The sequence below is a fragment of the Aetokthonos hydrillicola CCALA 1050 genome (assembly GCF_017591665.1).
Lineage (GTDB): Bacteria > Cyanobacteriota > Cyanobacteriia > Cyanobacteriales > Nostocaceae > Aetokthonos > Aetokthonos hydrillicola.
In genome coordinates this window covers 1-52,405 of record NZ_JAAKGC010000053.1, presented here as the reverse complement: position 1 = coordinate 52,405, position 52,405 = coordinate 1, and the positions used below count along the sequence as shown (strand labels likewise).

The following is a 52,405-nucleotide window of genomic DNA, read 5'->3' as shown; positions in this document are numbered from 1 at the left end:
TGTAATCATTGCTGCAAAGTCAGCACGATCCACAGGTTGATCTGGTTGAAAAGTGCCATTTGGAAAACCAGTAATGACGTTTCTCTCAGCTAGAGCTTGAATGAATGGACGAGCCCAGTAATCGGCTCCAACGTCAGAAAAACGAGTGGCTCCGTATGGATATTGAGAACTTGGAGTTCTCATAATTGGAGGAGTAGTTTGAGCTAAAGCTGGATCTGAGATAACTATGGAAGTTGCGCTAGCTGTAATTCCAAGAGTTAATAAGACAGCGCTATTGAAAGACGAACGAAAAAAACTAAGCATTGAAAATGCCCTCCCTGGTTCAATTTGCTAAATCTGTGTTTAGCAGCATCTTTGACTAATAAAAATCAACAACTCAATTATTTATAGTTATTAAGATAAATCTGGAGAGTGGAGAACTGGTGGATAAAATTAGATATTTGTCACACATTTTAAGTAAATAAACGCTACTTTCAATTAGGAATTATATCGAATCATATTTGAATTAAATCGTTCTTTTGATAGAGAATAGAGGCTACGATGAGGAGTGTTACAAAAAGAATCGTCAATTATTATAAATTTTAGATGTAAAAGAAACTATCCAGGCATTGTAACCGAAGCTACAATCGATATCGTAAAATCTATATATTATTTTTTCACAAGCACTTAGGCTGACACCTAACGTAAAGTGTATTCTCCCTTCTTCTTCATCTACAGATAGAAATCACTATCCCAGTTCTGATTTCATAAACTCTTTTTATAAGCATTTAATTGTCAGTAAGTATGGCATACAAAGCTACAACATTAGCTAATGTGGAGAGACTACAACTATTTAGAAGTGATAGCAAAAAACAAGTCTTTTTTGTAAACTTTAGCTTAAAGCTTTTGCAACTTGTTCAGCTAGTTTAAGAGGATTGAATGGTTTACTAATTACGCCCTTAATATCTAGTGTTTTGACAAAATTTTGATTTGCGGCTCGCCCCCTAGCTGTTAGTATAATTACAGGAATATCTTTTGTTGCAGGATTAGCTTTTAGCTTTTCAAAAGTCGCTGCTCCGTCCATATCAGGCATCATCATGTCCAAGAGGATAGCATCAGGCTGATTAGCTTCAGCCATAGCCAAACCTTCACTGCCCGAATTGGCGGTAAACACGTGCCAATCTCCCATCGTTTCCAAACAAATTTGAGTTAATTTACGGATATCATCTTCGTCATCAATCACCAAAATTTGCTTAGCACTCACCGTTATTTTGTTCCTCCCGCCTTTAAAGTTAATTAAAGCAATTACTTGCTGAACGCTTACCATAATAAACTGAAGTGATGATTGGGCTTTAGCCCATTACCCTATAGTTAATATTCTTAAGTAAGTCAACGAGAATAAACAATTCTTCGTTAAGACGACCTATAGGGTATACCGTAAGGATGATTTACATTTTTTAACATAGTTAACTTTTTTTCTGTCTACTTTCTTATGCTTTTGCTAAGGTTAAGACTAAAAAGTGGAAAAGTCGGGAAGAAATCAAGGTACAAGTTTTTCACGATAAGATAAAAAATGCCGAAATTTAAACGTTCTGAGCTAAAAGATTACAGTATTGCTGTACTAACAGTTTTAATAGCACTACTACTGACACATTTACTGTGGTGGCAATGGAACCAACTACCTTTTTACCCTCTCTTCTTGGCTGCTGTCATGATTAGTTCTTGGTATGGCGGTGCTGGACCAGGACTGCTTGCCACTGCTTTGGCGACTCTAGCGTGTGACTACTTTCTTCTATCTCCATCATATTCCCTGGCTGCTACTTGGTTTAACATAGCTGAGTTGGTTCAGTTCATACTGGTAGCAGTATTGATTATCTCACTAAATGCCATACTGCGTTCTACACAACAGCAAGCTAAAATGAACGCGTTGGAAGCAAAGCGTAATTATGAGCGTTTACGTCAGAGCCAGGAAAGTCTGCGTCAAAGTGAAGAGCGTTACCGCAATTTAGTGGAAGGAGTAACAGACTATGCCATATTTATGCTCGATAATAACGGTACTATTATCAGTTGGAATGATGGTGCTAAAAGTATTTTAGGCTATCAAGAGTTTGAGATTATTGGTCGGTCTTTCTCCCAAATTTTTACCTTAGAAGCGGTTGAGCTCGGCGCACCTCGGCAAGTACTGAGAGAAGCAGAAGCTAAAGGCTTTTTTAGGGGTAATCATTGGCACGTCCGTAAGGACGGTACACTATTCTGGTCACATTGCGTCGTTACACCTTTACGAGACGAGGTGGGCAATTTACGAGGGTTTTCAAAGATTTTGCAAGATCTTACCGAGCGCAAACAGGCTGAGGAAGAACGAGAAAGATTACTAGTACGTGAGCGGGCTGCTCGTGCTGTTAGCGAAGCGGCACAAAGTGCGGCTGAAGCAGCCAACCGCTCGAAAGATGAGTTTTTAGCAATAGTTTCCCATGAATTACGCACCCCCTTAACTGCAATCCTAGGATGGGCTGGAATACTCCGCGCTGGAAAATTAGACAAGGATAAAGCGGAGATCGCCTTAGAGACTATTGAGCGTAACGCTAATTTGCAGATGCAGCTGATCGAAAATTTGCTTGATATTTCGCGTATTATTAGGAATGATTTCTCGCTGAACCTTGAGTTAGTCGAACCAGTAGAAGTCATTACAGCAGCAATTGAAGTTGTCCAGCCTGCGGCGGATGCTAAGGGTATTGAGATTAACTGCGTGTTAGATTCAACAGCAGATCTAGTCCTGGGAGATTCCAACGGCTTGCAACAGGTCGTGTGGAATCTACTATCAAACGCAGTCAAGTTTACACCGGAAGGAGGGTGCATTGAAGTCAAGCTTGAGCGTGTTGACTCACAAGTTCAAATTATAGTTAGCGATACAGGCAAAGGCATCAGCGCTGACTTTTTGCCAACTATCTTTGATCGGTTCACTCAGGCTGATAGTACGAGTACAAGGTTGCATAAAGGGCTAGGATTAGGCTTAGCGATCGCTCGTCATTTGGTGGAGCTGCACGGCGGTACTATCCAAGCAGAAAGTTTGGGCATTGGGTATGGGTCAACGTTTACAGTAAAACTACCTATCCATAAACAGACTGAGGAATCAACTGAAGAATCCTTATTTCCTAATACCGCTTGCTACCAGAAAGGGAGCCTTCCTATAGGTGTCCACAAGCCAGAAAATTTTTCCAATGCTTCCCTACTACCTACTTCCCTCACTGGCTTACAGGTGCTAATCGTAGATGATGAAGCTGATACTCGTGAATTTATTAGCACCACGCTGATGGAACATGGTGCCAATGTAACATCTGCTGATTCAGTAGATGCAGCAATTGATTCAATTGCTCAATCCCAACCAGATGTACTAATCAGCGATCTTGGGATGCCTGATAAGGATGGCTACGCCTTGATTCGAAGAGTTAAACAACTTGAGTCAAAAACAGGAACAAGGATTCCAACTATTGCACTAACCGCTTACGCTAGACGAGAAGATTATCAGCAGGCTCTATTAGCAGGATTCCAATTACACATGGCTAAGCCAGTTAAGCCCGATCAATTGATTGCGTCTGTCGCAAGCCTTGCTCAACAGCCTGAATAGCTTTTTGCTTGATTTGCCTAGCCTAGCACCCTACCTCTTAAGGAACACATTTTAGAACCTTTATCCTGCAAGGCTTTCAGAAAAACGATAAAAATGTGTTCCTTTCATATTTTGCTAGTGGCGATCCGCCCTTGAGGCGGCAGCGCTTCGCTATCGCCGCTAGTGGAAGGCTCAGATCTTGCACCACCACGTTATTGCGAAAATCGAAGCCCAAAAAGCTTATTCTTTCGTGGTGTGGGCGCTGCCGACCAGCCCTTATTGAGAAGGTGTAAGATCTGAGCTACCCCACATAGCACTATCTTACTGCTCAGCTTATCTATCAAAATATGGAAATTTTATTTTAAATAATGAGACCCTTAGCTAGCGGTGTAATTTTAGCTGGTAAATAGAAAATATGACTAACTATATATATAACTTGCTATTTAATCATTTAAATTTTTTAACTTGAGATGTAACGCTGAACACAACCTTATTAATTAGTAAACACCATCCAGTTAAAAAATACTATCTTTTCACAGCCAAATTAAGGAAAACGCGAAAATGAAAATTCTATTAGTGGAGGATGATAAATCGATTGCTCATGCTGTGGCACTAGTTTTGACTAAACAACATTATCTCGTTGATATTGCTGCTGACGGTCAAGATGGCTGGGAGCTTACTCAAGCCTGCGACTATGACTTGATTGTGCTAGATGTGATGTTGCCAAAGCTGGATGGTATTAGTCTCTGTGTGCAATTACGGCGAGAGGGCTACCAAAAACCCATACTCCTATTAACTGCTCGTGATAGCGGAACTGATAAAGTTATGGGTTTAAATGCAGGAGCAGATGATTATGTCGTTAAACCTTTTGACTTTGCAGAGCTGACAGCACGAATTCGAGCTTTACTAAGGCGCACAAACTCTCCCTTAGCTTTAGTGCTAGAGTTGGGAAAGCTGCGTCTTGATCCAAATACTTGTGAGGTGACTTATGGAAATCAAATCCTCCATGTGACTCCAACAGAGTATAGTGTTCTGGAGCTTTTCTTGCGCAATCAACAGCGTGTATTTAGTCGGAGTGCGATCATAGATCACCTTTGGTCTTTAGATGACCCACCGGCAGAAGATACAATTAAATCTTATATTAAAAGTTTACGACAGAAACTCAAAGCAGCAGGCGCACCCAAAGATTTAATTGAGACGGTTTATGGTCTAGGGTATCGGCTTAAGTATCAACCTGAAGAGGAAAAGTGCCAGATACAACCAATTGAACCAGAGTTAAGTCACGCGCAACAGAAAACTTTGTTGGCAGTAGCAGATTTACTGGAAGATTTTCGCAAGAGGGTTCGCGATCGCCTTTCTGTGCTAGATCAAGCAGCTATTGCCCTTAAAGAGGGTAAGCTTAGCGATCAACTACGGTTAGCAGCAGAGCAAGAAGCACATAAGTTAGCTGGTTCGTTGGGAAGCTTTGGATTTGCTGCTGGCTCACAATTGGCTCAAGAGATAGAGGATATACTTCAAGCAACAACGTCCCTTAACCAAACCGAATCTCTACCCTTATGTAAACTTGTGATGGCGTTGCACCATGAGATAGAACAGAGTTCGACTAAACCGATCTATGTCAAGCAAGTATCTAGCGATTGGTTTCCCAAAGTATTGATAGTTAGCAATGACACTCAACTCATTGAGCAATTAGTCCTAGAAGCCTCTACGCGGAAAATCTTAATAGAAACTGCCCCAAATATAGCTACCGCTAAAAGTGAGATTTCGTCTCAAAATCCTGATATAGTCTTACTTGACTTTTGTTTTGCTGAAGGCGAAGAGGACTGCTTAAGTTTGCTCACAGATCTGTCCCATCAGATACCGCCAGTGCCGGTTATGGTTTTTACTAACCAAAATAGTTTGACTGCGCGCTTAGAAGTTGCGCGAAAGGGGGGGTGTGCTTTTTTGCTTAAGTCAGCGCCTCCAGAGAAGGTAGTAGACTCAGTGATGCAAGTATGGCAGCGCTTTCATGCTACTGATGCCAGAGTCATGATAGTAGACGACGATCCACAAGTGCTGAACTTTATACAGAACTTACTGGAGCCTCAGGGAATCAAGCTAGCAACTCTCGAAGACCCACGACAATTTTGGGATACTTTAACAGAATTTTGCCCAAACTTACTGATTTTAGACCTAAAAATGCCTCAAATAAATGGAATTGAACTATGCCAGGTAGTTCGCAACGATCCACTTTGGAGCAAACTATCAGTGTTATTTCTCACTGCCTACGCCCACGAGGATACTCTTGATAAAATATTCGCCGCTGGTGCTGATGACTGCGTGAGTAAGCCTATCGAAGGACATAAACTGCTCACCCGCATCTTGAGCTGCCTACAGCGATCTCGACTACCTCGATAATGAGCCTCGCTTATCTAAAGTTAAAAATTTAACTAAAGTGAGTGTTCACCTATAGCAGAGAATTATTCCTCGTCTTCCCGACAGATTGTCCACTCTTTGAACTTACCTTCTATGGCTTCTAACTCATCAACGAAAACCATTTTTGCTGCTATTGGCTCTAACTTGGCGATCGCCATTACTAAATTTATTGCCGCAGTTATGACTGGCAGTTCAGCTATGCTATCTGAGGGGATTCATTCACTGGTTGATACTATCAACGAACTGTTACTTCTGTTAGGGGTTCATATGAGCAAAAGACCTGCGGACGATAGCCATCCGTTTGGATATGGTCAAGAACTCTACTTCTGGACTTTGATTGTTGCTATTTTCATTTTTGCGATTGGTGGAGGAATGTCAATTTATGAGGGCATTTCTCATTTGCGTCACCCCAGCCCTTTAGAAGACCCTATGTGGAACTATATCGTACTAGGCTTAGGGATAGTATTTGAAGGTTTTTCTTGGAGCGTTGCCTTTAAGGAAATTCTTCCGAGCAAGGGTGAGCAAACCCTATGGCAGACTGTTCGCGCCAGTAAAGATCCAACTATCTTTACAGTATTGTTTGAAGATTCTGCTGCTCTTTTAGGATTACTAGTCGCCTTAATAGGAATTTTCTTAGCACAATTGTTTCAAAATCCCTACATAGACGGTATTTCATCTATCATCATTGGTCTCATTCTTGCTGTAGTTGCTGTATTGCTTGCGTATGAAAGTAAAGGTCTACTAGTAGGTGAAAGTGCTAATAGCCGTATCGTTGCTAGTATTCGAGCAATTGTAAAAAGTGATCCGGCAGTGCAAGAAGTGTTACGATTGCTAACAATGCAACTCGGCGCAAACGAAGTGTTACTAAACTTAGAAATTCAATTTCACAAGCACCTATCTTCTGAGGATTTAGCACTAGCTGTGGAGCGCTTAGAAGATAAAATTAAAGGACAGCATCCTGATGTAAAAAATATCTTCATTGAAGCAAAATCTTTAGCTACCAGTTGCAAATATTCTTAATTTTCTCAAATGTCAAAATGGCTAAGCTTTAATGATGTAAGATTACGCTCCAAGTATTTTTTCCTACAACACCATCGTCTCTCAAACTTTTATAGCTATATTGATACGCTTTCACAGCCTTAGCAGTACTGGGAGCATATATACCATCAACAGGACCTGTATAAAGCCCTAACCGTTTTAAAAATGTCTGAATATCTCGTACAGCTGAACCAGTGCTACCCATCTTTAGAACTGGTGCTGTAGTTACTGAATATTTGCTTCTGTTAGGGAGCGCTTCAGTAACTGTGCGATCATAAGCAGAGAGCAAAGCTTTCCAAGTTTGTGGTCCAATGCGACCATCAGGAGTTAAATTTCTTGACTTTTGGAAGGAGACGATAGCTAAATAAGTTTTCTGACCGTAGAAACCGTCAACTGTTCCGTGGTAAAGTCCTCTTTGTTTTAAGAACGCTTGCACATCCTGCATAGCTAATGAAACAACTCCAGGAACTAAAACCGGTGCAGTAGTAGGCGAGTACTCTTGATACGTCAGCCTACCATCTACGACTACGGGATTAAACAAAGTTCTAGCAGGTGCAGCCATAGAAGAGGGTAGTGTAGTCAGAAGCGACGCACAGATCAAGCCAAGGGAGAGTAAAGTGGAACGAATAATCTGAGGTTTCATATACAGTATCTATTGCAGCCGCTGACTTAGGTCAAAGTTTGGTGGTAGGAGAACTTTATCGACTGCATGGATAACGCCGTTACTTGCTTGGATGTTTGGTAGGATGACTCTCGCATTGTTTACATCAATTTGATCGTTAGCTGAGCCAACTTGAACATTGATGGGCTGACCCTCCATTGTTGTGATCTGCCCATCTGAGAGCTTAGTAGCAGTTAATTTTTCTGGAACAACATGGTATTTTAAGATCTTAATGAGTGTTTGTCTGTTAGCTGGCTGCTGCAACCGTCGTAGAGTATCTTGAGGCAAGGCTGCAAAAGCCTGATTAGTCGGAGCAAAAACTGTATAGGAACCTGATTCTCTGAGAGTATCTGCTAGTCCTGCTGTCTTTAATAGAGAAGTCAAAGTTGTAAAGGAACGACTAGACGCAGCGCGAGAAAAAATGTCATCAGATGCATTAGAGAAGCTAGCCGAAGCGGTCTGGTTAACCTTATTAGTGCCACCTGCTACATATTTGCGCCCTACTATAAATTGAGTCGCTGCAACATTGCTAGCGAGTGGTTGCACCCGTCCTTGGGTAACCAAAGCTTGATATAAAAGTGCGGCTGCTTCGACACGAGTTACAGGCATCCATGGATTAAATCGTTTCACGTTCGGATAGTTAACCACAAGATTATCATTTGTTGCTGCTGCCACAGCGTTAACAGCATAGTCCGGGATTAATGAAGCGTCTTTGTAGTGGGTGCTAAGATTATTTGATGTATTACCGTTGGAGCTTAAACTCAGACCATTTACTAAAGCGATAATCGCGTCGACCTTAGAAATCGTCTGATTTGGTAAAAACAGGTTTCCGGGGTATCCTGACATAAATCCGGTTTCATATGCTTCGCGAATTGCAGAAGACGCCCAATAGTTGGGACGAACATCTTTAAATTCAGCAGGACTTGACTGCCGAACTGATTTTTTGTTAAAAGCTTTTTGAATCATCGCAGCAAATTCAGCACGACTAACAGGTTGATTCGGCCTAAAAGTACCATCATTAAAGCCAGTAATGATGTTTCTTTTAGCTAAAGCTTGAATAAATGGACGCCCCCAGTAAGTAGAACCGATATCAGAAAAGGTACTTTTTGAAGTTACATTTGAAGTTGAAGTTGGAGATGGATTCGTCACCTGGGCTGAAGCGATCGCAGAAACTGTTATGGAGCTAACTACTGCCGTCAGTCCAAAAACTAGTAATTTGGAGTTTAGTGTTGTCAGAGAAAATAAGTTACGCATAAAAATGCTCTCCTGAAAAAGAGTAAGGTAATTTTTTAACATGATTTTCACAGTGAGTAACTAATATCTTGAATATAAGACTGCGGTGTAAGAAGTTGATTCTACAAATGAACTTCTATTTTTAGTAAAAAAATAAACCGAGAAACGCAGTCCAATCAAAAAGTGAATCAAGAAACTTTAAGAAAGGAAAGTTAATCACTGATGTGGTTATAGTTTTAAGCTAACCTTATATGGTGGAAAAGTTGGGGAGAAATTCAGGTAATTTATGAGAGCTAATTGAAGTTATCGATTGTTATATGGGGGTAAGTTTGGTTCCACTTTTGCTTTGATAATGACACTCTTAACACCTCTAATCTGCTTTGCCAGAGGTTCAATCTGACCGAGTTGTTTTTGTGTTTGAACTATCCCTGCTACAGTAACCACTCCATTTTTGGCGTTAACTGCTAGCTGAGAGGATGGTATGTTGACCTCCAACTTACTGCGGACTTCACTTTCTAAGTTGCGATCTGATCTTTCCCCTCCCTGCCTAAACATATCGTATCGTTGCTCGCGTGCGCGAATATCAGAGTTAGCTTGATTTCTCCGAATTTCACTAGTCGCATCGCTTTTATTATTCAAAACTATGTCTAAATTAGGAGCTTGTCCATTAGTATCGGTGGAGTTAGGAGCATCAGCACTTGTTTTTGCAACATTACTGCAAGCAGCAACGCCAAAAGTTAGAATACTACTCAGTATCATTGGAATTAACTTGTTCATCTTTTCTTTCCTATTGTTTAAAATCTGCTAATCTACAGTGCTTATTACTGTGCTTCAACTGCTTATATTAAGATTTTTCCAGCAATAGCTTGCTAGCAGTTGCTAAATTACACACAGTCCAAAACCGAAAAATCCTAATTCATGTCAATTAGTATTAAATAATTCTAGATTTCTCGCTTTAGCTATACTATAGCAGGGATAGGAATTCCATCTCATCCACCGATAGAAACAAGGGATGAAGATGCTAAATGTTAGTTATCTTTTTATTTTCGTCAATAGATAGAGCAACAATATCTCTAAAGTCGCAATTTTAGAGATACTTTTAATTTTTACACGAGTTTTCCACTATTGATGGTTAACTTCAAGTTATGACCAATTCTTAATTCCTACAATTGAACAGGAATTACGGATTTTGCTTAATGTCGATACTAAAAATCAGAGCCAGTTGTTAATAAATATAACTGAACATTTTTTTACAGCAGGTTTACGAGGTTTTTTATGCAAAAGCACAATCAATTTAGGAACAAAAATACAGCATTATTAGGAACCATTTTTGGGAGCTTACTAATCGGTGTGCCAATAATTCCGCAAGTAACGCTAGCACAGCAACCAATTCTTAAAGTTAATCCTTGTCCTAGTATTTTCTACGAGGAGCCACATAACCACCAGGTTTTGGTTCCAAACGGGTGTCCACCTAATGCTGCTACTTTACGAATGAGAGTTCCTCTTCGTCAGCCATTCAGTGTAGTTGTTCCTACTGGTAGGCGCTCTAGTGTTATACAACCACCTTTACCAGAAAACAGACAAAATGCTGTTGCCTCCGTCACACCAATGGCAGGTGAGGTAAATGTAAGATTGAAAAATGACACTAATGCCCGAGTCTCCTATCAAGCAATTGGGTACACTGCACCCCGAATTCTTACAGGTGGACAAACAATTGTCTTGAGAAATTTACCAACGCCTGTCACTATTACCATGGTGCGTAAGGATGGGGGATTCATAAAAGTTACACCCATGTATGCTAATAACCCAGGGACATTGGCTGTTTCGTTAAATGAAAAAACTGCCCCCGATAACAATCAGGGCGTTTTAAGAATTCAAAGGGACGGTCAAGTCTTTTTAAATTAAGTTTGTAACTTGTAATCTGTATCGTGATAAAGATTACTCCTTGTGAGTTCTTGGGGATTGGAGAAGATATGACATCTGCATTTTCTATGTCAATTCCTCTCCCCAATTTTTTCTAACCAAAGCGACCGCTCACATATTCTTTGGTTTCTTCTACTTGTGGAGATTCAAAAATATTTTGAGTCCTGTCATACTCTACTAAGTAACCGAAGCGTTTTCCCTTAGATGACTCTTCAGCATTAAAGAAAGCAGTGAAATCAGACACACGTACTGCTTGCTGCATGTTATGAGTCACGATAATAATTGTGTACTCCTGCTTGAGGTCGTGAATTAGTTCCTCGATTCGCTGAGTAGAAACAGGATCGAGGGATGAACACGGTTCATCCATTAAGACAACTTCGGGCTTGAGTGCGATCGCGCGAGCAATACATAAACGTTGCTGTTGACCACCAGAGAGGGATATACCATTTGTCTTCAGTTTATCTTTGACCTCATCCCATAAAGCTGATTGCCGCAGAGATTGCTCTACTAATTCATCCAAATTAACCTTTTTACCAGTCACTCTAGCCCCGTAAGCAATATTTTCATAAATTGATTTGGGAAAAGGATTTGGCTTTTGAAAGACCATACCAATCTGACGTCTTACCGATACCGGAGCAATTTTTTGTGAGTAAAGATTTTTATTACGGTAAATTACTTTACCCTCTACTCTACAGCCATCGATGAGATCATTGAGACGATTAAAGCATCGAAGTAACGTACTTTTGCCACAACCAGAAGGTCCAATAAAAGCAGTTACACGATTTTTTGGAATTTCCATAGAAACATCCCGAAGTGCCAAAGTATCGCCGTAGTAAACACTTAAATTTTCTGTCCGTAAAACTGACTGAGTTTGAGTAGTATTTTTTGGTTTATTACTCTGGATATCGTTGGTTTGATTTTGAGCAGGCATAATTAATTCTTTGTAGGTTTGAATTTAACATCTTGACGGGAATGGAAATTATAAGATTTTGGATGACAATCTATTTAATAAACACTCCTACGTGCTATCAAACGAGCAATAATATTAGCAATCAAAATCAAAAGTACTAAGATGAGAGAAGCAGCCCAGGCAAGTTCTCGCTGATTTGCGTACGGAAGACTAGCAAAGTTGTAGATTAAGACTGATAGAGTCGGAATTGGCTGCGATAAACCTCCTGGCCAGAACTGGGTGAACAAAGATGTAAAAATTAAAGGTGCGGTTTCACCAGCAGCGCGAGCGATCGCTAGCATCACTCCTGTAATTGCTGCTCCGGTCGCAGCTGGTAGTACTACCTGTAACACAGTTTGAAAGTTGGAAGCACCTACACCGACTGACGCCCAACGGACTTCTTGGGGTACTAACTGTAAGGCTTCATCAGTCGCTCGCACTACTATGGGTAACATCAGAATAGCAAGGGCAAACCCTCCTGCCCTTGCCGAAAAGTGATTCATTGCTAAAACAATAACACTATACGCAAAGAGTCCCACAATGATCGAGGGTACGCCGCTTAGCACATTTGTGGCAAAGCGAACCCATTGGGCTATCTTGGCAGACGCTGTTCTCAGTCATGCTGAGTGTAAGAGTACACGGTCAAAAAATCAATTTCTACTATGAACACTAAAGCCTAAATACTACGCGTTTATAAGTAATCGTCCGAACTTAATACAAATTCTCTTTTTTTTAGTTAAAAATAGGTTTATAAGTGAAGTAAAAGAGAAAATCGAGCCAATAAGCTTCAGTCGAATCAACAACTGAGTCTGACTATAGTGTCATACTAAACTTGAATAGTGGAAAACTCGGGTAAAAATGAAGTGGTAAGCGCTCTCTAGGCAGCTATACCCGAAAAACTTAGCGGGACAATACTTGAACAGGAATATTGAAACACTCACCTATACCGTTAGAGATAGCAACACTATTTCTCGAGAGGTAGTTCTGAATAGGTGTTTGATTTTTACACGACTTCTCCACTATTAAAGTTTAACTTTATTTATAACAATAGAAAAACACGAAAAATACAAGATAATGCAAAATTTTTCGTATAAAAATGTAGTCATCTAATTCCTTGCTACCTAAATACTCAGGGATTTAAACAGTGACGGTTGTGAAGATTCATTCTCCCAAAAAATCGCAAGGTTTGTTTAAATTTATAAGGGGCGATCGCTCTTTGCGCACTGCTCTGTATGCGGTCACCCCTGAACAGCTTTGATCAATACAATTCAGGTAATATTTTTTATGTCACAGCAGCAATTCGGTCTAATTGGTTTAGCTGTCATGGGTGAGAATTTAGCGCTGAATGTTGAGCATCAAGGATTCTCGGTGGCAGTCTACAATCGTACAACAGAAAAGACAGACAAATTTATGTCTGAGCGAGCAAAAGACAAAAAAATTCAAGCCACCTATTCCCCAAAGGAGTTAGTTAATTCCCTGGAACGACCTCGCAAAATTCTGATGATGGTGAGAGCTGGCAAAGCAGTGGATGCTGTAATCAGCCAGCTTAAGCCTTTACTGGAACCAGGTGACATCCTTATTGATGGCGGTAACTCCTTTTATGAAGATACTGCCCGCCGTAGTCAAGAATTAAAATCTGCTAATCTGGAATTTATTGGTATGGGAGTTAGTGGCGGCGAAGAGGGCGCACTGAAAGGACCTAGCTTGATGCCAGGAGGTAGTGAGTTTGCCTATGAGACTTTAGAACCAATTTTGACCAAGATTGCGGCCCAAGTAGAGGATGGTCCTTGTGTAACTTATCTTGGTTCTGGTGGTGCGGGTCACTACGTCAAAATGGTGCATAATGGTATTGAGTATGGAAACATGCAACTAATTGCAGAGGCTTATGACGTACTCAACCACGGCTTAGGACTCGATAACGAGCAGTTGCATAGCTGTTTTTCAGCATGGAATGCCACTGAAGAACTGAATTCATACTTGATGGAAATTACCGCCAATATTTTTCAGTACATCGATCCAGAAAGTAACACGCCCCTAGTAGATAATATTCTTGATGTGGCAGAACAAAAGGGAACAGGGCGTTGGACGGTAATGGGTGCGCTAGAGTTGGGAGTACCAGTTCCAACGATCTCGGCGGCTGTCAACGCTCGCACAATGTCCGCCTTTAAAAAGGAGCGCTCAATAGTAGCTCAAGCCCTCTGCAGTACAATCAAAAAGTATCAGGTAGATATTCAGTCCTTTATTGATAAGCTGCGAGATGCATTGTACTGCGCTCAAATCTGCTCTTATGCTGAGGGGATGGAGTTATTGCGGGCAGCCTCGCAAGTCCATGACTATAAACTAAACTTGAGTGAAGTAGCCAGAATTTGGAAGGGCGGTTGTATCATTCGGGCTAAATGTTTAGATGATATTCAAGATGCCTTTAGACAAAAGCCCGATTTACAGAACTTGCTTTTAGCGAGGAATTTTAAAGAAGCGATTTTGAATAAATTGCCTGTTTGGCGTGAAGTTATAGCAACAGCAGTAGCGCTAGATATTCCAATTCCAGCATTCAGTGCTTCTCTCGCATACTTTAACACTTATCGTCGCGATCGCCTACCCCAAAATCTAATCCAAGCCCAGCGCGACTACTTTGGTTCCCATACTTACGAGCGCATCGATAAACCAGGTGTTTTTCACACCGAATGGAATTTAGTTGAAGAACAATCTCTGCAAACAGGGACGACAGATTAGGAGTTTAGCGTTAGAACTCGCGGTAACTACCTCTATAAAAGAATTCAGCAATTCTGGAGTCAGAATACACCACCCATAAAGGGATGGTGAGTCCAGTCCTGAACGCGAGTGCGTCTCCCCTTGGGAGAAGGAGGGTTTCCCGACCTAGGGAACTGGCGCTAGCGAAGCGTTAGCGAGGAACGAGCGTCACCCGTAAAGCCCTGCGGGCATGGCTGCGCGTCGCGCGAAGCGTCTCCGACAGGAGAAGGGTGTTTTAAGAAAAGTTTCAACCCCTATTTCATCCACAAGGGATGAGGTTTTTACCAGCATTTATTCTTGTGACTCCTGAATTCTGACGAATGTGTTCTTTTTGATAAATTAATACTATCAAAAAGACAGTTGAAAAAATTTGAATTTGGAGGCCAATTATGACTAGAGTGGCAATTAATGGATTAGGTAGAATTGGCAGAGCAGTTTTTAAGCTTATACTCGATGAGCAAGAATTAGAATTAATTGCTGTTAATGATTTGGTTCCAGTTGATAATCTTGCTTACTTGGTCAAGTACGACAGTGTTTACGGTAAATATGAAAAAAAGGTAGAAAGTGACCAAAATAGCTTAATCGTAGACGGTAAGGAATATAAAGTTTTTAGTGAAAAAGACCCGGAACAACTTCCTTGGGATAGCTTAGGAATTGATATAGTTTTTGAATGTACCGGGATTTTCACAAAGAAGGAAGGTTTAGAGAAGCATCTTAACGCAGGTGCAAAATATGCAATTCTCTCAGCACCTTCTAAAAGTGAGGATGTTACTACTGTAGTGTATGGCGTTAACCAAATACCTAATTCTGCACCAATCTTCTCTTGTGCCAGTTGTACAACCAATTGCATTACACCTATAGTAGAAATTATGGGCAGAAGAATCGGTGTGAAAAAAGCAATTATGTCAACGGTTCATGCCTATACTTCTTCTCAACAAATTGTCGATGCACCAAGCAAGAAGTTCCGTCGTGGAAGAGCAGGTGCTGCCAATTTAGTACCGACTTCTACTGGGGCTGCGATTGCAACCACTAAAGTACTGCCTGAATTTGAAAATAAATTCGACGGTGTAGCAGTGCGTGCACCAATCCCAGTTGGTTCAATTGCTGATGTAATTTTTGTAACTCAAAGACAAACAACTGTCGAGGAAATCAATAGCATCTTTAAAAAGGAAGCACAAAGCGATCGCTACAAAAATATCTTAGAAGTTTCTGAAGAAGAAATTGTCTCATCTGATATCGTTGGCGATTCTCATGCTTCAATTGTTGATTTGACAATGACACAAGTCGTCGACGGCGACTTAGTGAAGGTCATGAGCTGGTATGACAATGAATGGGGTTATGCCAATCAGATGGTACGGACAGCAGTAAGCTTGACCAAAAACTTGAAGCAATAAAAATGGCAAAACTAATTTTAGTTCGTCACGGTCAAAGTACTTGGAATGCAGCTAACCGATTTACTGGTTGGGTGGATGTACCGCTTAATCATGTTGGTCGCCAAGAGGCGATGGAAGCAGCCAAGAAAATCAGTTCCTATCAGATTGATTTGTGCTTTACGAGCTTGTTAGTTCGTGCGCTGGAGACAACAGCTATCTGTCTAACTGAGTGTGATGGGGCTTGTAGTGGGAAAAGCCCCGTTTTTAAACATGATACCGATGACCCAAGCTGGCACGGTTGGGATCACTACTCTGGTGGCAAGAGTAAAGAAGTACCAATTTTCATGAGCCCAGATCTTGACGAGCGCTACTATGGCGAATTGCAGGGCTTTAATAAAGCTGAGATGGCACAGAAGGTAGGTAAAGACATTGTACACCAGTGGCGACGCTCATTTTCTGTTCGACCACCAAAAGGAGAGAGCTTGGAAGATACTGCTGCTAGAACAATTCCATTTTTCCAAAATCGTATATTACCCTACCTTAAGCAAGGGGATAATGTTCTAGTTTCTGCTCACGGAAATTCCCTGCGGTCAATCATTATGTATCTTGATCACCTTAGCCAAGAGGAAGTTCCAAACCTAGAACTGGCAACTGGCATCCCCATCGTTTATGATATTGACGAGGGTGGGAAATTCACTAAAAAAACTGTTTTGAAATAAAAATTTCACTCTTCCATGCGTAAAACCAAAATCGTCTGCACGCTTGGTCCGGCTTGTTCAGATCGTGACACTATTAAAGCGATGGTAAAAGCGGGTATGGATGTGGCAAGGTTGAACTTCTCCCATGAAGATAGTGAAGCTCATTTAAAAAGAATTCACCTAATTCGCGAGATCTCGTCGGAACTAAATCGCCCAATCGCCATTTTACAAGATTTACAAGGTCCTAAAATTCGTGTAGGAGAGATGGTAGATGATGTTGTCTTACAAACCGGTGATCAAATTGTGATCACTATGGAAGATGTTGTGGGTACAGCTACACGATTTAGTTCTACCTATAAAGGTTTAGCAAGGGATGTAAAAGAGGGAGACCCGCTCTTCATTAATGACGGCTTAATCGAGATTCAGGTAAATCACATTGATAATAACGAAATACACGGAACTGTAATTCACGGTGGCTCGTTGAAAAGTCATAAAGGTATTAATCTCAGCCAATCTTCTGTATCTACCCCAACCTTAACAGAAAAAGATATCCAAGACTTAAAGTGGGGACTAGCTAAAGGAGTAGATTATGTTGCCCTTTCGTTTGTTGAGGAAGCGAGCGATATCAAACGGTTAACAGATATGATTGCAAATCGAGAAACAAACGTTCATGTCATTGCTAAAGTTGAGCGTCATGAAGCATTAGACAATCTCGAAGGTATTGTGATTGCCTCTGATATTATTATGGTCGCACGGGGAGATTTGGGGGTAGAAATTCCCTTAGAACAAGTTCCTGGAATTCAAAAGCACTTGATTCAAATTTGTCACAAACACCTTAAACTGGTCATCACTGCAACTCAGATGTTAGAGTCCATGATTCATAATCCTAGACCTACGCGTGCTGAAGTTTCCGACATTGCCAACGCTATCTTAGACGGTACAGACGCCCTTATGCTTTCAGGAGAAACAGCAATAGGTCGTTATCCAGTAAAAGCAGTTGAGACTATGGCTCGCATTGCTGATACAGTGGAAGCAAGTTTACCATCACTCCTCAATTACATTGATGGTGGCGCGGATGAGTATCATGTTGCCAGTGCTGTAGGTTATGCAGCGTGCCAGCTAGCACAGCATCTTAAAGCACGAGTAATTATCTGCTTCACTCAAAACGGCTTTACTGCCCAGGTTCTCTCTAAATATCGCCAACCTATCCCGATTATTGCCGTAACACCTAAAGAATCTGTGCAACGGCGGCTAGCTCTTTACTGGGGTGTTCAATCCTTGTTACTCCAGGAGGTTGCTAGCACAGACGAAATGATCGCAATAGTAGAGCAAGTTGCTGTTGCTCACAAACTTGTCAGCGCGGGAGACATAATTGTAATCGCAGCTGGGTTACCCCTAGCCCTTAAAGGGATTACCAATTTAATAAAAGTACACCAAGTTGGTCAATGCTCGAATTAAAAATACTCCTTGCATAATGATTGTCATCACCCCAGTTTCTGCAGCAGCTGTTTTGGGAGTCACCGTTGTAATGTGCATCATGTCAGCTATCTTTGCTATTCAAAAGGTCACTCGCGTCGATCCAGCGATCGTGTTCAAGGCTTAGCTAACTACTCAACAGCCAGGTTAAAAGAGATAAGCTATTCAAGCCAGCGAAAAGCGCGGTGCAACTCAGCAGTACCGTTATTTTCATACCAACGACCGTGGGCTAGGATAATCTTCTGAGGATTCCATTCGAGCATTCGCTTTAAGCAATTACGGGACTGCTCCTTTTGCCCCCAAAACGTCATTCGCAAATCCAATGGAGCTTTTCCATCAGGGTCAGCACTACCAGCTAGCTTAAGTACCCAACCAAACCACGTACTAACTTTGTTAAGTTCAAAGTTTTCGATCAGGTCGGCAATGATGAGGGTAGCACTCTTGCGATGGAAAAATACAACTTCATCCATGAATCGACTGCCACGAAAAATTAATTGGTCTAGATCTGCAGCCCACTGAGGTGGTGGTTGATCTTCCAAGTCGGCATCAAAACTTACTTCAACTTTCTGCTGTGCTGCGCGATCGCGCACACCTGGTGAGGCCCACGCGATTGCTTCTGGATAAGCTTTAGCCCAAGTGCCAATATGGACGTAGTGAATTTTATTGGGCGAAATGAGGTGACACACTGAACCAAGAGAGTCGATTTCAGCTTTGAGTTCCAAGGTTAATTCTATTGGTGAGTGACACCATAGCTCACCGTTACTCAATCGCACAACAGTCATGCGCGTTGGGAAAGAAATAGAAGTCCCATACATTTTCATCTGCACGATTGGACCGTCAACGATCCAAATATCTTCACTAACCTGTTTCACGGTGTTGATTGGTTCATACAGTTTAATCGCGTCATGGTTCATAGCAACTTAAAATGATAAACTACTTATGAGTGTAGCGATCCTCATTGTCTTTTTTGTACCCAACCTCCTCACAACTCGGAGATTGACAAATGCTCATGTAATATCGTGTTGGATGTTACCAATTTAATTCTTGTTTTGCTCCCGTGAGCGTTTGTTTCAACAGCCTGCGCTGAAGCGCTAACCTTCTGGGGTATACAGTCTCTTCATGTGTTGTGTAAGTGTAATATTACTAGTTACTCTAAAACTCTTATGGAAGAATCCTTAAAAATCACTGTTTTAATAAGTGAAACGGTTGTAGTTGGCATTGTGGCTCAAGTTTTAGCAGGTTATCTTCAAATTCCTAGCATTGTCTTGCTACTTCTGTTTGGGATTCTTTTAGGACAAGACGGTTTTGGTTTGTTAGACCCATCTGCGTTAGGGGTTGGTTTAGAAGTTATCATTTCACTGTCAGTAGCGTTGATTTTATTCGAAGGTGGTTTAAATCTACAGTTAGGAGAGTTAGGAAAAGTTTCAACTAGTCTTCGCAATCTTGTGACTTTGGGAGTGCTAATTACGTTAGTAGGTGCTGCAATATCCGCACACTGGTTCAGTGAATTTCCCTGGTCAATAGCTTTCCTTTATGCCTCTTTAGTAGTTGTAACTGGTCCAACAGTTATTAATCCACTTATCAAACAGATTGGTATAGACCATCAAATTTCTACCCTTTTAGAAGGGGAGGGCGTTTTTATTGATCCAATCGGTGCAATTCTCTCTGTGATAGTGCTTCATTTCGTCCTAAATAGGGATGTAGAAATACTCATTTTAATTGAGGGTCTGCTGTTACGTTTGGGTATAGGTGGAGTGATTGGAATAGGTGGAGGTTGGCTGCTGTGCCAATATCTCGTGCACGATAAATTCCTCTCTCAAGAGTTGAAAAATTTAGTTGTTTTCGCTAGTATCTGGGGCTTGTTTAGTTTGGCACAAGTACTGTGTAGTGAGTCTGGTCTAGTGGTTGTTGTGGCTATGGGCGTAGTTTTACAAGCTGCTAACTTGCCTTGTGAGTCTTTACTAAGCCGGTTTAATGAACAATTAAGCATATTATCTAATTCGGTTTTATTCGTTCTATTAGCAGCAGACCTATCAGTTGCAAGTGTTTTTGTCTTGGGTTGGGGTGGTGTTGTGACGGTTCTAGTACTGATGCTGATTGTACGTCCTATTAACGTTTTTATATCCACCTGGAATCAAGGTTTGACCTGGCAACAGCAGTTATTTTTGTGTTGGGTTGCTCCCCGGGGAATTGTGGCTGCTTCTTTGGCTTCTTTGTTTGCGGTTTCGCTCGCAAAGCAGGGTATAAATGGTGGTGATTCGATTAAAGCTTTAGTATTTTTGACGATTATTATGACGGTTCTTTTCCAGGGGCTGACAGCTCGTTGGGTTGCTATTTTGCTCAATTTACGTTTAACAAATCAAAATACTCCCCAGTGTTTGCAACCAATCAGTGATGATACGATTGGTATAAAAGGTTTAAATTTCCATCCGATTGATACTGATTCCTAAATTTTGAATTCTTCTTCAATTCTGAGGCTCTTACTTTTGACTGTGCAGATCGCACCCTCTCCTATTCGTCTACATCCCAAATTGGGACAAAGGTTGTCCCATATGTACCGGGTTCATCCCAACCCCTGAGCTTGACCCGTTCCGATTGACCAACCGACGCAACCATCATCAGGATATTCACCGTAACAATCATACTAAGTTTAAAATTATACCAAAAATCTTGATCTAAAATAAACAAATATCTCAGCCAAATTAATGATTGTATTACAAACAATGTTGGAGTATATGAAAACAGTCTTTAAAAGTTGACTGGTAATTTCTCCACAATTTTTCCACTATTTAAGATTAACATCGGAGGTTGAAGAAGGCAGAAGTACGAAGGCAGTCCCAATGAAAAAATTTTCACCGCCATGCATGTAAGTATTTTATTCCCCCTGCTCCCTGCTCTCTGCTCCCTACTTACAAGTCAGAGGGCAGAAGGTTCCTTTCAGATGGGGTCGAATCCCCATCTGAAAGGAAGCAACTTAAAGAAATTGGGGTATTAAACCCTTGTTCCCTTCTCTTCGAGACGCTTCGCGAACGGTCACGGGCACAGACCAGGAGTCAGAATTCCCTTCTGCCTTCTGCCTTCTGCCTCCTGCCCTCTGCCTTTCTTGATAATATTTCCTACCAAGTTTACTTATAGGTGTAAATGTTAGATATTTTAAGCTCCTTTTCACGTCCACCAACCAAACAAGAATTTGCTGCCACTTTTCGTCTAGTCAGTCGAATTAGTTTTTGGGTACAGTTAGCGCTGGGTAGTATTTCTGGTATCGCTGTGTTAATGGCTTACTTCAGCCGTAACATTACTACCCAAACCAGTAATGCTGGTATAGGATTTGGCATATTTTTAGCTATTGTTAGTATTTTATTGCTATGCTTTCGAGTGTATTGGGCTTTTCGTTACAGGAAATTGGCTAAACTTTTACAAACACCAAACGCTCAAAACTATCCTAACAAAGAAGATGTAGTTCAAAATTTACGTATTGGATTAATCGTAAGTTTGGTAGGGCTATTAATAGCTTTTCTTGCTTCTGAAGAAACGGTGGTAATCATATTAGGAAAAGCATTAGCACAACCTCAAGGTGTTGCAATTTACCAACCGGAGAACGTGATTCGTTCGCTAGATATTTTTGTAATGTTAGCAAACGTGAATATGATTGGTGCTCACTTTTTTGGGGGAGTTACTTCTCTTGGTCTCCTGTATTGGGTTGAGGATTAAGAGGTTGCAATATTTTGTCCGCGAGCATGGAGCAATGGTCTACTACTGTTTCTAACATACAAGCCTCTAACTAGCGGTAGTAGCCACCAGTAAATAGTAAAAAGTTGGACGATAAAGATACTTAATTCACCAGCGTATTCAATAATACGCAATTCATAATCCTTCCAAGATGAGTTACGCTCAATATCACCCCTTAATTTCTTGGACGACGGGATTATGTTCAACCACATTCGGGAGCGTTTTAAATATTACAGCGCCAGAAGAGTTACTCCACAAAATCTACAACAGTTGCGAACTGATCTGTTGGTAGAATCAACTTTAGATGTAAACTACCTGGTGTTGATTCTTGGCTCCTGCGCGATCGCGACTTTGGGGTTGCTTTCCAATAGTGCTGCTGTAATTATTGGAGCGATGATCATTGCTCCTCTGATGTTACCAATCCGGGGGCTAGCATTTGGAGCTTTAGACGGTGACGTTATCCTCGTCCGTTTCAGTATAACTGCAATCAGTGTTGGAACAGTATTAGCAATTATTTTAGCTGCTGTTCTAGGTCGCTTGGTAGGACTTGCAGAGTTTGGTAACGAAGTTCTTGTTCGCTCTAAACCTAATTTGTTGGACTTAGGAATTGCGCTCGCTGCTGGAGGAATTGGTGGCTTCGCCTTAGTTAAACCTAAAGTTGCTAATAGTCTTGCGGGGGTGGCGATCGCTGTTGCGCTGATGCCACCAGTTTGTGTCATTGGCTTGGGTTTATCCCGTGCAGATTGGTCACTCAGTCTTGGTGCTACCCTCCTCTACCTTACCAACTTGCTCGGGATCACCTTCTCTTGCATGCTAGTATTCTTAATAACAGGCTGGGTTCCTCTGGCACGTGCTCGTAGAGCGCTTGTTTGGACTCTAGCCTTTACATCTGTACTTTTAATTCCTTTGGCTGTTAGTTTTGTGCGATTGGTTAGACAAAGCCAACTCGAAGCTGCTCTGAAGTCAGCGTTGCTCAACAAAACCGTTACCTTTCAGCGCGTTACTCTACTTAAAAGCGATACTAATTGGTTGACTGACCCACCTGAAGTGCACTTAAGTGTTCGCTCTCATAAAGCTGTGACCCCTAAACAGGTGAGACTTTTAGAAGAATTTGTCAGTAAGGTAATGCGTAAAAAGTTTATTCTGATTTTTGAAGTCAGTCAAGTCGAACAAGTTACAGGAGAAGATTTGGATAAATCATCAGGCAGAACGCATCGTAATTAGTCTTAACAAAAATATGAAAATCATTACTTGTTTGAAGTACATTTTATCCTTAACTCAATTTTATATTAAATGTCTATTGCTCGATTTTGAAATTTTTTAACGTTGATTGAAAAAATAATCAGGGTTGGTGAGCGGGACTTTTAAGTGCGATCGCTCCTGAAGTTACCGCAGCATGTTCCGTTCTTTTTTTGCTTTACGCGGTTACCCAACAGACAATTCTCGTCTAAATTTTATCTTGGGGCAGAGTTTTTTATGACGAAAGTAATATATTTAAAGTAAAACCCTTGTGGGAAATTCTGTGTCAGGCTTTTGAATTTGATTAGACGGTATGATATGTAAGCAGGTGAATATATAATCGGGAATTTTTCATCTTTTTTTCACAGAAACCGTGTAGTAAGTTTGTAGTTTATTATTACTGAGTTGAGTAAACTTAACAACAACTCAACGCAAACTTAAGAACAACTCAACACAAATTTTTGTAAAGGGAGATACTGTTGAAGAGTGTCCGACTAGGCGGAACAATGAAGCAATCGACTAAAATCTATGCTCGAGAGCTTTTAGGTAATTAATTTTTGAGGTAATTATCATGCAAGACTTACAACAAAAATGCTCCCACCTATCCACAAGTATCGATCATCTAATTGCAAAATTACAACAAGCCAAAATAGATGTGCAAGAAGGTAATCATTGTGTTTATTTGCATTCCCATTCAATAGAGAATGCAGCTAAAGACATCACAACTCAAATTTGGCAGGTTGCACATCTAATGCGCATTCAAAAAACATGATAAACTGCCACAGTGGTGGTTTTAATTGGCGTTACTTCTCAACCTATTTATCTACTTAAAACGAGCACTCCTGTTGTGCTTTTAGGCGCTACTTTAATAATAAGTCTCAATAAAAGCCTAAAAACAGCACGTTTTGCCCTTCAACACGTAGAAGTGGAACTTATCAACCTTTTAACGGGGTCGAGGACTAATACTGAGAAAAAAGGGGAACCTTAATACAAACCCTTTAAATGTTGGGTCTTATACATCTAATCAAAGAAGGTTCCCCTTTTTTCTTGCGTCAACGTGCGGGGGAAGATTGCTCGTTTTAAGAAGGTTTTTTCCATGACAAGTTTGTCAAAAAGCGAGTTGCTGGAAAACAGAAAACACCTCCTGGTTTAGAAAAATTACTTTCCAGTACGAAGGTCAGTAGCACTGATGCCTTCCAACGCCAAACCATACCCTATACCTTCAGATACTAGACGTTTGAGTCGTTGGGTTAAGACAACACGAGTGTAACGCAAGGTGAGAGTGGGTTGTTTTGCCAATTGTCTTGCCAACTCCCACGCTCGCTCCATCAGGCGATTGGACGGTAAAACTTCGTTGACAACACCCAATTGGTATGCCTGTTGAGCATTGAGAGTTTCTTGGGTCAGCAGGAAGTAGCGACCACGAGACGGACCTAAAATCAAGGGCCATAGGACGTGTACACCATCACCAGGAACAATTCCTGCATTCAAGTGGGGCATATCTTGAAACGTGGTATTTTCGGAAGCTAGAATAATGTCGGAGGTGAGAATATATTCGGTGTGCAATAGAGCTGGTCCGTTGACAGCACTAATGACTGGAACTTCTATGTCAAGCAGGTTTTGCAAGACTTTCTTTCCTTCCCAAAAGGTATTATCCCAGACACGGGGATTAGTGACATCACCTAAACTGTTGAAATCAATTTTTGCCATCCATTCATCACCTGTACCTGTGAGGATGACGACACGATTGTCGCGATCGCGGCTAATATCATAGAAAGCATCGGGAAACTCACGGTGAGTTTTACCTGTGAATATCAGCGCTCCGCCATTTGTATGCATTCGTACTTCTAAAATACCATTTTCATCACGTTTGAAGTGTAAATTTTCGTACTTAGTGAAATAGTTAGGTTCAGTAGTCATGATTTTTCTCCACAGGTGTACTAAAATATCTGTATCTTCCGCAAGGTACTATAATTTGTAACTAAGTTAAGATACACCCTTAGGCAATTTACTTAACCAAAGTTAAGGAAAGGCAGCTCCAAGACTACTACCGCCATCAACAAACAATGTTTGCCCGATAATATAAGATGCATCTTCTGAAGCAAAGAACACGATCGCTGGCTATTAATGTTTCCATCGGGACATCCTGCTTGCATATGGGTGAAAATATTGTTGATTTGGTCTGCTCCCGTCATAACTATCTCCTGATAGCCGGTAAAAACTTCATGTTTGGCCTTGAGCTTGCCTGCTGTCCACACTTTTAATTATGATTTGTCTCAATTTAATTGAGAAGCAGGGAAAATAGAATATGATTTATTCGTATTTGGAATAAATTAAAGAAAACCTAAATTTCCTAAATTAGGAAATGGTATAAGATAATGGATCGGCTCAACTGGATTCAAAGTTTTGTTCGGGTGGTGGAAACGGGTAGTTTTTCGGCAGTAGCGCGTGAATATAACACCACCCAACCCACCATCAGTAAGCAGATTGCTGCTCTAGAAGATTATCTCGACGTGCAACTGTTGACTCGTTCAACTCGTAAGCTACAGTTGACACTAGAGGGCGAGCGTTTTTTTGAGCATTGTCAGGGTTTACTGGATGCAGTAGAAGAAGCGAAAGCAAGTGTTGGTCAAAGACAAAACCCAGTTGGAACATTACGAGTTAACTGTCCAGTTGCCTTTGGGCAGCATCAAATCATGCCTTATCTTAAAGGATTTCTCGCTCGCTACCCCAACCTGAAGTTAGATCTGATGATGAGCGATAACTTTGTTGATCTAGTAGAAGAGGGAGTTGATCTGGCGATGCGGATTGGACAAGTAAACGACCCGGCACTAATCGTTCATCCCATTGGCCTCACTCACCGAATCACAATTGCTTCTGTGGATTATTTTCACAATCGTCAAGAACCAAAAATACCGGAAGAATTAATCGATCACAACTGTATTGTCTATACTCGCCTCGTAACAGGTTATGAATGGCATTTTCAACTTCCGACGGGTGAAACAACCAAAGTTACGGTCAAAGGCAATTTGCAAGTCGATAACTCTACCGCCATTCGAGAAGCTGTGTTGTCAGGTATAGGTATCGCAGTTTGCCCAGTTTGGTTGTTTGGTGAGCTAATTCAATCTGATCGCTTAAAAATTATCCTCAAAGATTATCAACCTACCCCATTACCCATTCATGTTGTTTATCGTCGTGGGCGGTTTATCTCTGCAAAAGTACGTTGTTTTATTGAATATTTTACAAATGAATTCAGGCTGAATCCGTGGCTATCAGGCTATGGAATGAAATCGTCAATCTGACACTAATTCCACGAGAGTCAAAAACAGATTGATGTCAAGAACGCTGTTTACAGGATTTAACTAATTGGCCAGATAAGCAGCAAAATGTAGAGATTTAAAGGAACGTATTCATTACTATCGAACTCCCAGCTATCTGTAGCAGATGCCATAAGTGTTCACGACGACTTTCCATCTGCAGCAAATCACAATTTCAATGCTCCATAGCTAGAATAGGATTCTGATAATAAGCTTTTAGCCTCGTCCAAAAGGGGTAGTTGAACACTACCTCTTTTGGTGTACATTAAATAATTATTGTCCAATTCTAAAGAATTAATGTCACGTTCCTTTGGGTAAAGAAAGTTGGCTTAAACCTTTACTGAAAAAGGGTTTGAACTTAGCCTGAATGAAAAACTTTTTTTCATACTTTTAAATTAAATAATGTCATTTTTTCATAAGTAGGGTAGAGTGTGCAAGTAATGGAGTTCTGTTGTTCATAAATACGCGCTCGCACCTTAATCTTAGAATAAACCATCACAGCCAAATAAAATTTATCCATAAGAAGTGCAATTGCCCTTAGTCTGTACTACCTATATCAAAATTATCCAGTCTGATTTCTCTCAAAATATCTGATGGTTTCCAACCACCATAACTTGTGCTTGCAAAGCTGCTTAAAGTAGGTCGAATGGGGTCTAATGACTCTGGTTGTTGTAATTCCTCTGTCCAACTGATTTCTTCAGTTTGGGTTATTTCTGGTTGGGGTTCATCTTCAAGTGGCTTTGGTTGTACTTTCGGGGTAGGTTTTGAAATACTGATGATACTTTCCTTCACGAGTGGTATTTCTCCTATGGCTTTTGGGCAAAGCTCTTATCATACACTGTTTGTGATTGGGGTGTCATATTCTGTTGGAGATCGCCCCAGTCCAAAAGTGAAAAGTTTTGTTGCCAATCAACTGGCTTTCTTCCGAATAAATTTGTTTCAAGCATTGATAAAATGCCTGGGCATAAGTGTTACATCCTAATGAGACTAAGCATTTTAAAATCCGAGTGATACGAAGGTAGTTATGATTACTAGAGTTTATCCACTGTTTCATACGATTTGGATAATCTTCAGATTTTGTCACAATATAAATACCATCTTCATTAACACTGCCTTGTAGTCCGTAAAATCTTAGCAAGACAGTTAAGGATTGCAGCAAGTTTTTTTGAAGGCGAGTGTCAGTGTAAAACTTTTGAATGACTTCATTGTTAAGGGTAGGTGCATTAAGGTTAAATGAGCTTTTCTCAATGATTGGAAATAACCATTGAATGTAGTTGTGAGTGTATTCTAATTTGTCGAAATTCCATGCCCATATCTCATGAATCATCCGGTTTTCGGTATCCGGCTGTTCTTCCAGATAAAAAGGCACAATCATGCTAGTTAACTGTTTTTCATCTTTCATAAGAGATCAAATTCGCAGAAGTTATAAACCTTGTGCCAGCACTTCAGACTCACACTTAGCGCCGCTCATCAGAGACTAGCTCAACCAGTTCCGTTAAAGTGCAGCAGCCATATTTTTCAGCACTCAGCTTATCAATTGCGTCAATTAACTGACCTAATACCTCTCCACCAATTTCTGGCAATACATCCTGAGTTTTGAGTCGGGAAATACTGGTTGGGTGGACGTTGAGTTTATCCGCTAGTGCTTTGTTTGTAATCTTTCGTTTAGCCATTACTTCTCTTAGCTTCCAACGAACTCTACTGACTTTTGGTAGGCTTAGCACTGCATTCATCGCTATTTCTTATTATGTCTCATTAACTTTAATAGCACCTCATACCACTAGCATAGCGTTAGGTAAGTCAGCAATACCCTCACAAGTGCTATTCTCTGATATTTAAGCACTTAGCGCTAAATGTATAGCGCTGTATGCTATGATAAAGAGAATAAAGAAAGGCAATAGCGAAGCGTACCGCCTGCGTGCGGATCGCACTTTTAGCAAGCACAAATTGCCTTCTCTTACAAAGACTTCAACTAAAGCTTCTATCTATCCAGACTAAGTGCCTTTGTTCTGAACTATGACAAAACGCAAAACACCAAAACTCTTACCCTCAGCCAATACCCAAGCAGAAGATCCACAAGCTGTAAGAGTTGAAGTTGTTGAAATAGAAGAGCTCACACAGGAGGAGTTGGGGTTACGGCTTCACCTAGAACGGAAGGTGGAAAGGTCATTTTATGAGTGTGGCCAAGCTTTAATGGAATTACGGAATAAACGTTTATACCGCAGTAGCCATAAGACTTTTCAAGAGTATTGCCGTGATAGGTTTGGTTTTACCCATCGTAGTGTCAATTACCTAATTGCCGGTTCAATGGTAGTAGATAATCTGTTGAAGGGAACAAATGATTCCGAAATTCACCTCGGAGACGGGAACAATTTGTTCCCAAATTTTGCCGACTAGTGAATCCCAAGTTAGACCTCTGACCAATTTAGAACCCCCAGAACAACGTTCAGTATGGCAGCAAGCAGTAATTGAGGCTGGTAATAGAGTACCCAGTGGACGCCTTGTCAAGGAGACACTGGAACGCTTGAAAGAGAAGCGTTTATTCAAAGCTAGCGATTTTTGTCAGCTAGGAGATGTGTTTACTTTAAGTAAGTTAGAGGCACAAGAACGAAAATATAACGGATGCTGGGCGATCGCAGTTACCCTAAATGACTTTACAGTAGAAGTGGCTGTCCATGACAATACACTGCTCGTGAAACCTGAGAACCTGAACAAAATCGACTCACCAGAAGCCCATGATCAACTACCACAAATTAAGGAGAGGATTTGGCGACTACGTAATCATGGTACGTTGGATCGTGGTGCATATACAGTGTTGGATTCTCTAGGACGGCAAAGCTACCTGACTCCTGTGGAATTTGGGTTGCTGCAATGGCTGGAAGAGTATTATGGCGTTGATGGGGAATCTTGATGCTTTCAAGCGTGGCGCGAGTTTTACAGTGTCCTATAAGTGGGGATAGCAATGCAGCTATATCGCTCACTTTTACTCTACATTCCAGTAACAAGTCACTGCGATCCCTCTCGCCCTTGAGTAGCAATGGAACTCTAATGTACGCCCTTGCCCCTATTTTTCCGAAACCTACGTAGGGCTTGCTGATGAATGTGTCTTCAAGCACAAGAATGATAGTTAGCGATTTTCCGTTGTTTTACTGTAGGATTGACCATAATTAAATACAATTTGCTCTTAATCTACGGGTTATCTGAATGGCTAGCAAAGAAATTTTTGGAGCCGTGGTGATCACTGGCGCATCAAGTGGAATAGGTGAAGCCTGTGCTATTTACTTAGACAAATTGGGTTATCACGTATTTGCTGGTGTACGTAATGATGGTGATGGTGAAAAGCTAAAGGGCAAAACCTCAGCTAGACTAACACCACTTCTGTTAGATGTCACAGATGAAGCGTCTATTATGGCATCTTTCAATATTGTGAGGGAAGCCTTAAACACTATTGGTCTCTTCGGTCTAGTGAATAACGCTGGTATAGTTGTTGCAAGTCCCCTGGAATTTCTTCCTCTTGCTGAATTCAGAAAACAACTTGAAGTCAACTTAACTGGACAGCTAGCTGTTACGCAAGCATTTCTACCACTTTTGAGAAAGGCTAAAGGTCGTATTGTCAACATTACTTCCGATAATGGCAAAGTTGCTGTACCTTTTTTAGGTCCCTATTGTGCCTCAAAATTTGCATTGGAAGCGCTTAGTGATGCGCTGCGTATGGAGCTGCAACCTTGGGATATTAAGGTTTCTATGATCGAACCTGGATGTGTAACAACGCCGATTTGGGAAAAATCTTTAGATTTAGCTGACAAAATTTGGAACAACTTGCCCATCTTATCGCACCAATTATACTCAGATGCTGTAAACGCTACCCGTAATACAGCCTCTAAGCTCAGTAAAAATGGTTTTCCTGCTGAATTAGTTGCTAAAGCTGTTGCTCATGCACTCACTGCGAAAAAACCAAAAACTCGTTATGTGGTGGGATTAGATGCTTTAATGAATATCTGGCTTGCCAAACTTCTACCGACTCAATTACTTGATCAAGTCATTATTCAGTACATGGGTTTGAGTAAAAAATAGGGTGGTGTTCTAGCAGTCAGCCAGATCGCCGTTCCCCTGGAATCTGCTGCTTATGAGCTAGGAAAACCTGTTGATTGAACATCTATATTGATCTATATTGGTAGTTCTAACTGCCCTGGCGAAGTGTTTGACCGTCCCCTTGCATGTATTTTAATGTGACATGGACTACAAAGAGGTATAAGGTTCTCTCTGCGGTTATCTTCTGGCGTGAAGTTGGAATGATGAACTGATAGCGTGAGCATTGTCCACTCAGCGCGCGTCATCTGTTTTGGTTTCTCTCCTGGGCGCAGGCATTGTTGTCCACAGTGCTGGCATTTCCATCCAGCAGACTCCTTCACTTGCCGTGCTATGTCTTGCCAATTATCCGCGTAACGCTCTCTATAAATGGGCATTTTTCTTGCTTTAAATTCATGATTTCAAGCACTTCTTCAAGACTTTACCAATTTATTAAAAATGTTGCAACCACGAACGAAAAAGCTAAAAACTCTCTCCTTGTGGGAAAGTAGTTCTACATTGTCTCGCTCAACTCCAAAAAAGAAAAATCCCCCTTATTTAGGGGGTATTTCTAAGGTGTGATTAGGTTCAAATGTGTGAGGAAAATATCTATGTACCTGAAAACTTAGGAGCTATTTATATATTGACCATATTCTGCAACACTAGATCTATCATTCGCTCGTTCTAATATCTCCATTCATAGTGCGCTTTAACCCAGACACGGCGGTGATTTCTGTATTCCCAACGTCCAGGAACTAATACACGATGTTTAGCCCGTGCAATGAATTCTGGTCTAGATGCAATTGGGCGAATACTCTTATTTACAAAACCTTGTGACGCATCAGCTTTTGTTCCAAAGGTAGTCATCATTAAAGGAATAGCAATCATTACACCTGCAATTATCTTTTTCATACAATTTAATTTTCCTTTTCTTGATTGTTTAACTCTGTGGTTGATACTCACTATCTTAAAATTCCAGTTTCTTAGTTAGTAGCGAAAAAGCTACTCACTCCTGTATGACTGTAGTGGAGAGATTAGTGTGACGTTAGTCATGGTTAACATTCTTGACTTTGAAAACTTACACGAGGCTTTCAGTATATGTCTAATTAATATAGTATGGTTGTGCGGGACAATAAAAAAGCCCAGTGCATAAAAGCAACTAGGCTAAAACTTAATCAACCAATTACAAACCGTTGAACCAGTTCAAGATAATAACCAACTATGCAGAAGCTTGCTCTAAGTTAACTTTGACAACTTTGTTCTTTTCTTGAGTAGTCTTAGGCAGTGTCAAATTTAAAATGCCATCTTTGTATTCTGCTGTAACGTTGGTATTTTCAATACGAGCAGATAGGGGAATTACACGTTGGAATTTGCCATAGCTGAATTCAGTCACGGTACGACCATTTTCTTCAGTCTTATTTTCGGACTTCCGCTCACCACTGATAGCAACAGCGTTTTCTGTGACTTGCACATCCAGGTCTTTAGCTTCCATACCTGGAACTTCTAGTTTCAAATGGATAGCATCTGCTGTTTCATGAAGTTCAGCCGGAGGAACACGTGTAAAAGCTCTTTCTCTCACTGTTTCTGGGGTTAAAGCTGAATCAAACAAACGGTTGATTTGACGGTGAAGAGTGTTGAAGTCTTGCCAGGAATTGTAACGAATTAACATAACCTATCCTTGATATGTCTTGTTTAATTCAGAATTTAATCAGAAAGAATTCAGTACTCAGAATTCAGAATGAAGTCTAAGATTTTGTAGCACTTACAGGGTAGAGTAGATATGAATCTTTGCCTGTCCTAACTTCAGGAATTCTGTTTTCTGACTCCTGACTCCTTCTTTAATTGCTTGGTTTAATCTCATATTAGTCATTGATAAAAAGGCTGTAAATTCGGTTTTTAGCACAAGTTAAATGATGATTACCGAATTGTGTTGTTAGGTGTGGAAGCTTGCAATATTTTGGTACGGGAAACCCTACAAATTGTCATTTAAAAATATAAGACCATACTGAGAGAAACAGCATGGTCTGTGGTTAGGTATAGCGATTTTTAAGTTAATTTGTTTATCTGTATAGAGCTACAACACCGAATTCCACCATTCCGGATTTAGAGAAAACATTTTTGTGCTCGTTTGATCTAACCTTCCGCATAAGAAACATAAAGGATTGAGTCTTGATACCAAATATACTTATGATAAAATCCTTCTTTAGAAGTCCAAACAGGTGTGCCTGCTGAAGGAGGCTTCATAAAAGTATTAGGACTGTTCCCACTATTTAAGTATAATATTTTACTTTTAATAGAATTATTGTCTCTCACCAAGTTTTTGATCACAGCTAGGTAGTAACTCTCTTGTACTTTGAGCGCGATTTCTACATGTTTATCAGGAGCATCGTTAATAATTTTATACTTTAAATCTGAGTAGCTACTAAGTAACGGTGCGCCAATCCACTTCTCAATTACTGCAATGGGAGCGGGCTGACCATCTGTATAAATGTAGTTTTCTTCAAACTTGAGACATCCATTGAGGAAGACCGAGATAATGAGTAAACTAGATAGCAAACTCTTCTTCATAATATAAGGGGTGTCTCCAAGTAAAATCATTCAAATAAGGATAATTGAACCAGTTGAGCTTCTTTCACACTATCAAGATTGGACAACGAAATACCAACAATCGAATACTACTTCAATAAAAAGTCGGCGTTGCATCGCTGTCTAGCTAGGAATTAGATGAAAAAAATATGTCCTTACAACTCAAAATAGACTATCCAGAAACTTTACCAGATGCCTTACAACAGACGCGAGAACAGTTTGAGCAAGAAGCAAAAATGGCAATGGCGGTTAAGCTGTTTGAAATGAAACGCATTTCTTCTGGCGTAGCAGCACAATTAGCAGGTATAGATCGAGTTTCTTTTTTACTCAATTTACATCGTTATGGAGTTTCAATGATTGATTTAACACAAGAGGAACTTTTATCTGATTTCGAAAATGCCTAATACCGATAAAATAGTTATTAACACAGCCCCAGTTATTTCCCTAATAGCTGCTTTAGGAGATTTAAATATTCTCGAATCTTTGTATCATCAAGTTTTAGTCCAAGACAGAAGTTTGTCAGGAAATACTTACATATTTGTGCTAGTAGGTTTGGCGCACCTGAATTTGAAGCAGCTTCTTGGCTACAAAAATGGCCAACTCCTGTAAATATTTCTCCTTTTTTGCTTAACTCCCTTGATTCCGGTGAAGCAGCGGTTATTCAACTCGCCATCAATGAAAACATCCAAACGGTCTGTATTGATGAAGCAACTGGTAGACGAGTAGCGAGATTAAGTGGTCTTTCAGTAACAGGTACTATTGGCATTTTATTACGTGCTAAAAGGGAAGGGTACTCAATATCTATACAACAATCAATTCAACGGATGCTTGCTCGCAATATCCGTCTAAGCAAAACAGTCATTAATTTTGCATGATTTGCAAGCTGGTGAGAGTTAGAATTGGATACAGCGTAAAGAGTACCCGGTGGTCATTCTGTCCCTATATATGCAGCACTAACTGATTAAGACTGATCTGAAGCAAAAGTCACACTGCTGATAACAAATCTACTTCAACAACTAGAGTGTCTGTCTCAAATTTTATAGGTCTAAATATAATATTAGGTTCTTTAATAATTTTGAACTCAAATTTCTCATAATTGATATCAGTTATTTCATCTTCATATTGATAAGCAGATTCTGCTTCTACATATATATTAAAGTTGTAAATCCCATTGTTTAAGGCAGAGTTAATTTCATTTGTTACAAAACCAAGCTGACCACTGGCATACTTTTGCGATAATCGCTTACATATATCATAAGGTTTTATTTGCAATTGAAACAATTCAAAAGCATTTGACAAATCATTAAAAAAAATAAGATTTTCACAGTCATTACAGTATTGTTCCCAACCCTTATCTTTTGAAATTACTAAAACCTTTGTCGTGTTTTTTTTAGCCCATACCTCCAAAGACATTAGAGCTATAGCATCAGGAAATTCATTCTTCTTTTCTCCTGTCTCTGCAAATGGTGGTTTAGCTTGAAAGTATTTTTCTAACAGTTGACTAACCGCTATATGGTTTTGGGCATCAACTATTTCTAGAGACGTTATTTCGATAAATTTCTCTAAGCGTTCAGCAGCAATTAATGTTGGTTTTTTATCCTGAAAAATAGAAAATTTTATACTATCGATAGTATTATCTTCAAGTAGCCAATAATTTTTAGCATTTCTTAAAGCTTTGTCAATTTCCGCATGTGTATTTTCCGCTTTTTTCTCTAAGTGAACCAACAGTTCATTCTTAACAATTTCAGAAAGAATGACTTTTGTCTGTCCCTCGCTAAATTGTTCTAGTTGCTTGATTACTGTACGTTCGCTTATTTAAGAAGGGTGAGAGGAATTAATGGCTGACTGGGTAAGAAAAAACCCGAAAAAAACCTGGTAAAAATCAGATTGTGCTGACACAGTGTAATACATGGTCAAAGCTGAAGCAGAATAACGGTGTAATACATGGTAAAAAAATTGTGTATACTAGCTAGTTAGTGCGGTAATAAAATAATTCAGGGCTTTAAGTGCTGCTTTGTAGCCTGGAGCTTGCTTACCTAACTTTAATTGTAGTAAAACTTGGTCACGTATAGTTTCAAGTCTTGCCACTGTGGGTGGTGTGTTGGCAAGTTGAACAACTGTAGTTTTGGCTTGATTTATCGACTCTTTTTTCCATGTAATACTTGGGCTAGCATTGCCCCTAATCATCTGTTCCAAGTAATCAGCTCTACTCATACCAAAGCATTCAGCAGCAATACCCAAAGCCTTCCAGGTTTCATCAGTTACTCTTAAAGAGCGTACTTGACGATAATCATCGTCTTTAAGCGCGAACTTCCCTTGAATGTCCCGCTTTAACATTACTCTGCTATCCTATCCGTGTATTACACCGTAATTTTAACCTTTAAATCCTATCTTTCAGATGTAATATGAGGAATTACACCAAGGGCGTATTTATGAGCAATAGCCTCTAACTTCTTCCATATATTACACGGAAAGATTGAAAACCCCTCTCTCCATGTAATACACCGCTAAGCTCACCAACTCAATGCCCACGTATTACACGGTATCACCAATATGAGATCCACAATCAGGTTAAAACCTTACACACTCAGGCATTAATTCCTCTCTCCCTTCTTAAATGAGCGAACGTACAGCATAAAGGGATAGTGTTTTAAGAAAAGTTTTAACCCCTATCTTACTGAACGAGTCAATGCACGGTTTTTACCAGTATTTATTCTTCTGACTCCTGAATTCTTATAAAACAACTATCGAACCGCATCTGCTTGAACCAATGGACGTTATAATATAAGTGATGCTAGAAATTTCCAACACAGTTCAAATCCCAGAGCGCGAGATCGAAATTACTGCGGTTCGCTCCAGTGGTGCTGGAGGTCAAAACGTCAATAAGGTTTCTACTGCCATTCACCTACGCTTTGACATTAAGGCTTCATCACTACCCGATTTCTATAAAGAACAACTGTTAAAGCTAAACGACCGACGCATCACCCAAGATGGAGTAATTATCATCAAGTCCCAAGAACACCGCACTCAAGAGCAAAACAAATCTGAGGCGTTGTCTCGACTTCAAGAACTTATAAAAAGCGTCACCGTACTGAAGATAAAACGTAAGCCAACTAAACCATCTCGTAGTTCTCAAAGAAAACGTCTTGACAGCAAAAACAAGCGAGGACAGATTAAGTCTATCAGAAGGCAGGTTACGGATGAATAGCGATCGCGTATCAAAGTATGCTGTCGGTTCGCGGACTAATTGAAAAATTTTTAACAAAGTTACAAGGGTTCTGGCTCCTGATGTCGCAGACTAAATGAAAATTTGTCGTGGAGTATGTGAAAAACTCCGACCACTATCGCGGACTAATTGAAATTTTCTACCAATTTGGGGGTAAAAGGCGCTCCATCCATACTGGATTTGACTTTGGTGCAATACTCCTGTAAAAGGCGATCGCCGTTTTATACGAAAAAATCAGGGTTAAAAAATCAGGGTTCCACAAACATAATTTCTGTACGTTCGCGAATATTTTCAATTAGTCTACGACAATTTTCACTTTGTCCGCGAACCGACATATGCTCCCCTCACAGCTAGGTGTATGCTAAAGTAATTATCGAAAATTAGTTTTTTCGATAATTGAAATGCTGCCACAAACAGACAATACGTTTGATATACCAGATGACTGTCGGTTCGCGGACTAATTGAAAATTGTCGCGGACTAAGTGAAAATTTGTTGCAGACTAAGTGAAAAAGATGCATCTGTAAAATATAATACTTTAAATTAATCATCACCCAATCTTCTCTTGAGGTAAGACCTAAATTGGCAGTCGGAGTAAGAGGCATTACAAACGCTGGATACAAAAAAGTAATTGGTAAATTCCCCAGTTTAAAAATGAACACTACTATCTGGTGGGAATCTCAAATTGAGCGGGATTACATTTACCTACTAGAAATTGACCCAAGCGTCATTACCTACAAGGGTCAGCCCTTCTGTGTGAGCTATAACGACGGAGGTACTCAGAGAACCTATACTCCAGATTTCTGGGTGCAAAGACTTGACCGACAACAGGTTGTAGAGGTGAAACCCCTTTCAAAAGTTAACTCTGAAGAAAATCTCATCAAATTTAGGCACATCACTGTAGAGTGTCAAAAACTTGGCATGGAGTTTGTAGTTGTTACCGATACCATGACTCGGATTCAACCCAAACTCGACAATATTAAGCTGCTTTATAAGTACGCTCGTTGTCCGCTTGAGCTACAACTTTTACTTGAGTGCCAACGTTATTTTGTCTGCACTGAACCAAAGCCGCTAAAACAAGTTTGTCTTGAGATGGAGCCAAAAGGGATCTCGAAAAATCACTTGTTTAAGCTTCTGTATTTTGGCTTTCTATCAACAGACTTGATGCAACCAATTAATGCAAATAGTCTAATTAAACTTAACGATAAACAAGTGAATGTTGCCGAATTAATTTTAAAGTAAATGAAAAGAATTCAACTTAGAAATGGACTACATTTTTGGCTACATGGACGTGAATACGTCATCAAACAGCGTTTGGCTGGAGGGAACTTTCAAATATGTGATGTTGTTACTGAAGTACTATCAAAAATCAAGGAAACATCTCTAATTCAGTTGATTTTTCAAGGCGAACTGGAACTTGAGTTGACTCAATCAACAGGTGATAAATCCAGAAAAACCGATTATCGACTGGCAGATTTTACCCAAATTCCAGAAGAACTTCGTCTAGATGCAAAAAGAAAGTACTCATATATTAGCTGTGTTTTAGAACTAGATTTACAAGTACGAACCAAAGCTACTCTGCAACCAGTTATTGAAAAAGTATCATCGTCCATTAATGACCCCAATCCACCAACATGGCTAACCCTTTATCGTTGGCTAAAAACGTATTTGAATGCAGGGCAGGATATTCGCGCATTAGTTCCAAGGCATTTTAGCAAGGGAGACTACCGTCCTAAACTTCACAAAGAAGTCATTTATATTATTGACCGGGTAATTCAGTCCATTTACCTAGACACATCTCAACCAGATGTAGCGGATGTTTATGATGAAATTTTACGCCAAATCACACATGAAAATCAGACTCGTGCAATGCTCGCTGAAAAACCCTTAAAAATTCCTCATCGCTCAACTATTTATAGAATCATTTCGCGTTTGCCGCCATTAACAGTAGCAACTGGTCGCTATGGCAAAAGAATTGCCGAGCAAATGTACAACCCAGTACTTTCTGGTCCGCGTCCTACTCGTCCCTTAGAGAGAGTAGAGATTGACCACACCAAGCTCAATTTGTTTGTGGTGGACACAGAAAATCGCCTGCCCATTGGCAGACCTTGGTTAACAAGCGCCGTTGACAAATATTCTGGAGTTACTCTAGGTTATTACCTCAGTTTTGACCCTCCCAGTTATTTATCAGTAATGCAATGTCTGCTACATGCTATTAGTCCTAAAAATTATCTCCACGCCCAATTCAAAAGTGTAGAAAACACCTGGGACACTTATGGACTTCCGGAAGTAATTGTAGTGGACAATGGCAAGGAATTTTACAGCACTCACTTTGAAGATGCCTGCCTTCAACTAGGAATCATCATTCAATATTGCCCCCCCAAAATGCCTTGGTATAAAAGTACTATTGAAAGATACTTTGGGGCTTTAAATAGTCAACTGCTAAGTGACCAGCCGGGTAAAAGTTTTTCCAACTTCATGAAGCAGTATGATTATGATCCGCTTAAGAATGCCGTAATTTCTTTTGAAGCTCTACAAGAAATTATACATATTTTCATTGTTGATATTCATAATCAAAGCTCTCATCCTGAATTGAAGGCTCCTCGCTCAAAAGTTTGGTCACTTGCTATTGAGGAATTTCCTCCAGCGTTGCCGCCGTCTAATCAAGAACTATTCGTTTTAATTGGCAGTATAACCACCCGAAAAATTACCAGAAGAGGTGTGGAGTTATTTGGGATTATCTATAACAGTTCTGAGCTAGCTAGTCTCCATTCAATGAGTAAAGAAGCCTCAAAAACAACGGTTAAGTATGACCCTACTGATTTATCCCAAATCTATGTCTTTGACCAAATAACCCGTCAATTTAAAGAAGTACCTGCCCTAAACCAAGAGTACACTCTTAGATTGAGTCTCTGGCAACATCAAGTTATCAAACAACTGGCACGCATTGAATCAGAACAAGTTGATATTGTGGCGTTAGCTTTAGCCAAAGAGAAGATTCAACGAATTGTTGAGCGGGAATGGAGTTTATCTAAAAACAATAAAACTCGCACATCCTTGGCAAGGTGGAAAGGGACTCTAAGAAATAATTTCCTCACAGAAAACCTTGAATCTTCTCAGCAAGTAATTCGTAATGATACAGACAAAGTTGATACATTTAGTAGTACTAAGAGCGTGATGACAGGTATATCCGACCTTGGCAGTGCATTCAACGACTACCCGGCAAACCAAGTAGTTGATAGCAATGCTTTTAGTACAGAAATTAAGTCGGTTGATAACAGTTCAACCCAGGTTGATGGATTGAAGTCCGCTTCAACTTCAATCCAAAAGAAGCGACAACGTAGAACAAGTAAAAAATTGACTACCTCAGTTGAAGAAAAAGTTTCTGATTCCCTTGCTGAGACTGCTGAATGGAAACCAGACCTAGCAGGGTGGGATGTAAGTATCGGTTTACCTTTAGGAGAATAAGTATAATGTCAACATCTCAACAATACGAAGAAGATTTGGCATTTCAAGAGCGGTTATGCTTAACCAACAACATTTATGTTGCCTATCCTCGATTCAAAGAAATCTTATCAGCCATCGAAAATTGTCATCACTTATCTGACCTTAAAGATGAACCGGAATGTTTGTTTTTAAAGGGAGAAACTGGAGCAGGTAAAACTACTATTCTCAATAGTTATGCTCAAAGGTACCCAAGACGCGAAACATCGTCCGGTACCATTGTTCAGGTTCTTTCTGTGACAGTTCCTTCCCCCGCAACAGTAAAAAGTATGGTCAGTAAACTGCTGTGGCAACTGGGAGATCCTGCCTATGAAAAAGGAACCATAAGCAATCAGACCATCAGACTAATTGGATTAATGAGAGACTGTGAAGTATCCCTCGTTTTTTTAGACGAATTTCAACATTTTATTGACCGCGACTCCGCCAAAGTTCTCAAAACGGTATCGGACTGGTTGAAGGATTTAATTCTGGATACTAAGATACCAATGGTTTTAATTGGATTACCAGAAGCCGAAGCGGTTTTTCATGTTAATTGTCAACTCAGTCGTAGGTTTGCTAATAGATATAGTCTTAGTCCTTTTTCTTGGAAGACTGATTCTGGCAAAGAATTTCGGACTTTTCTACACGCAGTATCCTCACAACTTCCTCTCGTGTCTTCTGTTGATTTAGCTTCTGAGGAAATGGCTCTCCGTTTCTACTATGCTTCTGATGGTATCGTTGCTTATGTGATGAAGCTAATTCGTTATGGAACATATCTGGCACTTAAACTTCGTCAAGAAAAACTTGATAGTAATGTATTAGCTATTGCTTTTGATAAGTATGTCTTAGCCGATAAACCTCACAAGAAAAACCCTTTTCTAACCGATGATGTTCTTCTATTGATAGAAGATTCTTTTGTACTTGACAAATCATCGACCAAAGAAGGAGCTACTTCTGGTCGAATTAAACCCAAGAAGAAAGCGCTTTCTTCTTCTGATGTTTTACACAAATAGTCATTTATGAGAGAATGTACGCTTCAAGAAGACTTATACGCCGTCCTCGTCCTTATCCAGACGAGAGCTTAGCAGGTTATATAGTCCGACTTACTGAGAGTAATTACTACTCATTATCCTGTTGGATTTTTCAGATGTCTGGTTTGAAAAAAAGAGGGGTATACGCCAATGTCTTCAGAAGTGAAACTGATGATTTGTCTCAACTTAGCTTCAGATCTGATGTAGAAGAAAGTATTCTTTGGTCGATGGCATTTCCTTCTCTAAACCCTTGGAGTAGCATATATGAGGATAGAGTTAGGGTCTTTGGAAGTATTCTTCCTACTTATACTTTGACCAAATCTCGTGTCAGACTTTGTCCAGTTTGTTTACAATCCAAAGCTTATTATCGACGAATTTGGGATTTATCTTTTGTCACTAGTTGTCCATTTCATCACTGTTTACTGATAGATAAATGCCCGATATGTCATCAAGAAATTAAATGGTTTCAAACTTCATTAGTTAAATGTAAATGTGGACAAGACTGGCGTGACTGTCAACCGCAATTTGTTTTGAGTGATCAGACAGCTTTATCGTTGCATATATATAAGCTTTGCCATATTCCTGGTTCCGAGTCTGAAACAAATGATATTTTATCTCTTGATAATCCAGTCCTTAAATTAAATTTAGAATCTTTGGTTAACCTTTTATTCTCTCTAAGAAGATTTAATGATATTCATTACATTAGAGAAAAATTTAAGGCAAGGTTTAAACCTGAAACTTATTCACTCAGATCTGATAAGTTTTATTTTGATACAGCTTTTTCTATATTATTAAACTGGCAGAGTGAATTTTATAATCTCATGTCGGGCTATGAAAAGTATTTAGAAAATCCTTATATGTTTATTTCAAGGAGGCAAAATAAATATGAATGTTTACTGTTTTTGTTTCAGTCACTGCTACACTGTTTTTCCAAACAAGAATATAGCTTTATCAATAAAGTCATAGAAGATTATTTTTGGGATTTCTTGTCGAAAATGTCTATTAAACAAATACAAGTATCTCTCCGCCAACAATTCCAGTCTCATTCATTACGTATACCCCAAAAACAATGGAAGACTATGAACCAGCAATTAGTGCCAATAGTGAGGTTAGAAGAACTAACCCTGGCTAAGCTTTTTGCTATTAGTGAATTGGATATATATGATGACACAATTTTCTTTACAATATATTTTAACCCATTTGAGTATTTATAATGTTATATATGTTGGAAATTTTCATTTAGTCCGCGACAGATGCTAGAAATTTTCACTTACTCCGCGACAAATTTTCACTTAGTCCGCGACAGCATGAGCCAAAACCCTGATTATTCCGTTGAAAAAATTTCACTTTATGCGCGAACCGACAGATATACCAGATGACCGTAATATAATGTCAGAATGGCTAGCTAGTAAGCGCAATAAGGGGACACGCCAGGAGTATAGTAAGGAATTAAGAAAGTTCTTCCTGTACGTGTGCGATCGCCAATTAACACCGACTTTAGTGATGCAATTTTTGCAAATGGAGAGGTTTAGTGCTGCGACCCTGGTATTGCGTTACAAAGCTGAATTAATCGACAAGGAGTTAAAAGAAGCGAGCGTAAATCGTTCCATTGCAGCAATCAAATCACTCGTGAATTATGCTTACGGAGTGGGACAATGTAGTTGGACTTTAGCTGATATCAAAAGTGAAAAAGTTGAAGCTTACCGAGATACAACAGGTATTGAAAAAGAAGCATTCAAGAAAATGTTGGCTGTACCAGATAGGGAGACATTAAAAGGTAAGCGGGATTATGCTCTATTGAGATTATTGTGGGCAAATGCACTTCGACGGGAGGAAGTCTCGCAGTGTAATATTGAAGATTTCGATCAAGATGCCCAGACTTTAAATATCTTGGGTAAAGGAAGAGGATCTCAAAAGGAAAATATTGATTTACAGCCCAAAACTTGTCAAGCACTCCAAGATTGGTTATTGGCAAGGAAAGAACCTGACGTTAAAGAGCCCTTGTTTATTTCGCTACGTCCTCACTACGGTCATCGGTTAACAGGAGATGGCATTCGTAAAATTGTAGTTGGGATTTCACAAGCTGCTGGCATTTCTAAAACTGTCAGTCCTCACAAAATTAGACACTCATCGGTAACTGCTGCACTAGATGTAACCGGGGGAGATGTAAGAAGCGTGCAAAAGCTTTCGCGTCATGCGGATCTTAACACCCTAATGATTTACGACGACAACCGTGCTAAGGCACAGGGAAAAATTACAGCCTTGCTCGAAGACTTGGTTTGAGGACTGGTGGTCATATTGGAAGTGTTAATAGCATCTTCATATGTACGTACAGGGATAAAATTGAGGCTCCACAGTTAGTCTTCCTCGGGAGCGATCGCACAATAAGGAAAATGTTGGAGCAGCAGGGGGATTTCTCAAAGATTTATTACGTATACTAAATTTTTATATACGTTATATCCTCCGCCTACACTCGCACTCTGCCGGGGTTTCTAGTGCGCAAATGTTAAGGAATATTTCATTAATAGCATCCGGTTTCTACTTTTTAGAGGAGTGCAAGAAAAATAACGTATTTCTTGCACTGAATAATTTTCAGGTGTAGTTTCGGGGGAGCGCCTTTGATTTTGTAATACTCCAAACCCTTATTACATAAGGATTTGACATCTATTTTTTAGTTTTTATGTATTACCCTACAGGTATGAAATTTGCTGACTAGAACGGCACTTCTGATTAGTAAAATAGTCAAAAGGCACTCATCATCAGCGTTTATGCAAACGTGGACAGTCGAATCACTTATTTTAAGTACACCAACGCCCTTGACTCTACATCCGGCGGCGGTTTACCTGTCTGCGTTAGGGTCAGGTTCAAGACCGACGATGGAACAAGCGCTAAATTCCATAGCGTCTTTGTTGACTGATAATGAGTGTGATGCTATGACCTTGAATTGGGCTTCCCTGCGTTATCAACATACAGCAGCGATCCGTACTGCTTTGATGCAAAGGTTTGCCCCGGCAACTGCTAATAAAATGTTGTGTGCATTAAGGCGAGTTTTACGAGAAGCGCTGAGACTGGATTTAATGAGTGCCAATGATTACGCAAAAGCAGTGGATTTTCCGAGTGTACAGGTAAAAAAGAATCTCCGAGGCAGGGCGCTAAAAAGTGATGAAATTGCGGCACTGATGCAGGTGTGTGTAGAAGACTCTGCACCCCAGGGGGCGAGAGATGCAGCACTGATAGCAATTTTACGTGGTGCTGGGCTCAGGCGGGCAGAGACAGTTAATTTGAATTTGAGAGATTTTAGTGCAACCACTGGGCAGCTAGAGATACATTATGGGAAGGGGGGAAAAGACAGAACGGTGTATTTACCAACTTCTGGGATCTTGGTGGTGGAAGATTGGCTCTTAGTGAGGGGTAGGAAACCAGGACCACTATTGTGTCCTATACGCAAGGGGAAAAAAGTGGAACTGGAGCGGCTAAGTCCGCAGGCGGTGCTTTGGATTGTGAAAAAACGGGCGCAAGAGGCTGGTGTGGAATTGTTTTCTCCTCATGATTTCCGCCGTACATTCTGCTCAGATCTGTTGGATTGTGGTACAGATATTGTCACCGTGCAGAAGTTAGCAGGGCATGCCTCGCCTATAACGACCAGTAAGTATGATCGGCGTGGGGAGGAAACCAAGCGTAGGGCTGTGGAGAATTTGGGTATTCCCTATACTCCTAAAAAAACGAAATGAGACTCCCACCCGTAGAACGGGCGTGCTCGCACTAAGCAGTTTGGATAGCTTCAGGTTCAAAAATATCTAATGCCTTGACTGCTTGTTTTTTCGCTGATTCACCACGTCTGTCGTAGAGGCTGACGCTTTGTGCATTGGCATGACCAGCCAATTTCTGCACGGTCACTATATCTACTCCAGCATCTAGCAGTTCTGAAATAAATGTCCTGCGAAGATCATGCGCGGAGAATGATGGTATTCCTGCTTCAGTACCACGCTTGTGTAAAATGAACAAGACTGCTTGGGGTGAAAGTTTCTGCAACACCACTTTTCCTGCTTTATTAACTTTGCAGAGCAATGGACCAGGAACATTAGTTCTAGCTTCAATCCAGTTGTTGACTATTGAGATTGCTGAAGGGGGTATATAGACTGTCCGGTCTACTCTACCTTTGGCTGCAATAATTTTTAATTCTCCGTCTGCAAGGGGATGGAAGTCCACCAAATTAAGGTTTACCACTTCAGCCCGCCGCAGTCCTGCGCAGCGTAAGATAGCGATTAATGCGGCGTCTCTATACCCACCGTTTGTGCGATCGCTTACACAAACTTTCATGAGTGAGTTGATTTCATCCTGAGTCAAGGCTCGTCCACGCAGTTCTTTGGTTGCTTTAATACTGTTAATGTTAATAGCACGAGTATAATCAGTGGGTGAAATCAATTCTAGTAACAGCGCTTCTTTGAGTACTCTCCTCAAAGCACATAGCATCTTATTAACTGTTGCTGGTTCGTAGTTTTGAATGAGAGCAGCACGAAGAGCAGCTGTATGTTTGTAACGAAGGGCTGCCCAGTTGAAGGTTAGATAATCGGCTTTTCCGTCTGTTAAGGTATGAGCAATCAAATTTAGTGCCTGCTTCATGGTTGCAACAGACCCAGGTGCAAGCCCGGACAAATAGACCAAGGCGGGATGTTCTGTTAATGCTGGTGGCTGTTGCAAAACCAGCGATGTGACAGTTTGGTTTGACATCGCTAACCGGAAGTTGCTGCTAGAAACTTATTTCATGACAATAAAGCTTTGGAATGGGATGCACAACCGTACTATGCAAGATTTGTACATTACAAATATAAGTACAGTAATCGTGCCACTCTACCACTTAAATTGCCATTCTAGTGGCAGCCACAAAAAATAGTTGGTTGCGTAGTATTTTTTAGCAATAATGGGTGAGGTAGATGCGCTAGAGCTTTGATTCCAGTTCGTTCAAATGTTCAATCTGTGCAGGATGGTAGTTAAAAGCCTGCCGTCTTGTGGGAGTTGAAAGTTGGCGCTACCCAAGAATAGCGCTAGCTAGCAAAAGCATACATAATGTACTATAAGCAATAGTGACAAGGTAGAAGGTTTCTGTGTTCCCACCCAACCTAGAATCCATTATTAATGCTATTACTGGCTTTGCCAGCCCTATTATTAAAGATAAACTTGAGCGTAGTGAAATCGTCATTCAATTATTAAAGCAATTTAACCTTGCTCCTGAGCATCCACCTGCTGATTTTAGTGCAATTTATGCTTATGCGCTGGTAGAATACGGCGTTGGTAAACCCAAGCCAATACTAGAACTTTTTAGGCAGGAACCGATAAGACAGGCTTTTCGTAAAGCATTCGACCACAACAACCCTTCAATCCTTTTGTCTGAAGTTGATACCTTCATTGAAGGTTATGTCTTGGGTGATGAAATTAAAGCTTTGGGCATTAATGTAAGACGTGAAATTGCTGCATTCTACATTGTTTTTTCGGAAGTGGCTAAACGCAGCCGCACGCCTGCGGAAGTTTTGACTAATCAGGCGATCTCGTCTTTACATAAAAAACTTGCGACCATCACTGAGCAATTAGATAGACTGCCAACCCTGGAAGGGGTGCGTACGGAAATGGCAAGGTTGGCTGCTCAAAGTTACCCAGCACTTTCAGAAAATTCAAACCAATGTAGAGCGATGTCTAACGACAAGCCGCTTCGCGTCTACGCTCTTAGCCAACAGATGCGCGGTTGGTTTGAAACTTTGGGTTATCGCTTTGAGAAATATGAAGTTTGGTCAGAAAATTATTTTGAGTGGATTATTAATATTCCGGTAAGACGTAATCGTTATGACCGTATTCTTATACGTGGAATTGAGGGTGAGGCAGGACTGGGTGATGTCATGGCTTTACGCTCCTCATCAGAAAAACAAAGGACTGATGAGGGGTGGTTAGTAACAGTCAGGCGAATTTCTAGGGCAGCGCGTGATGAGGTAGAAAAAGAAGAAAACCGTCACCTTGCTTGCTATACTTTTGACGAATTGATAGACCAAGACGCAGATTTTAGCCATTATCTCAACTGGCTGGAGGCAGAAATTAAGCGTCGGCAAATTGATACTAAATATGTACCATTAGCTTGCACTAAAGAAGAATTTGATCCTGTTACCAAAAATAAGATAGGTGTTAGTTGTTACGATGAACGTGATGGCTGGATTGATGGTTACATTGATCTTTGGCTTGATGACCCAGCTAAAGAGCATATTTCTGTCTTGGGTGAGTTCGGTACAGGGAAAACTTGGTTTGCTTTGCACTATGCGTGGATAACGTTGCAACGTTACTTAGAAGCAAAAAGAAGGGGTGTGGAACGTCCGCGTCTACCTTTAGTTATTCCACTGGGCGATTATGCTAAAGCAGTGAGTGTAGAGTCACTGTTTTCTGAGTTTTTCTTCCGTAAGTACGAAATTCCTTTACAGGGGTATTCGGTATTTGAGCAACTAAACCGCATGGGTAAGCTGCTGCTGATTTTTGATGGTTTTGATGAAATGGCAGCTAGAGTTGACCGCCAACAGATGATTAATAACTTTTGGGAATTAGCGAAGGTAGTACTTCCCGGCGCTAAAGTGATCCTGACTTGTCGTACTGAACATTTTCCAGAAGCAAAAGAAGGTAGAGCACTGCTTAATGCAGAATTGCTTGCTTCAACTGCTAATTTAACTGGAGAAACACCTCAGTTTGAAGTGTTAGAGCTAGAGAAATTCAACGATGACCAGATTCAGCAGGTGTTATCATTTCAAGCTCAACCTACGACAGTAGGGAAACTCATGAGCAATCCTCAACTGCTGGATTTAGCGCGTCGTCCGGTGATGACCGAGTTAATTCTAGAAGCGCTGCCAGATATTGAGATAGGGAAACCAGTAGATATGTCGCGGGTTTATCTTTATGCGGTACGGCGGAAGATGGAGCGCGATATTAAAGCGGAACGTACATTCACTTCTTTGGCAGACAAGCTTTACTTTTTGTGTGAGTTGTCTTGGCAGATGCTCTCCACCAATCAAATGAGTCTAAATTATCGGTTGTTTCCTGAACATATCCGTCGGCTTTTTGGTTCTATGGTGCAAGAGGAGAAGGATTTAGACCACTGGCATCACGATATGATGGGGCAAACGATGCTCATCCGCAATGCTGATGGTGATTATACTCCAGCACATAGGTCATTATTAGAGTTTTTTGTAGCATATAAGTTTGCCGCAGAACTGGGGGTATTGGCTAAGGATTGTACTGAGTTGGCACAAGTGCAATCTCATTTAAAGATAGGTGCTACACCACAGAATTATACTTGGTCATCTTATTTTAAACGGCAAATGAATGAGGAAGATGGCATCTTGCCTATTCCGCCTCTTAAAGAATTTGTAACTGAATCTTTAGTAGAACTTCGTCAATGTTTTGGTCAAGCACCGCTGACTAAAGCAGTTAGAGATTTACTCGTGCCAATGCTAGCTACTAGCTCACCTCTTTTTAGAATTTTAGATACAACACGGGGTAAAACTGAAGCTGAAGTTGGCTATGTAGGAGGTAATGCAGCAACTCTCATAGTAAAAGTTGATAGCAGAGCGCTGGAAGGAAGAGATATTTCTGATGCAGTGATTTGCAAAGCTAATTTTTCCAATGCTAGTTTACGTTATGTAAACAGTATTAAAGCTAATCTAACAGGCTGTATTTTTACTGAAGTTATCAGCCAAATTTTTTCTGTAGCTTTCCACCCAAATGGGCAGTTTTTAATATCTGGTGATGCGAATGGGGAAATTTGTCTATGGCAAGTTACAGCAAAAAAGCTATTATGGAGGCGCAAAGAACATAAGGGCGTAATACGTTCATTAAGTTTTAGTCCTAATGGTCAAATCATTGCTAGCGCTAGTAATGACAGTACTATCAAAATTTGGGATGTCAATACCGGTGAATGTGTAGCAACATTACATGGACATAATAGTGCTGTACGCTCAATTACCTTTAGTCGTGATGGTCAAATTCTTGCCAGTGGTAGTGAAGATTGTACAGTGAAGTTTTGGAAAATTAGTACAAGAGAGTGCTTTGAAACTCTATCTAATAAAACTGGGTATGTGCGCTCAGTTGCGTTTAGTTTTTCCGGCAAGACTCTTGCTTACACTAGTCAAGATTATACTTTACAACTTTGGGATGTAGAGACTAGACAGAATCTTAAAACTTTGCGAGGACATACAAACTGGGTTAAAGCTATCGCTTTTTGTCCTGATGGAGAAACTATTGCTAGTGCTAGTCAAGATTACTCTATCAAAATCTGGAATATTTACACAGGACAATGTTTAAAAAGCTTGGAAGCACATAATGCTCAAATTAACTCACTTGGTTATAGTTCTAACGGTTCACTTCTTGCTAGTAGTAGCTCTGACCACACTATAAAAATTTGGGATTCAAAAACAGGACAGTGTTTGAAAACTTTGATAGGGCACAATAATTGGGTGCAATCTGTAGCCTTCCAGCCTAAAAGCGGAATCCTTGCCAGCGGTAGCCAAGACCACACAGTGAGACTATGGGATGTAAAAAAAGAAGTTTGCATAACTCTCTTTCAAGGATACTCAGATTGGTTGAAGTCAATTATATTTAGTCCAGATGGACAAACTCTTGCAAGTGCTGGTCAAGATGGTATTGTAAGAATCTGGGATGTACAGACAGGAAGCTGTCTTAAAGAGTTGTATGGTCATAGCAGCTGGATACACTCATTAGCTTTTAATCCTGGAGGTAATATTCTTGCAAGTAGTGGCGACGATTACCAAATAATATTTTGGAATCCCTATTCGGGAGTAAAAACGGATACTCTTTTACAGGGGCATAGTAGTTGGATACGTTCAATCAGTTTCAGCCTAGACGGAAAAATATTTGCTAGTGGGAGTGATGACACTACAATATCACTTTGGGACGTACACAAGTGTTCTCGTATTAGGCACCTGAAGGGGCATACTAAACAGGTAAGATTTATTGTTTTCAGTACAGATAGTCAGATTCTCATCAGTTGTTGCCATAATGAAACTATAAAACTATGGAATGTAAAAACAGGTGAATGTTTAAAAACTCTTCAGATGGATACTCATTTAGCAAGAGCAGTTTTTGCTTTTAATGCAGAAAGAACAGTTTTTGCTAGTGGTAGTGATGATTATCAAGTTAGACTTTGGGATCTCCATACCAGCCAGTGCTTATGTAATTTGAAGGGACATACTGGCCAAGTAAAGACGATTGCTTTTAGTCCTGATGGTAAATATCTTGTTAGCGGTAGTGATGACTTAACTATTAGACTTTGGGATCTTCATAACAATAAATGTTTGCGTATTCTTCATGGACATTCTAGAACTATATCGTCTCTCTCCTTTTCTCCCAGTTGCCATCAACTTGCAAGTTGTGGAGAAGATGGATTAATTAAACTGTGGAATGTCCTAACAGGAGATTGTTTAAAAACCATGAGAAATGAAAGACCGTATGAGGGTATGAATATTGCAGGTGTTACGGGTTTAACAGAAGCTGAGAAAGCCTCGCTTAAAGCTCTAGGAGCGGTGGAGGGTAAGTAAATTTTTAAACTTGAAAGGGATAATAGTAGGTGTAATAAGCTACCTCCCTATTGAAAGCGAGCGCATGCCAATAAGGTAAGGTGACTGGGTGTGTGATCTGCGCTTCACTCTTGACTCGCAATGCTTAAAAAGGAATAAAGGTAATTGCCTTGAATAACGCATCTTTTTTTCATACTTCTGTGGCATTACATAGGGGTAGATAAGTCCCCAGCAAGTAAGCACAGAGGAACCTGCTTGAAGCTATATCTACCTGATGTCGGATCTAAATCGAATACCCAAATTAGATCAAATCTATTCCCTGACCATTCCTGTGGAACTGTTGTAGCATTGTCTACTATTTGATTTGCAATATTTGGGATCTCGTGGTGTTCCCAGCAGATAAGTACCACTCCATCACAAGCGAGGGCATTTGCCACCATTACGTTTTCTTGACCCTTCAAATAGTCAGTGTTGATAGAAAGCTTTGATTATGGCACTTAAATCGATTTGCCGTGATTCGATGGGAATTGAAGCTATCAAGACAGATTTAAAGCAGATTATTATCCAAAATATCAACGGAATCTGCTATGGCGATCGCCCTCGCTTTATCTATTAAGCTACTACAAGACCACTTTACCCAAATGCCGTTAGAGCGTGTTGACCATTGAGGGAATGCAGCAAGTGAGAAGAGGGTTATCGTGTAACTTCAGTTGTGAGGATTGATTCTTTTTGTAGTTTCTTGTTCTTAACACTTTCCAAGACAATTTGAGACATTTCAGTAGCAAAGATAGTCAGTACAATTGCATCATCAATTTCCCCCACTACAGGAATAGTGTTAATGGGACCAAGCAACCACATAAAAGTACCACCAATTATCCACCCACGATATTTGGGGTTACGCAGGGCATTGCGATACAAGCCATAAACAAGTTTTATAGGCTTAAACATAATCTACTTTTTTAAGCGACATTTTGATCTTCACTGATTTTGCTGCCGGTTTAGTACACATCGATTGGCGGATAACCAGCCTTTATTGTACGGTATTGCGAAGAAGGAGCAGTTTTAGCCATTAACCACCTATCAATAATTAGGCACTTCCCTGGAAAGAAAATACCAGCCACAAATATCTACATTGAAAAAAGGAGGTAGTGTTCAACTACCCCTTTTGGACAAGGCTAAAAGTAATTCATCAGAATTCTATTCTACTGTTAAGCAGCAAAAGTTTCACTATCGCTAAGGTAATTCTGAACACACGTAACTTGGTATTGGTACTAAGCCACCAACTTTGTACGCTAAGCAGCTAATAACTCAGGATGCTTATTCATCTCTTCTCTTAGCCATACAATGTTTTCCCACTCATAGCTTTTGACTTCATGTTCTTTCACTTTCAGCAAGTTGGTTATTGAGTTAATCACTTCACTTCTTTTCCAACCATGAGTTGCATGGAAAGTAATTAATTCCTCAAGGTTTAAGTTTTCATAACGCACAGGGAGAAAGAAGTTAGTGTAGTCTACTCTTTCTTCAAGAACTGTTTCTTCATTTGGTGGTAATACTTTATGATTAACAAAAGAAACTTTCCAAATTTCCAATAAATTCATACCGTAGAGTTCATTAAGCACAGTAAATTCTGCTTCATTCTCCTGCGTTTTTTGGACTACTTCAACTCCCGTAATAAAGTAAGGTGTCTTTACCTTCCGGACTACTAACGTTCCTGGTTCATGCTGCACATAGAACTTTGTTTCATGATACTTGTTAACTATTTCTTGCGGATCTTGTGGTCTATCCACACCAAAAGGTGTTATTAAATCCGCTCTAAACTTCTGACCATCTTCGTAAAACTTTAGGCAATAATCGTATGTCATAGTTTTGTATCCTTTGCTTCATCTGGATTAGTTGTTAAAGTGCATTCAATTCGAACTGGATTACCAGGTGGTTGATATATTGGTGATACCGTGTAATACGTGGGCATTGAGTTGGTGAGCTTAGCGGTGTATTACATGGAGAGAGGGGTTTTCAATCTTTCCGTGTAATATATGGAAGAAGTTAGAGGCTATTGCTCATAAAT

At 40.3% G+C, this 52,405-nt stretch carries 48 protein-coding genes and 2 pseudogenes; 28 read left to right on the top strand and 22 right to left on the bottom strand.

Annotated elements, in window-relative coordinates; all coding sequences use genetic code 11:
* The coding region (locus tag G4P69_RS23375) for an S-layer homology domain-containing protein (protein ID WP_208351463.1) at positions 1-303 on the bottom strand (303 nt) is incomplete at its 3' end.
* 568 nt (positions 304-871) lie between these two features.
* Complete coding sequence (locus G4P69_RS23370; RefSeq protein WP_208351461.1) at positions 872-1,243, bottom strand: response regulator; 372 nt, start codon at positions 1,241-1,243, stop codon at positions 872-874.
* Between the two features lie 309 nt (positions 1,244-1,552).
* On the opposite strand from G4P69_RS23370, the gene G4P69_RS23365 reads away from it, so the two are divergent.
* From G4P69_RS23365 to G4P69_RS23355, 3 genes are all read left to right on the top strand, one after another.
* A complete protein-coding gene (locus G4P69_RS23365; RefSeq protein WP_208351459.1) occupies positions 1,553-3,604 on the top strand; it encodes an ATP-binding response regulator in 2,052 nt (683 codons plus the stop codon).
* 540 nt (positions 3,605-4,144) lie between these two features.
* The gene (locus G4P69_RS23360) at positions 4,145-5,980 is read left to right on the top strand and encodes a response regulator (RefSeq protein ID WP_208351453.1); all 1,836 of its coding nucleotides are present in this window, start codon (positions 4,145-4,147) and stop codon (positions 5,978-5,980) included.
* Positions 5,981-6,091: 111 nt separating this feature from the next.
* On the top strand, positions 6,092-7,018 hold the full coding sequence (locus G4P69_RS23355) for a cation diffusion facilitator family transporter (RefSeq protein ID WP_208351451.1): 927 nt from the start codon (positions 6,092-6,094) through the stop codon (positions 7,016-7,018).
* Between the two features lie 28 nt (positions 7,019-7,046).
* Here the strand turns inward: G4P69_RS23355 and G4P69_RS23350 are convergent, their stop codons facing one another.
* The 3 genes from G4P69_RS23350 to G4P69_RS23340 form a co-directional block, all read right to left on the bottom strand.
* A complete protein-coding gene (locus tag G4P69_RS23350) occupies positions 7,047-7,679 on the bottom strand; it encodes a peptidoglycan-binding domain-containing protein (RefSeq protein WP_208351448.1) in 633 nt (210 codons plus the stop codon).
* 9 nt (positions 7,680-7,688) lie between these two features.
* On the bottom strand, positions 7,689-8,951 hold the full coding sequence (locus G4P69_RS23345; RefSeq protein WP_208351445.1) for a fasciclin domain-containing protein: 1,263 nt from the start codon (positions 8,949-8,951) through the stop codon (positions 7,689-7,691).
* Between the two features lie 282 nt (positions 8,952-9,233).
* A complete protein-coding gene (locus G4P69_RS23340) occupies positions 9,234-9,707 on the bottom strand; it encodes a BON domain-containing protein (RefSeq protein ID WP_208351442.1) in 474 nt (157 codons plus the stop codon).
* Positions 9,708-10,205: 498 nt separating this feature from the next.
* Here G4P69_RS23340 and G4P69_RS23335 point away from each other — a divergent pair, with 498 nt between their 5' ends.
* Positions 10,206-10,835, top strand: a complete 630-nt coding sequence (locus G4P69_RS23335) for a hypothetical protein (RefSeq protein WP_208351439.1) — start codon at positions 10,206-10,208, stop codon at positions 10,833-10,835.
* Between the two features lie 112 nt (positions 10,836-10,947).
* Here G4P69_RS23335 and pstB read toward each other — a convergent pair whose 3' ends face one another.
* Together pstB and pstA are read right to left on the bottom strand one after the other, a co-directional pair.
* Positions 10,948-11,784, bottom strand: coding sequence for a phosphate ABC transporter ATP-binding protein PstB (gene pstB / locus G4P69_RS23330; RefSeq protein ID WP_208351438.1), 837 nt, complete (start codon positions 11,782-11,784; stop codon positions 10,948-10,950).
* Positions 11,785-11,858: 74 nt separating this feature from the next.
* Positions 11,859-12,410, bottom strand: a pseudogene (pstA, locus tag G4P69_RS23325) (phosphate ABC transporter permease PstA); the annotation flags it as partial.
* Positions 12,411-13,086: 676 nt separating this feature from the next.
* Between pstA and gndA the strand changes: the two are divergent.
* The 4 genes from gndA to pyk all read left to right on the top strand — a co-directional run bounded on the left by gndA (position 13,087) and on the right by pyk (position 18,082).
* A complete protein-coding gene (gene gndA / locus G4P69_RS23320; protein WP_208351437.1) occupies positions 13,087-14,535 on the top strand; it encodes an NADP-dependent phosphogluconate dehydrogenase in 1,449 nt (482 codons plus the stop codon).
* A gap of 407 nt (positions 14,536-14,942) precedes the next feature.
* Positions 14,943-15,947: a type I glyceraldehyde-3-phosphate dehydrogenase gene (gene gap / locus G4P69_RS23315; RefSeq protein WP_208351436.1), complete on the top strand. Its 1,005-nt coding sequence runs from the start codon at positions 14,943-14,945 to the stop codon at positions 15,945-15,947.
* A gap of 2 nt (positions 15,948-15,949) precedes the next feature.
* A complete protein-coding gene (locus G4P69_RS23310) occupies positions 15,950-16,645 on the top strand; it encodes a 2,3-bisphosphoglycerate-dependent phosphoglycerate mutase (RefSeq protein ID WP_208351431.1) in 696 nt (231 codons plus the stop codon).
* A gap of 15 nt (positions 16,646-16,660) precedes the next feature.
* On the top strand, positions 16,661-18,082 hold the full coding sequence (gene pyk, locus G4P69_RS23305; protein ID WP_208351428.1) for a pyruvate kinase: 1,422 nt from the start codon (positions 16,661-16,663) through the stop codon (positions 18,080-18,082).
* A 179-nt stretch (positions 18,083-18,261) separates the two neighbouring features.
* Here the strand turns inward: pyk and G4P69_RS23300 are convergent, their stop codons facing one another.
* Entirely contained in the window at positions 18,262-19,014 is a 753-nt protein-coding gene (locus G4P69_RS23300; protein ID WP_208351425.1) for a DUF4336 domain-containing protein, read from the bottom strand.
* Between the two features lie 249 nt (positions 19,015-19,263).
* Here G4P69_RS23300 and G4P69_RS23295 point away from each other — a divergent pair.
* The 4 genes and pseudogenes from G4P69_RS23295 to G4P69_RS23280 form a co-directional block, all read left to right on the top strand.
* Positions 19,264-20,448 (top strand): annotated as a pseudogene (locus G4P69_RS23295) (cation:proton antiporter); the annotation flags it as partial.
* 793 nt (positions 20,449-21,241) lie between these two features.
* Positions 21,242-21,811 carry a DUF3611 family protein gene (locus G4P69_RS23290; RefSeq protein WP_208346640.1) on the top strand — a complete coding sequence of 190 codons (570 nt, stop codon included), beginning with the start codon at positions 21,242-21,244 and terminating at the stop codon, positions 21,809-21,811.
* Between the two features lie 216 nt (positions 21,812-22,027).
* Positions 22,028-23,053, top strand: a complete 1,026-nt coding sequence (locus G4P69_RS23285; protein WP_208351420.1) for a DUF389 domain-containing protein — start codon at positions 22,028-22,030, stop codon at positions 23,051-23,053.
* A gap of 586 nt (positions 23,054-23,639) precedes the next feature.
* Entirely contained in the window at positions 23,640-23,840 is a 201-nt protein-coding gene (locus tag G4P69_RS23280; RefSeq protein WP_208351417.1) for a hypothetical protein, read from the top strand.
* Between the two features lie 386 nt (positions 23,841-24,226).
* On the opposite strand, the gene G4P69_RS23275 is transcribed toward G4P69_RS23280, so the two are convergent.
* The gene (locus G4P69_RS23275) at positions 24,227-24,988 is read right to left on the bottom strand and encodes an enoyl-CoA hydratase/isomerase family protein (RefSeq protein WP_243903024.1); all 762 of its coding nucleotides are present in this window, start codon (positions 24,986-24,988) and stop codon (positions 24,227-24,229) included.
* Positions 24,989-25,446: 458 nt separating this feature from the next.
* Between G4P69_RS23275 and G4P69_RS23270 the strand changes: the two genes are divergently transcribed.
* Positions 25,447-26,370 (top strand): LysR family transcriptional regulator, encoded by a 924-nt coding sequence (locus G4P69_RS23270; RefSeq protein WP_208351416.1) that lies wholly within the window; start codon positions 25,447-25,449, stop codon positions 26,368-26,370.
* A gap of 552 nt (positions 26,371-26,922) precedes the next feature.
* Here G4P69_RS23270 and G4P69_RS23265 read toward each other — a convergent pair.
* The 3 genes from G4P69_RS23265 to G4P69_RS23255 all read right to left on the bottom strand — a co-directional run bounded on the left by G4P69_RS23265 (position 26,923) and on the right by G4P69_RS23255 (position 28,118).
* Positions 26,923-27,177, bottom strand: a complete 255-nt coding sequence (locus tag G4P69_RS23265; protein ID WP_208351408.1) for a hypothetical protein — start codon at positions 27,175-27,177, stop codon at positions 26,923-26,925.
* 64 nt (positions 27,178-27,241) lie between these two features.
* Positions 27,242-27,787, bottom strand: a complete 546-nt coding sequence (locus G4P69_RS23260) for an opioid growth factor receptor-related protein (protein ID WP_208346235.1) — start codon at positions 27,785-27,787, stop codon at positions 27,242-27,244.
* 55 nt (positions 27,788-27,842) lie between these two features.
* Positions 27,843-28,118: a helix-turn-helix domain-containing protein gene (locus G4P69_RS23255; protein WP_208346236.1), complete on the bottom strand. Its 276-nt coding sequence runs from the start codon at positions 28,116-28,118 to the stop codon at positions 27,843-27,845.
* A gap of 283 nt (positions 28,119-28,401) precedes the next feature.
* Here G4P69_RS23255 and G4P69_RS23250 point away from each other — a divergent pair, with 283 nt between their 5' ends.
* The 3 genes from G4P69_RS23250 to G4P69_RS23240 all read left to right on the top strand — a co-directional run bounded on the left by G4P69_RS23250 (position 28,402) and on the right by G4P69_RS23240 (position 30,459).
* On the top strand, positions 28,402-28,782 hold the full coding sequence (locus tag G4P69_RS23250) for a hypothetical protein (RefSeq protein WP_208351405.1): 381 nt from the start codon (positions 28,402-28,404) through the stop codon (positions 28,780-28,782).
* Positions 28,724-29,296 (top strand): hypothetical protein, encoded by a 573-nt coding sequence (locus G4P69_RS23245; RefSeq protein ID WP_208351402.1) that lies wholly within the window; start codon positions 28,724-28,726, stop codon positions 29,294-29,296. Before G4P69_RS23250 ends, G4P69_RS23245 begins: the two co-directional genes overlap by 59 nt.
* Before the next feature lie 293 nt (positions 29,297-29,589).
* Entirely contained in the window at positions 29,590-30,459 is an 870-nt protein-coding gene (locus G4P69_RS23240) for an SDR family NAD(P)-dependent oxidoreductase (RefSeq protein ID WP_208345504.1), read from the top strand.
* 92 nt (positions 30,460-30,551) lie between these two features.
* Here the strand turns inward: G4P69_RS23240 and G4P69_RS23235 are convergent, their stop codons facing one another.
* The 4 genes from G4P69_RS23235 to G4P69_RS23220 form a co-directional block, all read right to left on the bottom strand.
* Positions 30,552-30,851 carry an HNH endonuclease gene (locus G4P69_RS23235; protein WP_208345506.1) on the bottom strand — a complete coding sequence of 100 codons (300 nt, stop codon included), beginning with the start codon at positions 30,849-30,851 and terminating at the stop codon, positions 30,552-30,554.
* 286 nt (positions 30,852-31,137) lie between these two features.
* Entirely contained in the window at positions 31,138-31,365 is a 228-nt protein-coding gene (locus tag G4P69_RS23230; protein WP_208345507.1) for a hypothetical protein, read from the bottom strand.
* Positions 31,366-31,672: 307 nt separating this feature from the next.
* Positions 31,673-32,122: an Hsp20/alpha crystallin family protein gene (locus tag G4P69_RS23225; RefSeq protein WP_208345509.1), complete on the bottom strand. Its 450-nt coding sequence runs from the start codon at positions 32,120-32,122 to the stop codon at positions 31,673-31,675.
* A 464-nt stretch (positions 32,123-32,586) separates the two neighbouring features.
* Positions 32,587-33,021 carry a hypothetical protein gene (locus G4P69_RS23220; RefSeq protein WP_208351399.1) on the bottom strand — a complete coding sequence of 145 codons (435 nt, stop codon included), beginning with the start codon at positions 33,019-33,021 and terminating at the stop codon, positions 32,587-32,589.
* A gap of 167 nt (positions 33,022-33,188) precedes the next feature.
* On the opposite strand from G4P69_RS23220, the gene G4P69_RS23215 reads away from it, so the two are divergent.
* The 3 genes from G4P69_RS23215 to G4P69_RS39430 are packed head-to-tail and all read left to right on the top strand — an operon-like array spanning position 33,189 to position 33,914.
* A complete protein-coding gene (locus tag G4P69_RS23215; RefSeq protein ID WP_208351397.1) occupies positions 33,189-33,443 on the top strand; it encodes a UPF0175 family protein in 255 nt (84 codons plus the stop codon).
* Positions 33,436-33,648, top strand: coding sequence for a hypothetical protein (locus G4P69_RS39435; RefSeq protein ID WP_243903023.1), 213 nt, complete (start codon positions 33,436-33,438; stop codon positions 33,646-33,648). The genes G4P69_RS23215 and G4P69_RS39435 overlap by 8 nt, the downstream gene beginning before the upstream one ends.
* Positions 33,649-33,662: 14 nt before the next feature.
* Positions 33,663-33,914 carry a DUF3368 domain-containing protein gene (locus G4P69_RS39430; protein ID WP_243903022.1) on the top strand — a complete coding sequence of 84 codons (252 nt, stop codon included), beginning with the start codon at positions 33,663-33,665 and terminating at the stop codon, positions 33,912-33,914.
* A gap of 109 nt (positions 33,915-34,023) precedes the next feature.
* Here G4P69_RS39430 and G4P69_RS23205 read toward each other — a convergent pair whose 3' ends face one another.
* Complete coding sequence (locus tag G4P69_RS23205; RefSeq protein ID WP_313890553.1) at positions 34,024-34,836, bottom strand: PIN domain-containing protein; 813 nt, start codon at positions 34,834-34,836, stop codon at positions 34,024-34,026.
* Positions 34,837-35,004: 168 nt separating this feature from the next.
* A complete protein-coding gene (locus tag G4P69_RS23200) occupies positions 35,005-35,376 on the bottom strand; it encodes a hypothetical protein (RefSeq protein WP_208351390.1) in 372 nt (123 codons plus the stop codon).
* A 454-nt stretch (positions 35,377-35,830) separates the two neighbouring features.
* On the opposite strand from G4P69_RS23200, the gene arfB reads away from it, so the two are divergent.
* The 7 genes from arfB (at position 35,831) to G4P69_RS23165 (ending at position 44,508) form a co-directional block, all read left to right on the top strand.
* On the top strand, positions 35,831-36,247 hold the full coding sequence (gene arfB, locus G4P69_RS23195) for an alternative ribosome rescue aminoacyl-tRNA hydrolase ArfB (RefSeq protein ID WP_208351472.1): 417 nt from the start codon (positions 35,831-35,833) through the stop codon (positions 36,245-36,247).
* Between the two features lie 670 nt (positions 36,248-36,917).
* A complete protein-coding gene (locus tag G4P69_RS23190; protein WP_243903021.1) occupies positions 36,918-37,505 on the top strand; it encodes a TnsA endonuclease N-terminal domain-containing protein in 588 nt (195 codons plus the stop codon).
* The gene (locus G4P69_RS23185; protein WP_208351382.1) at positions 37,506-39,731 is read left to right on the top strand and encodes a Mu transposase C-terminal domain-containing protein; all 2,226 of its coding nucleotides are present in this window, start codon (positions 37,506-37,508) and stop codon (positions 39,729-39,731) included.
* 5 nt (positions 39,732-39,736) lie between these two features.
* Entirely contained in the window at positions 39,737-40,759 is a 1,023-nt protein-coding gene (locus G4P69_RS23180) for a TniB family NTP-binding protein (RefSeq protein ID WP_243903020.1), read from the top strand.
* A 14-nt stretch (positions 40,760-40,773) separates the two neighbouring features.
* Complete coding sequence (locus G4P69_RS23175) at positions 40,774-41,991, top strand: TniQ family protein (protein ID WP_208351379.1); 1,218 nt, start codon at positions 40,774-40,776, stop codon at positions 41,989-41,991.
* 136 nt (positions 41,992-42,127) lie between these two features.
* Positions 42,128-43,060 (top strand): tyrosine-type recombinase/integrase, encoded by a 933-nt coding sequence (locus tag G4P69_RS23170; RefSeq protein ID WP_208351369.1) that lies wholly within the window; start codon positions 42,128-42,130, stop codon positions 43,058-43,060.
* 485 nt (positions 43,061-43,545) lie between these two features.
* Positions 43,546-44,508: a tyrosine-type recombinase/integrase gene (locus G4P69_RS23165; RefSeq protein WP_208351366.1), complete on the top strand. Its 963-nt coding sequence runs from the start codon at positions 43,546-43,548 to the stop codon at positions 44,506-44,508.
* A gap of 31 nt (positions 44,509-44,539) precedes the next feature.
* On the opposite strand, the gene G4P69_RS23160 is transcribed toward G4P69_RS23165, so the two are convergent.
* Positions 44,540-45,508 (bottom strand): tyrosine-type recombinase/integrase, encoded by a 969-nt coding sequence (locus G4P69_RS23160; RefSeq protein WP_208351356.1) that lies wholly within the window; start codon positions 45,506-45,508, stop codon positions 44,540-44,542.
* Between the two features lie 374 nt (positions 45,509-45,882).
* Here G4P69_RS23160 and G4P69_RS23155 point away from each other — a divergent pair, with 374 nt between their 5' ends.
* Complete coding sequence (locus G4P69_RS23155; protein ID WP_208351352.1) at positions 45,883-50,361, top strand: WD40 domain-containing protein; 4,479 nt, start codon at positions 45,883-45,885, stop codon at positions 50,359-50,361.
* 185 nt (positions 50,362-50,546) lie between these two features.
* Here G4P69_RS23155 and G4P69_RS23150 read toward each other — a convergent pair whose 3' ends face one another.
* Positions 50,547-50,780 (bottom strand): hypothetical protein, encoded by a 234-nt coding sequence (locus G4P69_RS23150; protein ID WP_208339032.1) that lies wholly within the window; start codon positions 50,778-50,780, stop codon positions 50,547-50,549.
* Positions 50,781-50,830: 50 nt separating this feature from the next.
* Between G4P69_RS23150 and G4P69_RS40005 the strand changes: the two genes are divergently transcribed.
* Complete coding sequence (locus tag G4P69_RS40005) at positions 50,831-50,956, top strand: hypothetical protein (RefSeq protein ID WP_279605106.1); 126 nt, start codon at positions 50,831-50,833, stop codon at positions 50,954-50,956.
* Positions 50,957-51,033: 77 nt separating this feature from the next.
* Here the strand turns inward: G4P69_RS40005 and G4P69_RS23145 are convergent, their stop codons facing one another.
* Complete coding sequence (locus G4P69_RS23145) at positions 51,034-51,288, bottom strand: YkvA family protein (protein WP_208339033.1); 255 nt, start codon at positions 51,286-51,288, stop codon at positions 51,034-51,036.
* 344 nt (positions 51,289-51,632) lie between these two features.
* Positions 51,633-52,202 (bottom strand): hypothetical protein, encoded by a 570-nt coding sequence (locus tag G4P69_RS23140; RefSeq protein ID WP_208339034.1) that lies wholly within the window; start codon positions 52,200-52,202, stop codon positions 51,633-51,635.
* Positions 52,203-52,405 lie beyond the last annotated feature (203 nt).

Excerpts from the sequence above, each read along its gene's own strand:
- G4P69_RS23365 (WP_208351459.1), top strand. The coding sequence starts at position 1,553 with ATGCCGAAATTTAAACGTTCTGAGCTAAAAGATTACAGTATTGCTGTA.
- G4P69_RS23360 (WP_208351453.1), top strand. The coding sequence starts at position 4,145 with ATGAAAATTCTATTAGTGGAGGATGATAAATCGATTGCTCATGCTGTG.
- G4P69_RS23355 (WP_208351451.1), top strand. The coding sequence starts at position 6,092 with ATGGCTTCTAACTCATCAACGAAAACCATTTTTGCTGCTATTGGCTCT.
- G4P69_RS23350 (WP_208351448.1), bottom strand. The coding sequence starts at position 7,679 with ATGAAACCTCAGATTATTCGTTCCACTTTACTCTCCCTTGGCTTGATC.
- G4P69_RS23345 (WP_208351445.1), bottom strand. The coding sequence starts at position 8,951 with ATGCGTAACTTATTTTCTCTGACAACACTAAACTCCAAATTACTAGTT.
- G4P69_RS23340 (WP_208351442.1), bottom strand. The coding sequence starts at position 9,707 with ATGAACAAGTTAATTCCAATGATACTGAGTAGTATTCTAACTTTTGGC.
- G4P69_RS23335 (WP_208351439.1), top strand. The coding sequence starts at position 10,206 with ATGCAAAAGCACAATCAATTTAGGAACAAAAATACAGCATTATTAGGA.
- pstB (WP_208351438.1), bottom strand. The coding sequence starts at position 11,784 with ATGCCTGCTCAAAATCAAACCAACGATATCCAGAGTAATAAACCAAAA.
- gndA (WP_208351437.1), top strand. The coding sequence starts at position 13,087 with ATGTCACAGCAGCAATTCGGTCTAATTGGTTTAGCTGTCATGGGTGAG.
- gap (WP_208351436.1), top strand. The coding sequence starts at position 14,943 with ATGACTAGAGTGGCAATTAATGGATTAGGTAGAATTGGCAGAGCAGTT.
- G4P69_RS23310 (WP_208351431.1), top strand. The coding sequence starts at position 15,950 with ATGGCAAAACTAATTTTAGTTCGTCACGGTCAAAGTACTTGGAATGCA.
- pyk (WP_208351428.1), top strand. The coding sequence starts at position 16,661 with ATGCGTAAAACCAAAATCGTCTGCACGCTTGGTCCGGCTTGTTCAGAT.
- G4P69_RS23300 (WP_208351425.1), bottom strand. The coding sequence starts at position 19,014 with ATGAACCATGACGCGATTAAACTGTATGAACCAATCAACACCGTGAAA.
- G4P69_RS23290 (WP_208346640.1), top strand. The coding sequence starts at position 21,242 with ATGTTAGATATTTTAAGCTCCTTTTCACGTCCACCAACCAAACAAGAA.
- G4P69_RS23285 (WP_208351420.1), top strand. The coding sequence starts at position 22,028 with ATGTTCAACCACATTCGGGAGCGTTTTAAATATTACAGCGCCAGAAGA.
- G4P69_RS23280 (WP_208351417.1), top strand. The coding sequence starts at position 23,640 with ATGCAAGACTTACAACAAAAATGCTCCCACCTATCCACAAGTATCGAT.
- G4P69_RS23275 (WP_243903024.1), bottom strand. The coding sequence starts at position 24,988 with ATGACTACTGAACCTAACTATTTCACTAAGTACGAAAATTTACACTTC.
- G4P69_RS23270 (WP_208351416.1), top strand. The coding sequence starts at position 25,447 with ATGGATCGGCTCAACTGGATTCAAAGTTTTGTTCGGGTGGTGGAAACG.
- G4P69_RS23260 (WP_208346235.1), bottom strand. The coding sequence starts at position 27,787 with ATGAAAGATGAAAAACAGTTAACTAGCATGATTGTGCCTTTTTATCTG.
- G4P69_RS23255 (WP_208346236.1), bottom strand. The coding sequence starts at position 28,118 with ATGAATGCAGTGCTAAGCCTACCAAAAGTCAGTAGAGTTCGTTGGAAG.
- G4P69_RS23250 (WP_208351405.1), top strand. The coding sequence starts at position 28,402 with ATGACAAAACGCAAAACACCAAAACTCTTACCCTCAGCCAATACCCAA.
- G4P69_RS23245 (WP_208351402.1), top strand. The coding sequence starts at position 28,724 with ATGATTCCGAAATTCACCTCGGAGACGGGAACAATTTGTTCCCAAATT.
- G4P69_RS23240 (WP_208345504.1), top strand. The coding sequence starts at position 29,590 with ATGGCTAGCAAAGAAATTTTTGGAGCCGTGGTGATCACTGGCGCATCA.
- G4P69_RS23235 (WP_208345506.1), bottom strand. The coding sequence starts at position 30,851 with ATGCCCATTTATAGAGAGCGTTACGCGGATAATTGGCAAGACATAGCA.
- G4P69_RS23230 (WP_208345507.1), bottom strand. The coding sequence starts at position 31,365 with ATGAAAAAGATAATTGCAGGTGTAATGATTGCTATTCCTTTAATGATG.
- G4P69_RS23225 (WP_208345509.1), bottom strand. The coding sequence starts at position 32,122 with ATGTTAATTCGTTACAATTCCTGGCAAGACTTCAACACTCTTCACCGT.
- G4P69_RS23220 (WP_208351399.1), bottom strand. The coding sequence starts at position 33,021 with ATGAAGAAGAGTTTGCTATCTAGTTTACTCATTATCTCGGTCTTCCTC.
- G4P69_RS23215 (WP_208351397.1), top strand. The coding sequence starts at position 33,189 with ATGTCCTTACAACTCAAAATAGACTATCCAGAAACTTTACCAGATGCC.
- G4P69_RS39435 (WP_243903023.1), top strand. The coding sequence starts at position 33,436 with ATGCCTAATACCGATAAAATAGTTATTAACACAGCCCCAGTTATTTCC.
- G4P69_RS23200 (WP_208351390.1), bottom strand. The coding sequence starts at position 35,376 with ATGTTAAAGCGGGACATTCAAGGGAAGTTCGCGCTTAAAGACGATGAT.
- arfB (WP_208351472.1), top strand. The coding sequence starts at position 35,831 with ATGCTAGAAATTTCCAACACAGTTCAAATCCCAGAGCGCGAGATCGAA.
- G4P69_RS23190 (WP_243903021.1), top strand. The coding sequence starts at position 36,918 with ATGAACACTACTATCTGGTGGGAATCTCAAATTGAGCGGGATTACATT.
- G4P69_RS23185 (WP_208351382.1), top strand. The coding sequence starts at position 37,506 with ATGAAAAGAATTCAACTTAGAAATGGACTACATTTTTGGCTACATGGA.
- G4P69_RS23180 (WP_243903020.1), top strand. The coding sequence starts at position 39,737 with ATGTCAACATCTCAACAATACGAAGAAGATTTGGCATTTCAAGAGCGG.
- G4P69_RS23175 (WP_208351379.1), top strand. The coding sequence starts at position 40,774 with ATGTACGCTTCAAGAAGACTTATACGCCGTCCTCGTCCTTATCCAGAC.
- G4P69_RS23170 (WP_208351369.1), top strand. The coding sequence starts at position 42,128 with ATGCGCGAACCGACAGATATACCAGATGACCGTAATATAATGTCAGAA.
- G4P69_RS23165 (WP_208351366.1), top strand. The coding sequence starts at position 43,546 with ATGCAAACGTGGACAGTCGAATCACTTATTTTAAGTACACCAACGCCC.
- G4P69_RS23160 (WP_208351356.1), bottom strand. The coding sequence starts at position 45,508 with ATGTCAAACCAAACTGTCACATCGCTGGTTTTGCAACAGCCACCAGCA.
- G4P69_RS23150 (WP_208339032.1), bottom strand. The coding sequence starts at position 50,780 with ATGGTGGCAAATGCCCTCGCTTGTGATGGAGTGGTACTTATCTGCTGG.
- G4P69_RS40005 (WP_279605106.1), top strand. The coding sequence starts at position 50,831 with ATGGCACTTAAATCGATTTGCCGTGATTCGATGGGAATTGAAGCTATC.
- G4P69_RS23145 (WP_208339033.1), bottom strand. The coding sequence starts at position 51,288 with ATGTTTAAGCCTATAAAACTTGTTTATGGCTTGTATCGCAATGCCCTG.
- G4P69_RS23140 (WP_208339034.1), bottom strand. The coding sequence starts at position 52,202 with ATGACATACGATTATTGCCTAAAGTTTTACGAAGATGGTCAGAAGTTT.